Origin of the sequence: Streptomyces sp. NPDC102406 (genome assembly GCF_044765725.1) — a bacterium.
Lineage (GTDB): Bacteria > Actinomycetota > Actinomycetes > Streptomycetales > Streptomycetaceae > Streptomyces.
In genome coordinates this window covers 1566650-1623578 of record NZ_JBIWKP010000001.1, presented here as the reverse complement: position 1 = coordinate 1623578, position 56929 = coordinate 1566650, and the positions used below count along the sequence as shown (strand labels likewise).

Sequence of the window (56929 nt, the reverse complement as noted above, 5' to 3'; positions counted from 1 at the left end):
TCAGCGGTTTCATGCTGCTCGTCATCTTCGCCGCCTGGGCCCTCGTCAGCGCCGGACTCACCGACCGCTTCTCCGCCCTGAACGCCCGCCACAAGGGGTTCGCCACCTCCATGGCCTTCCTCGCCGCGGCCGTCTTCCCCTTCACGCAGTCCGAGGACCACAACGCCAACATCGGCGTCAACATCCTCATCTTCGCCACCGTCGCCCTCGGCCTGAACATCGTCGTCGGCCTCACCGGACTCCTCGACCTCGGCTACGTCGCCTTCCTCGGCGTCGGCGCCTACGCGGCCGCACTCGTCTCCGGCTCCGAGTACTCCCGCTTCTCCGGCACCCAACTCCCCTTCTGGGCAGCGGTACTCGTCGGCATGGGCGCCTCCCTCGTCTTCGGCGTCCTCATCGGCGCCCCCACCCTGCGGCTGCGCGGCGACTACCTCGCCATCGTCACCCTCGGCTTCGGGGAGATCTTCCGCATCGCCGTCAACAACCTCGACGGCTCCTCGGGCCCCGACATCACCAACGGCCCGAACGGCATCGCCAACATCCCCGACCTCGAGATCTTCGGGTTCAACTTCGGTATCCCGCACGACATCGGCAGCTTCACCCTCGGCCGTTTCGCCAACTACTTCCTGCTGATGCTCGTCTTCACGGCCATCGTCGTCCTCGTCTTCACCCGCGCCGCGGACTCCCGCATCGGCCGCTCCTGGGTCGCCATCCGGGAGGACGAGACCGCCGCCACCGCCATGGGCATCAACGGCTTCCGCGTCAAGCTCATCGCCTTCGCCCTGGGTGCCGCCCTCGCCGGCCTCGCCGGGACCGTCAGCGCCCATGTCAGCTACTCCGTCGTGCCGACGCCCTACCAGTTCGCCGGCGCCGCACCGCCCAACTCGGCGTTCCTGCTGGCGGCCGTCGTCCTCGGCGGCATGGGCACCGTGAGCGGCCCCCTCCTCGGCGCCAGCCTGCTCTATCTCATCCCCGAGAAGCTGAGCTTCCTCAAGAGCTACGAGCTCTTCGCGTTCGGCATCGCCCTCGTCCTCCTCATGCGCTTCCGCCCCGAGGGCATCATCGCCAACCGCCGACGCCAGCTCGAGTTCCACGAGACCGGCCAACTCGACATCCCCGAACAGCAGAGCCTGCCCGAAGGCACCATCGGCGCCACCAAGGCGACCAAGGCAGGGGCGTGACCACCATGACTCAGACCGTCCTCGAAGCCAGCAACGTCACCATGCGCTTCGGCGGCCTCACCGCCGTACGCTCCGTCGACCTCACCGTCGACGAAGGCGAGATCGTCGGCCTCATCGGCCCCAACGGTGCCGGGAAGACCACCTTCTTCAACTGCCTCACCGGCCTCTACATCCCCACCGAGGGCAAGGTCTCCTACAAGGGCTCCGTCCTTCCTCCCAAGCCCCACCTGGTCACCCAGGCCGGTATGGCCCGCACCTTCCAGAACATCCGGCTCTTCGCCAACATGACCGTCCTGGAGAACGTCCTCGTAGGCCGCCACACCCGCACCAAAGAAGGACTGTGGTCCGCCCTCCTGCGCGGCCCCGGCTTCAAGAAGGCCGAAGCCGCGTCCGAGGAACGCGCCATGGAACTCCTGGAGTTCATCGGCCTGGCCCACAAACGCGACCACCTCGCCCGCTCTCTCCCCTACGGTGAGCAGCGGAAACTGGAGATCGCGCGTGCCATGGCCAGCGAACCGGGCCTGCTCCTCCTCGACGAGCCCACGGCCGGCATGAACCCGCAGGAGACCCGCGCCACCGAGGAACTCGTCTTCGCGATCCGCGACAAAGGCATCGCCGTCCTCGTCATCGAGCACGACATGCGCTTCATCTTCAACCTGTGCGACCGCGTGGCCGTCCTCGTCCAGGGCGAGAAACTCGTCGAGGGCACCAGCGACGTCGTCCAGGGCGACGAACGCGTCATCGCCGCCTACCTCGGCACCCCCTTCGAAGGCGCCCCCGAGGACACCGCCCTCGAAGACGTCCAGGCGGCCGAGGCCCATGCCGCCGGAGGCGCGACAGAAGGCTCTTCGGAAGGAACCAACCAGTGACCGCCCTGCTGGAGGTCGAAGACCTCAAGGTCGCCTACGGCAAGATCGAAGCCGTCAAAGGCATCAGCTTCACCGTCGAGGAAGGCCAGGTCGTCACCCTCATCGGCACCAACGGTGCCGGTAAGACGACGACCCTGCGCACCCTCTCCGGCCTCCTCAAGCCCCTCAGCGGCAAGATCACGTTCAACGGGCACCCGCTGACCGGCCTCCCCGCCCACAAGATCGTCGCCCTGGGTCTCGCCCACTCCCCCGAGGGGCGCCGCATCTTCCCGCGCCTGTCGATCATGGAGAACCTGCAACTCGGCGCGTTCCTCCGCAAGGACCAGGCGGGGATAGAGAAGGACCTCCAGCGCGCCTACGATCTCTTCCCCATCCTCGGCGAGCGCCGGAAGCAAGCGGCCGGAACCCTCTCCGGCGGCGAACAGCAGATGCTCGCCATGGGCCGCGCCCTCATGTCCCAGCCCAAGCTGCTCATGCTGGACGAGCCCTCCATGGGCCTCTCCCCCATCATGATGCAGAAGATCATGTCGACCATCGTCGAGCTGAAGTCCCAGGGCACGACGATCCTCCTCGTCGAGCAGAACGCCCAGGCGGCCCTCTCCCTCGCCGACCGGGGCCACGTCATGGAGGTCGGCTCCATCGCCCTCTCCGGCACCGGGCAGGACCTCCTGCACGACGAATCCGTACGCAAGGCGTACCTCGGAGAGGACTGAGCCGAGCGCCGCACCCGTACGCGCATGAGGCCCGCACCCCATCGGGGCGCGGGCCTCAGCCGAAAAACGCGGACTCGGGTCGTAGGGGTCTAGCCCTTCGACGCCTTCTTCTCCGCGGCGTCCTCGATCACGGCCTCGGCGACCTGCTGCATCGAGAGCCGGCGGTCCATCGACGTCTTCTGGATCCAGCGGAACGCCGCCGGCTCGGTCAGCCCGTACTCGGTCTGCAACACCGACTTCGCGCGGTCCACCAGCTTCCGCGTCTCCAACCGCTGCGTGAGGTCCGCGACCTCCTTCTCCAGCGTCTTCAGCTCCGTGAACCGCGACACCGCCATCTCGATGGCCGGCACCACGTCACTCTTGCTGAACGGCTTCACCAGATACGCCATCGCACCCGCGTCCCGCGCCCGCTCCACCAGGTCACGCTGCGAGAACGCGGTCAGCATCAGCACCGGCGCGATCGACTCCTCCGCGATCTTCTCGGCCGCGCTGATGCCGTCCATCTTCGGCATCTTCACATCGAGGATCACCAGGTCGGGCCGGTGCTCACGAGCCAGCTCGACGGCCTGCTCACCGTCACCGGCCTCGCCCACGACGGTGTAGCCCTCTTCCTCGAGCATCTCTTTGAGGTCGAGGCGGATCAGGGCCTCGTCCTCGGCGATGACGACACGGGTCGTCAGCGGCGGGACGTGCGACTTGTCGTCGTCGGCGGCGTCTAGGGGCTGGGGCGACTCGGGGGCGGTCACGGGGGCGCTCCTTGGTTATGCAGGGCGGGGGTACTGCTCCCAAGAGCCTACCTAGCTGCGGTAAGGTGGTCGGGCAGCGGGTCAGGGGAAACCTTTGATTCGGTGGGCCCCGGTAGCCCAATTGGCAGCAGGCAATGGATTCAAAACCCATACAGTGTCGGTTCGAGTCCGACCCGGGGCACTTTTCCTTCGAATCGAAGGCTTGGAATCAGAAGCGGATGCTCACGTTCTCGTGAACATCCGCTTTTTGCTGCGTGCCGCGCCCCCCGATCTCACAGGGTGCCCAGACGTCCACCCATGGGGAGCGCAAGCGCTACGAATACCCCCGGTACTTCTTCACCGAACAAGTCGCCCTGCCGGACCTCCACGTAGGACCGACGTACTGACCCACCCGCAATATGACCCGTCACACCACTCCCGCCCGCCCCCTGGGAACCACCCCAATTCCCCGGCGGGACCTTGACCGGCCCATCCCCCTCCCCCGATGTTCGGGATCACACCCGCCCCGTCGTCCGAAGAGGTACGCATGAGCCCGATCAACCGGCGTCACTTCGTCGCCGCCGCCGCAGGGGCCGCCGCGGCGGCCGTGGCTGTGAGCCCCCGGTCCGCGTTCGCCGCAAGCTCGGGCGGGAGCACTGGCGCGGCGGACGACGGTGGCCCGGACTTCGATGACACCGCCGATTTCCGGGATGCCGACAGGGGCTTCGTCGCGGCGCTGACGCCCGGCGTCGTGAAGAACGCGGCGGGGAAGGTCGTCTGGGACAACGACGCCTATGACTTCCTGAAGGGCGAGGCACCGGCGACGGTCAGCAAGAGCCTGTGGCGGCAGTCCCGGCTGGCGAGCAAGCAGGGGCTGTACAAGGTCACCGACCGGATCTACCAGGTCCGCGGCCTCGATCTGTCGAACATGACGATCGTCGAGGGCGACACAGGGCTCATCGTCATCGACCCCCTCATATCCGCCGAGACGGCCGCCGCCGCGCTGAAGCTGTACCGGGACCACCGGGACGCCGCCGGCAAGAAGGTCGCGGCGCTGATCTACACGCACCCGCACGTGGATCACTTCGGCGGCGCGTACGGCGTACTGCCGGACGGGGCCGGTGACGTACCCGTCGTCGCGCCGGAGGGGTTCCTGGAGCACGCGGTGTCGGAGAACGTGTACGCCGGTACGGCGATGACGCGGCGCTCCGGGTACATGTACGGCGCGCATCTGCCCACGTCGGCCCGGGGGCAGGTCGGTTGTGGTCTCGGGCAGAACGTGTCGCTGGGGACGGTGGGGCTGCTCCCGCCCACCCTGAGCATCACGCGGACCGGACAGGTCGAGACGCTCGACGGGGTGCGGATCGAGTTCCAGATGACGCCGGGGACCGAGGCCCCTGCCGAGATGAACTTCGTCTTTCCCGAGCTGCGCGCGGTGTGCATGGCGGAGAACGCGACGCACACGATGCACAACATCATCACCTTGCGCGGTGCGCAGGTGCGGGACGCGCGGGAGTGGGCGCACCACCTCGGCGAGTCGATCGAGTTGTTCGCCGGGCGGGTGGATGTGGCGTTCGCGTCGCACCACTGGCCGACCTGGGGCGGGGACGAGATCACCGAGCTGCTGTCGGAGCAGCGGGACCTGTACGCGTACATGCATGATCAGACGTTGCGGATGATCAATACGGGGATGACGGGGCGCGAGATCGCCGAGGAGATCACGCTGCCGCCCGCGCTCGAAGGCTGGGCGAACCGGGGTTACTACGGCTCCCTCAGCCATAACGTGAAGGGCATCTACCAGCGGTACATGGGGTGGTTCGATGCGAATCCGGCGCATCTGTGGGAGCACACCCCGGTGAACGAGGCGAAGCGGTACGTGAAGGCGCTGGGTGGGCGCTCGGCCGCGGTGGCGAAGGCGAAGGCGTTCGCGCGGGACGGGGATCTGCGGTTCGCGGCGACGCTGCTGAACCATGTGGTCTTCGCCGAGCCCGAGTATCGAAGGGCGAAGGTCGAACTCGCCGCCGTCTACACGAAGTTGGGGTACGCCTCGGAGAACGCGGTGTGGCGGAACTTCTATCTCACCGGGGCGCTGGAGTTGACGGACGGGGTGAAGCCGGGTGATTCCACGACGGCCGGTCCGACGATGATGACGGCGCTCGGCGTGGACCAGCTCATCGATTCCGTGGCGATCCGGGTCAATGGCCCGAAGGCGTGGAACCTACGGATCCGGATGGACTGGAGTTTCCCCGCGCTGGGCGTCGTCTATCACCTGACGCTGCGAAACGGCGTGTTGACGTACCGGAGTGACACGAAGGCCGACAGCGGTGCGGGGGTCACGCTGACCATGACGAAGCCGCAGTTGCTCGCTCTCCTCGGTGGGAAGGGGCTGGGCGACATCACGGTGGAGGGCGACGCGGCGCTGTTGCAGAAGCTGTTGGCCGTGGTGGAGAAGCCCGATCCGAATTTCGCGATCGTGACGCCGTGAGGGTGCGGCGAGGGGCCGCTCCCGGTGCGGTGGGAGCGGCCCCGAGTCGGTGGACGTCGGCTCTACTCGGGTGAGTCGTCCTCACCGATGTGATGGATGCGGACGAGGTTGGTGGAGCCCGCGACGCCGGGCGGCGAACCGGCCGTGATGACGACGGTGTCGCCCTTCTCGCAACGGCCGATCTTCAGGAGTTGTTCGTCGACCTGGGCGACCATGGCGTCGGTGGAGTCGACGTGCGGGCCGAGGAAGGTCTCGACGCCCCAGGTGAGGTTGAGCTGGGCGCGGGTGGCCGCGTCCGGGGTGAAGGCCAGCAGGGGGATCGGGGAGCGGTAGCGGGAGAGGCGCTTGACCGTGTCGCCGGACTGGGTGAAGGCGACGAGGAACTTGGCGCCCAGGAAGTCGCCCATCTCGGCTGCGGCGCGGGCGACGGCGCCGCCCTGGGTGCGGGGCTTGTTGCGTTCGGTCAGCGGCGGGAGACCCTTGGCGAGGATGTCCTCCTCCGCGGCTTCGACGATGCGACCCATGGTCTTGACGGTCTCGACGGGGTATTTGCCGACGCTGGTCTCGCCCGACAGCATGACGGCGTCGGTGCCGTCGATGACGGCGTTGGCCACGTCGCTCGCCTCGGCCCTGGTCGGACGCGAGTTGTCGATCATCGAGTCGAGCATCTGGGTGGCGACGATGACCGGTTTGGCGTTGCGCTTGGCGAGTTTGATGGCGCGCTTCTGCACGATCGGGACCTGTTCGAGGGGCATCTCGACGCCGAGGTCGCCGCGGGCCACCATGATGCCGTCGAACGCGGCGACGATGTCGTCGATGTTGTCGACGGCCTGGGGCTTCTCCACCTTGGCGATGACGGGGAGGCGGCGGCCCTCCTCGGTCATGATGCGGTGGACGTCCTCGATGTCGCGTCCGCTGCGGACAAAGGAGAGCGCGATGACGTCGGCGCCGATGCGCAGGGCCCAGCGGAGGTCCGCCTCGTCCTTGTCGGAGAGCGCGGGGACGGAGACGGCGACGCCGGGCAGGTTGAGGCCCTTGTGGTCGGAGACCATGCCGCCCTCGACGACCTGGGTGCGGACGCGGGGGCCGTCGACCCCGGTGACCTGGAGGCTGACCTTGCCGTCGTCGACGAGGATGCGTTCGCCGGGGGTGACGTCCTCGGCGAGGCCGCTGTAGGTGGTGCCGCAGCACCGGCGGTCGCCTTCGACGCCCTCTTCGACGGTGATGGTGAACTCGTCGCCGCGTTCAAGTAGTACGGGACCTTCGCGGAAGCGGCCGAGGCGGATCTTCGGACCTTGAAGGTCGGCGAGGATCCCGACACTGCGACCGGTCTCGTCGGCGGCCTTTCGCACGCGCTGGTAGCGCTCCTCGTGCTCGGCGTAGGTGCCGTGGCTGAGGTTGAAGCGGGCTACGTCCATTCCGGCCTCGACGAGTGCCTTGATCTGCTCGTACGAGTCGGTGGCGGGGCCCAGGGTACAGACGATCTTTGCTCGGCGCATGGTTCGAGCCTAGGGCTTACCGGCGGGTAGAGAATTGGCTGAGGGCGACTACTCAACAACCTTTGCGTGAAGGGCTATTGACAAACATCGCCAAGTTTTGAATATGCGCGCCGCGGCGCTCTGATGAGCGTGCATATGCCCTGGGGTCGGGCGGTCAGAGGGTCGGGGGGTGAAGGGTGAAACCGGCGTTGACGGCAGCCTGGACCTGTTGGCGCTGGGGTTCGAGGTCGAGCACAGGGACCGGGTCGTCGGCGCCGTCCGCGGCACGGGCGGCGCGGAACAGGCCGCGGCTGCCCTCGTGCGACATCCAGGCGGGCGCGTCGGCGCCGGTGTCGGTGAGGTCGACGAGGGCGGCGAGGGTGGTGCCGAGGGCTTCGGCGTACTCGCGGGCGCGCTGGACGGCGTCGTGGACGGCCTGCCTGCGGGCCCGGGCGTGGACCGGTGAGGTGGGGCGCAGCGACCACCAAGGGCCGTCGACGCGGGTGAGGTCGAGGTCGGCGAGGCGCGTGGTGAGTTCGCCGAGAGCGGTGAAGTCGCTGAGTTCCGCGGTGATGTGGACGCGGCCGTGGTAGGTGCGGACGCGTTCGCCACGGCCGTGTTTGGTGAATTCGGGGGTGAGGGAGAAGGCGCCGGTCTCCAGTTTCTCGACGGCTTCGCCGTAGCCCTTGATGAGGTCGAGGACGGTGGTGTTGCGGCGGGTCAGGTCGTCGAGGGTGGTGCGGCGGTCGGTGCCGCGGGCTTGGGTGGTGATGCCGATGCGGGCGAGTTCGGGTTCGGCTTCGAGGTGTGCTTCGCCGCGGACGGCGAGGCGCGGGGCGTCGGGGGTTCCGGAGGAACGGCTGGAGTTCTGGTCGTCGTCGGGCATGGGACCCACTGTGGCACTGCCCGGGTTCGGCGGCAGGTCACCAGATCGAAACCTGGCAGGGGTGTTGCGGGCGGCGTCGGCTGGGCCAGAATCTACGCGCGTCGCCAATGTTCTCCCTCGTACGCACGTCGCGAAGGTCAGGAGCTTTCCCATGCCGTTGAACCGCAGATCCTTCCTGGGCAGGTCCGCCGCGACCGGTGCCGGTGTCGCCCTCACCGGTGCCGTGGCGGCGCCGCCCGCCGAGGCGGCGCGGGGAAACCGGCGGAAGCGGTACGCGTTCACCGTCATGGGCACGACCGATCTGCACGGTCACGTCTTCAACTGGGACTACTACAAGGACGCCGCGTACACGGACGCGGCGGGCAACGCGCAGGGTCTGTCGCGGATCTCGACGCTGGTGAAGCAGGTGCGCGAGGAGAAGGGCCGCGGGAACACGCTCCTGATCGACGCGGGTGACACGATCCAGGGCACGCCGCTGACGTACTACTTCGCGCGCGTGGAGCCGATCACCGCCAAGAACGGTCCGGTGCATCCGATGGCGCAGGCGATGAACGCGATCGGGTACGACGCGGCGGCGCTCGGCAACCACGAGTTCAACTACGGCATCGAGACGCTGCGCAAGTTCGAGTCGCAACTGAGGTTCCCGCTGCTCGGGGCGAACGCGGTGGACGCGAAGACGGAGAAGCCGGCGTTCCGGCCGTACGTCATCAAGAAGCTGCGCACCCCGCACGGCAAGGACGTGAAGGTGGCGATCCTGGGGCTGACGAACCCGGGAATCGCGATCTGGGACAAGGCGTACGTGCAGGGCAAGCTGAAGTTCCCGGGGATCGAGGAGCAGGCGGCGCTGTGGGTGCCGAAGCTGCGGTCGATGGGCGCGGACGTGGTGATCGTGTCGGCGCACACGGGCGCGTCGGGCACGTCGTCGTGGGGCGACCAGTTGCCGTACGTGGAGAACGCGGCGGCGAACGTGGCGGCGAAGGTGCCGGGGATCGACGCGATCCTGGTCGGCCACGCGCATGTGGAGATCGAGCAGCAGGTGGTGACGAACGAGAGGACCGGCAAGCCGGTCGTGCTGGCGGAGCCGCTGTGTTACGCGGAGCGCCTGGCTCTCTTCGACTTCGAGCTGGTGTGGGAGAAGGGCCGCTGGTCGGTCGAGTCGGTGCGGTCGAAGCTGCTGAACTCGGCCTCGGTGGCGGACGACCCGAAGATCACGAAGCTGCTCGCGGACGAGCACGCGCTGGTCGTGAAGTACGTGAACCAGGTGGTGGGTACGGCGAGGACGACGCTGACCACGGTGGATGCCCGCTACAAGGACGCGCCGATCATCGACCTGATCAACAAGGTGCAGGCCGATGTGGTGACGGAGGCGCTGAAGTCGACGCAGTACGCGTCGTTGCCGGTGCTGTCGCAGGCGTCGCCGTTCTCGCGGACGTCGGAGATCCCGGCGGGCGAGGTGACGATCCGCGATCTGTCGAGCCTGTACGTGTACGACAACACGCTGGTCGCGAAGTTGCTGACGGGCGCGCAGGTACGGGCGTACCTGGAGTACTCGGCGCAGTACTTCGTGCAGACGCCGGCGGGCGCCGCGGTCGACGTCGAGAAGCTGACCAACGCGGGGAACCGGCCGGACTACAACTACGACTACGTGTCGGGGCTGACGTACGACATCGACATAGCGCAGCCGGCGGGTTCGCGGATCAGGAACGTGAAGTTCGGCGGGGTGGAGCTGGACGACGCGGCTCGGTTCGTGTTCGCCGTGAACAACTACCGGGCGAACGGTGGTGGCGCCTTCCCGCACGTGGCGTCTGCGCCTGAGCTGTGGTCGGAGTCGACGGAGATCCGGACGCGGATCGCGGAGTGGGTGACGGCGAAGGGCGTCCTGGACCCGGCCGACTTCGCGTCGGTGGACTGGCGCCTCACGCGGGACGGGACGCCGGTGTTCTAACGGCTCTACCCCTGGAGCCTGATGAGGTGGCCGCGCTCTCCGTCCGGGTGTCCTGGGCGGGGGGCGCGGCTTTCGTGGGCGAGGCCGAAGGTGGTGAAGGCGGTGCGGCGGGGCTGGGGGTAGGGCTCTTTGCCGGTCAGGGTGTTGAGGATGGTGGCGCTGCGCCAGGCGGCGAGCCCGAGGTCGGGGGCGCCGACGCCATGGGTGTGGCGTTCGGCGTTCTGGACGTGGACGGCGCCTTGCACGGAGGGGTCGAGGACGAGGCGGAACTGCTCGTCGACGCGGGGGCGTCCGGCGCTGTCGCGGCGGAGGTAGGGGTCGAGTCCGGTGAGGAGTTGGTCGAGGGGTCGTTCCTTGTAGCCGGTGGCGAGGACGACGGCGTCGGTGGTGAGGCGGGAGCGGGTGCCCTGGCGGCGGTGTTCGAGGTGGAGCTCGACCTTGGTGGTGGCGACGCGGCCCGCGGTGCGGACGCTGACGCCGGGGGTGAGGGTGGCGTCGGGCCAGCCGCCGTGGAGGGTGCGCCGGTAGAGCTCCTCGTGGATGGCGGCGATGGTGTCGGCGTCGATGCCCTTGTGGAGTTGCCATTGGGCAGGGACGAGGTGGTCGCGTTCGGCCTCGGGGAGGTGGTGGAAGTAGTGGGTGTAGTCGGGCGTGAAGTGTTCGAGGCCGAGCTTGGAGTACTCCATCGGCGCGAAGGCTTCGGTGCGGGCGAGCCAGTGGATTCTTTCGCGTCCTGCGGGGCGGGCGCGGAGCAGGTCGAGGAAGATCTCGGCGCCGGACTGTCCTGAGCCGATGACGGTGATGTGTTCGGCGGTGAGCAGGCTCTCGCGGTGGGCGAGGTAGTCGGCGGAGTGCACGACGGGCACGGTGGGGGCGTCGGCGAGGGGCCTGAGGGGTTCGGGGACGTAGGGCTCGGTGCCGATGCCGAGGGTGACGTTCTTGGTGTAGGTGCGGCCGAGGGCCTCGGCTTCTCCGTCGGCGTCGAGCTGCGTGTAGTCGACTTCGAAGAGGGCGCGTTCGGCGTTCCAGCGGACGGCGTCGACCTGGTGGGAGAAGTGCAGGCCGGGCAGGTTCTCGCTGACCCAGCGGCAGTAGGCGTCGTACTCGGCGCGCTGGATGTGGAACTGCTCGGCGAAGTAGAAGGGGAAGAGGCGTTCGCGGGTCTTGAGGTAGTTGAGGAAGGTCCAGTGGCTGGTGGGGTCGGCGAGGGTCACCAGGTCGGCGAGGAACGGGACTTGGAGGGTGGCGCCGTCGATGAGGAGGCCGGGGTGCCAGTGGAAGGCGGGGCGCTGGTCGTAGAAGGCGGTGTCGAGTTCGGTGAGGGGGTGGGCGAGGGCGGCGAGGGAGAGGTTGAAGGGGCCGATGCCGATGCCGACGAGGTCGCGGGGGGCTTCGGCGGGCCGGGTGGGACGCGAGGCTGACGCAGCGGTCATCGGGGCGTGTGTCCTTCCACCAGTTTCAGGAGGGCGGCGAGGTCGCCCGGTTCGGTGTGCGGGTTGAGCAGGGTCGCTTTGAGCCAGAGGGTGCCGTCGTCGGTGCGGGCGCGGCCGAGGACGGCGCGGCCTTCGGTGAGCAGGGCGCGGCGGGTCTCGGCGATGGTGTGGTCGTCGGCGTCGCGGGGGCGGAAGAGGACGGTGGAGAGGGTCGGGGTGTCGTAGAGCTCGAGAGCGGGGTGTGCGTCGACGAGTGCGGCCAGGTGGTGGGCGAGGGCGACGACCTGGTCGGTGAGGGCGCCGAGTCCGGTGCGGCCGAGGGCTTTGAGGGTGACGGCGATCTTGAGGATGTCGGGGCGGCGGCTGGTGCGCAGGGAGCGGCCGAGGAGGTCGGGGAGGCCGGCTTCGGTGTCGTCGTCGGCGTTGAGGTAGTCGGCCTGGTGGGTCAGGGCGCGCAGGTCGGTGGGGTGGCGTACGGCGAGGAGTCCGGCGGCGACGGGCTGCCAGCCGAGTTTGTGCAGGTCGAGGGTGACGGTGTGGGCGCGGTGGAGGCCGTCGAGGCGGTGGCGGTGGCGGGCGCTGAAGAGGAGGCCCGCTCCGTAGGCGGCATCGATGTGGAGGCGCGCTCCGTGGCGCTCGCAGACGTCGGCGATCTCGGGGAGCGGGTCGATGAGGCCGGCGTCGGTGGTGCCTGCGGTGGCGGTGACGAGCTTGGTGCCGGGCAGGTCGGTGAGGGCTTCGTCGAGGGCGGCGGGGTCGAGCGTGCCGCCCGGAGCGGGAACGGCGAGGGGCTCGGGGAGGCCGAGGAGCCAGGCGGCGCGGGCGAGGCTGTGGTGGGCGTTGGTGCCGACGAGGAGGTGGAGCGGGCCGGGGTGGGCGGTCGTCTCACGGGCGAGCAGCACGGCGAGCTGGTTGGCCTCGGTCCCCCCGGTGGTGACGAGCGCGTCGCCGCTCGGTCCTGGAGCGTCACCGGGGGCCGAGGGCTCGTTCGGGGTGTGGGGGGCGCCGTAGATCTCTCGGGTGAGGGTGGCGGTGACCAGGTCTTCCAGGGCGGAGGCGGCGGGTGCCTGGTCCCAGGAGTCCATGGAGGGGTTGAGGGCGCTCGCCGCCAGGTCGGCGGCGGTGGCGACGGCGAGCGGGGGGCAGTGCAGGTGGGCGGCGCAGAGCGGGTCGGCGGGGTCGGCGGCGCCTTCGGTGAGTGCGGTGACGAGGGTGCGCAGGGCGTCCTCGGCGCCGGTCCCGTGTTCGGGCAGCAGGGTTCCCGCTCGGACGCGCAGTTGGGTGGCGACGGAGTGGGGGCCGCCTGCGGGGAGGGGGCCCGCGCGGCGGCCGGCGCCGTCGTGGAGGGCGTCGAGGACGGTGTCGAGCAGGGGCCGCAGGGCGTCGGGGCCGTGGATGCCTCCGGCGAGGGGCGGGGTGCTGCTCATGGGCGTCCTTCGGGTCCGTGACAGGTGGGCGGGCAGGGGCCACAGGGCCGTGCTCGTTCAGTCTTGGACGTTCCCGAAGGGCGTGTTCGGTGATTCGGGGGGAGGAAGACCCGAAAGGGGGATTCCTCTGCGGGGCGCGGGGGTTGGTGGTGTATAGGGCGGCCGGTGGTCTCGCGCCCCGGGGCCTGCGGGCCCCGGGGCGCGGGCCGGTCAGTCCTTGTGGGCAGCCCTGACCTGGAGGGCTCGGGCCAGGTCGTCGAGCTGGTCGATCAGTTTGCGGCGCAGGGCCGGGGTGGGGGTGCCTTCGGCGAGGCACGCGCGGCCGAGGCGGAGGGTGTCCTCGTCGACGGCGTGGGCGGGGAACGCGTGGCGTCCGGCGGCACTGGCGATGGCGGGGCCGCGGCGCTCGGCGAGGGCGGTGGCGTCGGTGAACCAGCGGGGTACGTAGTGGCGCAGCAGGTCGCTCTGTTCGGGTTGCCAGAAGCCCTGGGCGGTAGCGATGAACAGGTAGTTGGAGAGTTCTGTGCCGGGGTCGCCGGTGAACAGGGCGGTCCAGGCGGCTTCCTTGGCCTGGGGGTCGGGCAGGGCGGCTCGGCAGCGGGCGGCGCCCTCCTGTCCGGTGGCGCTGGGGTCGTGGGCGAGTTCGGCCTCGATGACGGCGTCGTCGACGGCGCCGAGGACGCTGAGGCGGCCGAGGATGCGCCAGCGCAGTTCGGGGTCGAGGTCGGGGCCGCCGGGGACGGTGTTGGAGTCGAGCCAGTCGCGGAGGGTGTCGGCGTGCTGGGCGGTGTCGATGGAGTGGCGTACGGCGGTGAGGCGCAGGCCGGGGTGGTCGCCGTCCTTGGTGCGGTGCAGGAGGTCGGTGCAGACGTCGGCGAGGACGCTGAGGGCGGCGGGCCGCTGGGCCGGGGTGCAGTAGCGGTCGGCGACCTGGGTGCGGGCGAAGGCGAGGACACCCTGGACGAGCGCGAGGTCGGTCTCCTCGGCGAGGTGGGCGCCGACGGTCTCCAGGTAGGCGGCGGGGGCGAGTTCGCCGTCGCGGACCATGTCGCGCAGGGTGTTCCACAGGACGGCGCGGGTGAGGGGGCCGGGGACGCCTGAGATGCCGCGCAGGACCGCTTCCTGGGAGGCGGGGTCGAGGCGCACCTTGGCGTAGGTGAGGTCCTGGTCGTTGGGGACGATCAGGGCGGGCCGGGGGCCGGGGAAGGTGCGGGGTCCGCCGGGGGCGGCCGGTACGTCGAGGTGGACGCGCTCGCGGAGGGTGAGGGTGCGGGCGTCGCCGGGGCCGTGGTCGTGGAGGCCGACGGCGATGCGGTGGGGGCGGCTGCCGGTGCGGTCGACGGCGAGGGTCCAGCTCGTGCCGTCGGCGGCCTCGGTGACGTGGGCGGTGAGGGTGTCGACCCCGGTGGTGCGCAGCCAGGCGTCGGCCCAGGCGTGGACGTCGCGGTCGGTGCCGGAGGCCGCCGAGGCCATGGAGTCGAGGAAGTCGGCGAGGGTGGCGTTGGCGAACTTGTGCCGGGCGAAGTGCGTGTTGATACCGGCGAGGAAGTCCTCCTCGCCGAGCCAGGTGACGAGCTGGCGCAGGGCGCCGGCGCCCTTGGCATAGGAGATCCCGTCGAAGTTGAGGAGGGCGGAGGCGGTGTCCTCGACGGCTTCGGGGGCGACGGGGTGGGTGGAGGGCCGCTGGTCGGCGTCGTAGCCCCAGGCCTTGCGGTCGACGCCGAACTCGACCCAGGTGTCGGTGAACCGGGTCGCTTCGGTGAGGGTCTGGTAGCCCATGTACTCGGCGAACGACTCGTTGAGCCAGATGTCGTCCCACCAGCGGAGGGTGACGAGGTCGCCGAACCACATGTGGGCCATCTCGTGGGCGATGACCATGGCGCGGGTCTGGCGCTCGGTGTCGGTGACGGCGGAGCGGTGGACGAACTCTTCCCGGAGGGTGACGAGTCCGGGGTTCTCCATGGCGCCGGCGTTGAATTCGGGGACGAACGCCTGGTCGTAGGAGTCGAACGGGTAGGGCTCGGTGAACTTCTCGTGGTACCGGTCGAAGCACGCGCGCGTGATGTCGAGGATCTCGTCGGCGTCGGCGTCGAGATGGGGGGCGAGGGAGCGGCGGCAGTGCAGGGCGAAGGGCAGCCCGCGGTGCTCGGTGCGTACGGAGTGCCAGGGTCCGGCGGCGACGGCGACGAGGTAGGTGGAGAGCAGCGGGGTGGTGGCGGCCCGCCACTTTCCGTCGCCCAGGTGCTCGGTGACGCTGTTGGCGAGGACGGTCCAGCCTTCGGGCGCGGTGACGGTGAGGTCGAAGCGGGCCTTCAGGTCGGGCTGGTCGAAGGCGGCGAAGACGCGCTGGACGTCGTCCATGAACATCTGCGTGTACACGTACGCTTCGCCGTCGCTGGGGTCGGTGAAGCGGTGCATGCCCTCGCCGGTGTGCGAGTAGCGCATGACAGCGTCGACACGCAGCTCGTGGGGGCCCTCGGTGAGGACGGTGAGCGGCAGCCGGTTGTCGTCGAGGGCGGTCTCCGCGAGGTCGACGGGGTGGCCGTCGAGGGTGACGGAGCGCAGCTCGGCGGGCTTGAGTTCGACGAAGGTGGAGCCTGCGGTACGCGCGGTGAACCGGATCTCGGTGCGGGAGTCGAAGGTCTCGCCGCCGCGGGTGAGATCGAGGTCGACGGTGTACCGCTGGACGTCGATGAGCCGGGCTCGGGTCTGCGCTTCGTCGCGCGTCAGTACGGGCATGGGGTCATGGTGCCGTACGCCTCCGACATCGGGCGGCTCAGGTCAGCGCTTGCTGTCCTCGGCGATCTGCTCGTGGTGGCGGATGACCTCGCTGATGATGAAGTTGAGGAACTTCTCGGCGAAGGCCGGGTCCAGCTTGGCGTTCTCGGCGAGCTGGCGCAGGCGCTCGATCTGGCGGCCCTCGCGCGCGGGGTCGGCCGGGGGCAGCGCGTGCTCGGCCTTGAGGTGTCCTACTTGCTGGGTGCACTTGAAGCGCTCGGCGAGCATGTGGACGACGGCGGCGTCGATGTTGTCGATGCTGTCGCGGAGTCGGGCGAGTTCGGCGCGGACTGCCGGGTCGACCGACGGCTGGGGTGCGGACGTGCTGGAGGTCATGACAGGTCAGCCTACGTGGAGCATGGGCGGGTCGTCGGGGTCGGGGATGCGGTCGGACCAGCCGCCGGGTACGGCGCGGCCTTGTTGCTCGCGGAAGCGGACGGGTGCGGTGCCGACGCGGCGGGTGAACAGGCGGGAGAAGTAGGCGGGGTCGTCGTAGCCGACGCGGCGGGCGACCGCGGCGACGGGCAGTTCGGTGGCGGCGAGGAGTTCCTTGGCGCGGCCGAGGCGGATGCCGAGGAGGTAGTCCTTGGGGCTGCATCCGGCGCCCCTGCGGACGGCGGTGCGCAGTTCGGCGGGGGTCATGCCGTGGCGGGCGGCGTGCTGGGCGACGGAGAGGGGCTGAAAGGCGTCGCGGGCGAGTGCCTGGAGGACGGGGTCGCCGTCGGGGGCCATGTCGGCGCGGGCGCGGCGCAGGGCGACGAGGAGTTCGTGGACGGCGGCGCCGGTCTCGACCTCCAGGAGGGGGTTGCCGCGACGGGCGGCGCGGGCGATGCGGCCGACGGCGGCGCGGGCCGGGGCGGCGTCGGAGAGGGGGACGAGGGGGCGGTCGGGTTCGATGTAGCCGAGTTCGGTGTAGGTGGCGGTGGCGGGTCCTGTGAAGTCGACGAAGCACTCGTCCCAGCCGGTGTGGGGGTCGGCCCCGTAGTGGTGGGGGCGGCCGGGGGTGAGCCAGATGAGGGCGGGGGCGGTGACGCGGGTGCGGTGTCCTTCGGGGTCCCGGAGCCAGCCGCCGCCCGCGGTGACGACGACGGCGACGTGGTGGTCGAGGGTGCGGGGTCCGACGGCGGGCAGCAGCCCGTGCTGGAGTCCCACGCCGAGGCAGACGAGGCCGAGGCGGTGGTGGACGGGGCTGGGGGTGAAGTACCGCATCCAGGTGTGGTATGTGGACATGTGTCCCCTCCTGTGCTGGTTCGTTCGGGCCTTCCCGTTCCCGGGGCGGCCCGACGCGAGCCGTCCAACAAGAGCCGATCTTTGTCCATGGACCCTGCCGTCCGCCAGAGGTGACAGTGGCGGCCGGTAGGTGAGGCGCCTATCGGGCACGGAGGAGCACGTGATGGCCGAGTTCAGGGTGGGCGAGGACGATTTCGAGGTGGACGGCCGGCCGGTGCGGCTGCTGTCGGGCGCCTTGCACTACTTCCGGGTGCACGAGGAGCTGTGGGGGCACCGGCTGCGGATGCTGAGGGCGATGGGCCTCAACTGTGTGGAGACGTACGTCCCGTGGAATCTGCACGAGCCACGCCCCGGCGAGGTGCGGGACGTGGCGGCGGTGGGCCGGTTCCTGGACGCGGCGCGGGAGGCGGGCCTGTGGGTGATCGTCCGGCCGGGGCCCTACATGTGCGCGGAGTGGGAGAACGGGGGGCTGCCGCACTGGGTGACGGGCCCTTCGGGGGCGCGGATCCGGACGCGGGACCCGGAGTTCCTGGCGTGCGTGGAGCGCTGGTTCCGGGTGCTGATGCCGCAGATCGTGGAGCGGCAGCTCGACCGGGGCGGCCCGGTGATCATGGTGCAGGTGGAGAACGAGTACGGCAGTTACGGCTCGGACGCCCGTTACCTGCGCGCTCTCGTCGACCTTCTGCTCGAACTCGGTGTGACAGTGCCGCTGTTCACGTCGGACGGGCCCGAGGACCACATGCTGACCGGCGGCTCGGTGCCGGGCATCCTCGCCACGGTGAATTTCGGCTCCCACGCGCGCGAGGGGTTCGCGACGCTGCGCGGGCACCGCCCGAAGGGGCCGCTGATGTGCATGGAGTTCTGGTGCGGCTGGTTCGACCACTGGGGGGCCGAGCATGTCGAACGGGACGCGCGGGACGCGGCGCGGGCGTTGCGGGAGATCCTGGAGTGCGGGGCCTCGGTCAATCTGTACATGGCGCACGGCGGGACGAGTTTCGGGGGCTGGTCGGGGGCGAACAGGGGCGGCGAGTCGCACGACGGGCCGCTGGAGCCGGACGTCACGTCGTACGACTACGGAGCGCCGGTCGACGAGTTCGGCCGCCCCACCGAGAAGTTCTGGCTGTTCCGGGAGGTCCTGAGCCACTACGCGAGCGAGCCGCTGCCCGAGGTGCCCGGGCCGCCGCCGGTGCTGGCGGGCCCGGTGACGGCCGAGCTGACCGCCTTCACGCCGCTGGAAGGGGTCCTCGACGCGCTGGGCGGCCCCGAGTCGGAGCATGCGGTGCCGCCCTCGTTCGAGGAGCTGGACGTGGACCGTGGCCTGGTGCGGTACGCGGTGACCGTGCCGGGGCCGCGCCGGCCGTACCCGCTGCGGGCGAACGGCCTGCGGGACATCGCCGTCGTGTACGTCGACGGGGAGCGGGCCGGGGTCCTGACGGAGAAGGAGCCGGTGCTGGCCCGGCCCGTGGCGGGGCACGCGCGCGTGGAGCTGTGGGTGGAGTCGCTGGGCCGGGTCAACTACGGGCCGCGCACGGGCGAGCCGAAGGGCATCACGGGCGGGCTGCTGCACGAGCGGCAGTATCTCCACGGGGTGCGGGCGCGGGGGTTGCGCCTCGACCGGTTCGTGCCCGAGCGGGTCGCCGCACTGGCGGGCGGGGCGCCGGGCGGCGGGGACCGCGGTCTCTACCAGGGCTCGTTCGAGGTGACCGGGGCCGGGGACGCGGCGCTCGAACTGCCGGGCTGGGTGCGGGGGTTCGTGTGGGTGAACGGGTTCTGCCTGGGCCGGTACTGGGCTGCCGGGCCGCAGCGATCGCTGTACGTGCCGGGGCCCGTGCTGCGGGAGGGGGACAACGAGGTGTGGGTCCTGGAGTGGGAACGGGCCGGTGAGCTGGGCGTGCGGTTGCGCTGACGCACCCTCTTCGGCAGCGGGCCGGGGCGTGTACGGGACGGCGGTGCGTCGTGGCTGGTCGCGCGGTCCCCGCGCCCCTGGAGATGCGTACGGGGCGCGCATCTCCAGGGGCGACGGGCGCCGCCCTCACGTCACGTCCGCCTCACCGACCTCGAACGCGTCGAGGACGAACTCCGCCGTCCCGTGGTCGCCGACCTTCCGCAGGCCCACCCACGCCTCCCCCTCCGCCGGGGCGGTGAACGTGTACTCCAGCGTGGTGGGGGCCACGGACACGGGCAGCTCCTGGCGGCTCAGCTCCCGCGGCGCGGGGCTGTCGACCCCGGTGACCCACGCGTACTGGCCCGCCAGCTCGCACGCGTAGCGCAGGCGGACGCGGTACCGCCTGCCGGGCAGGAAGCGGACGGTGTGCGGGACGGTGCGGTGGACGAGACCGGTGTTCTCGCCGCGGGACTTGAGGGACTGCGTGCCGTCGAGGACGTCGTCGATCGCCTTGCCGTTCCAGCCGCGCTGCGTGTAGGGCGCGTGGCGCTGGGCGATGTGGGTGCGCGGGTCGGTGGCGCCGCCCGCGTCGCCCTTCACGAAGGGGCCCCAGCCCTGCGGCACGTGCTCGAAGTCCTCCCGAACCAGGATGCCTTGGGGCAGTGCGGGCCTGGTGGCCCGGACGACGCGTACGTTGTCGAAGCGGACGCGGGCCGCTCCCGCGGCGGCGCGCAGGGTGAGGGTGACCCGGCCGCCGCCTTCGGGGACGGTGAAGTACGTGAACATCCGCTGGAAGCGGGTGCCGTGCTTGCGGTCGGCGGCCACGTGATTGGTCGCGGTCGAGGTGTCCGTCCAGTTGCCGGCGGTGACGCCGTCGGCGGTGCGTACGTCGAGGGACGCCCTGCGGCGCTCCCCCGCCGTGGCACCGACCTCGACCTGGACGGACGCGGCGTAGTCACCGGGGGCGAGCCGGGTCAGGCGCTGGGTGACGGCGGCGGCGGCGCCGGGGGCGATGACGAGTTCGTGGTCGCCGAGGTCGCTGCGCTCGACGGACGCGGGCCCGAGGACCTGCCACGCCTTCAGGGAGCCGGAGTGGAAGCCGGGGTCGCGCAGCGGGGTGCCCTGACCCCAGGCGGGGTCGCGGTCCAGGTCGGCGCGGTGGCGGTAAAGGACGTACGGCTGGTCGGCGTCGGCGGTGAGCGTGACCTTGCCCGCGGTGACGGGGAGGTGGGCGACGAAGACGCGGCCCTGGTCGGTGAGGCGGTACAGGGCGACGCGGGAAAGCCCCGCCCACGCGCGTGGGAGCCGCCAAGTGGTGACGCCGCCCTGGGGGTTGTAGTGGTACAGCTTCGCCGGGTCCGTGGCCTTGCGGGGCTCCCATGGCAGGAGGTAGGTGCCGGCGTCGTAGACGAGACGGCCGTCGGTGGTGATGCGGCGGCTGCCGGTGGCGTCGCTGACGGAGGTCGGCGCGTCACCGAAGAAGGTGATCTCGTGCTCCTCCCACCGCTTGATCGGCTGCGCCTGGAGGTACTTGGCGGGCAGTGAGTGGGTCCAGATGAGGCGGTAGAAGGAGGTCCAGTCGGTCTTGCCGGTCCAGCCCTCGTAGTTGCCCATGCGGGCGACGCCGAGGAGGGTGGGCCACTTGTCGGCGAAGACGTCTTTCTGGTGGTGGCGGACGAAGCGGATGAGGCGGGAGTTGATGCCGCGCGAGGTGTCGGGGCCGTAGTCGGTCTCGGTGGCCCAGTGCGACCACAGGGCGGAGCGTTCGAAGCCGTGGCCCCATTCGGTGGTGACGTTCCAGCCCTGTTCGCGCAGGGCGCGCTGGAGGCGGTCGGAGGTCCAGCCCGACTCGCGGAACACGTCGATGTAGAGGGTGTTCAGGGCGGGGTCGGTGTCGCGACGCAGGTCGGCGAAGCGCCGGACGATGTCGCCGGAGACGAGGTCGCGGCGCTGGTCGATGCGGTAGCTCTGGTCGAGCCAGTCCCACTGTTCGTTCGTCTTGTCGACAAGGGTCTCGGAGAAGGCATGGGCGACGGGGTAGGACTCGGTGGCGTTGACGTGTACGCCGAAGTCGCTGTTCCACGTGGCGCCCTCGCGGACCAGGGTGTTGAGGTCGTCGAGGCCGCCCGCGCGCGTGTTGTAGTTCCCGGCGTAGTCGGGGTGCGCGGAGTCGTGCCCCTCGGACTGGTAGCCCTTGAGGAGGGTGTACTGGCGCAGTCCGTCGGTGGCGAGGTGGATGCGCTTGACCTCGTCGAGGGTGGCCAGGAACGGGTTGGTGGCCTGCGAGGCGAAGTTGAACGGGATGTGCGGGACGACCCGCAGATGCTGCTCGTCGGCGCCGCGCGGGGTGACGGCGATGGACCGGAAGGCGATCGCGGCGTCCTGCCAGTCGACGACCCCGTCACCGTTGCGGTCCCCGGTGATGATCACGGTGGCGTACGGGAGCGGTTCGGTGGCGTCGACGGGGGCGGTGGCCGCGCGGTACGTCCACTGGCCGGGGCTGAGACGGGCCTCGGTGCGGCCGTCTGCGGTGCGGACGGTCTCGCGCCACAGCCGGCCGTTCTCCCAGGTGGTGCCGGTGGCGGGCTTGTCGTAGACGGTGTTGGTCTCGATGGCGCCGCCGAGCGTGTCGTGGGCGACGACGGCATAGGCGCAGCCGGTCGGTGGTTCGGCGGGGCTGTCGGCCTTCGGGGTGACGAGGGTGTCGCCGCTGGTGGCCTTGTCGAGCTGCACCTTCGCGGCGAGGAGGGTGGCGCCGGGCTGGTCGCTGCGCACGGACAGCAGGGCGAGCCCGGGGATCTGGAGGGTACCGACGCGCAGGGCGGCCGTGTCGCGGATACGGGTGACGCGCCAGTCGACGCGGTGGCCCTCGACGGTGACGGTCACGTCGATGGTCGTGGCGCCGGGGAGGGCGAGCCGGTAGTCGGCGCGGTCGGCGGCGAACGTGGCGGTGACCTTCGGGGTGTGCGCGACGCCGTCGACGAGGACGGTCGTGACGGGCTCCGGCCGGCCGTGCAGGACGGCGCCGGTGGCGCGGTCGGTGTAGGAGACGACGGCGGGGAAGGCGGTGGCGACCCGGACGTCGAGCTCCGGGGAGCGGAGCACGGCGGTGTCCGCGGGGGTGGAACCGTCGGCGGTGGCGGTGCCGGTGACGCCGAGGGCCAGGCCCGCGCCCGCGGCGGCGCCGACGGCGACGACGGCCCTGCGGCTGGGCCCCGCCGCTCCTCCGGGGCCTGTGGACGACGTCGGCTGGCGCTTCGGCTGGCCTGTGAGGGGCACGGGGGACTCCTTCGCACGGCGGTTCGGGATGCCGATCACGATGGGCCGCGGGGGCCGGGGGCGCCCATGGACAAAGGAGGAGGAGGTGTTGGACTAACGGTCGCGCGGGGGCAGGCGGGGCGGTCGGCCTTACGCTTGAGGCGCCGGGTCCGGGGGCGGGCCCCGGGGACGACGGCCCGGCGGCCCAGGGGGTGCGCGCGTGGTGAACGGCGGTCCTGTGGTGCACGGCTACCCGCATCTGGAGACCGTGCGGGCGGCGATCACCGCGTTGTACAAGCGCCTCTCCTACGACACGGTGCACACCTTCGCCACGAGTGTCGCCCCGGCGGACGTGGCCTTCGGCGACCGGGACGACGTGCACCTGGGGGCGCAGCGGGTGGCGCGCGAGCTGGTGCGGCACTACCACCTGCCGGACGCGCGCATGATCATCGGGTTCCGGGAGATGGAGCACGCGGCGAGCGTGGAACTGGCCGCGGGCCCCGAGTACTTCATCGAGCTGAACGACCGGTTCCGTACGCACCGCAGGGACATCGGGGCGGCCCTCGCGCACGAGATCATGCATGTGTATCTGCACCGGCTCGACCTGGCGTTCCCGGGGACGCGGGACAACGAGATCCTCACCGACACCGCGGCCACGTATCTGGGCGCGGGCTGGCTGCTGCTCGACGCGTACCGGGAGGACGCGGCGTCGTCGCAGAAGCTCGGTTATCTGACGCCGGAGGAGTTCGGGTACGTCCTGGCGAAGCGGTCGCTGGCGTTCGGGGAGGCGCCGGAGACGTGGTTCACCAGCGCGCAGGCATACACGGCGTACACGCAGGGGCTGGCGCAGGCGCGGCGCGACGAGCAGCAGCCGCCGCTCACCGCGGCGGGCTGGGCGGGCCGTCGTCGGTACGCGAAGGACCGCCGCTCCGCGCAGGACCACGGCGCGCGGGGCAGCGCGCCGATGGGCCCGTACTCGTTCTCGGCGGACGGCCCGCAGGGCCGGTCGGGGCTGCGGGTGGCGTTTCCCTGCCCGACGTGCCACCAGCGGATCCGGGTGCCGGTCCGCGGCCGGGTGCGGGCGCGCTGCGGGTTGTGCCGCACGGTCCTGGAGTGCGACACATAGGGGCCGCTTTCGCAGACAGGCACACAGGCACACAGACAGGCAGACAGGCAGACAGGCAGACGGGTAGACGGCAGACGGGTAGACGGCAGACGGCAGACGGCAGACGGCAGGCTTTCAGGACGCCCCGTAGACCGCCCCGGGCGCCGCGGTCCGCCCCAGCAGCTCCCGTACGGCGCCGCCCGCGCCCGCCGGGGTCCACCGTTCGGCCTTGTCGGCGGTGGGGCCGGGGCGCCAGCCCTCCATCACCGTGACGCGCCCGCCCTCCACCTCGAAGACGCACCCGGTCACTCCGTCGCTGGGCGCCCCGGAGCCGAGCCACACCACGAGCGGCGACACGTTCTCCGGTGCCATCGCATCGAACGTGCCGCCCTCGGGGGCCGTCATCGTGTCGGCGAACGCGGCCTCGGTCATCCGGGTCCGCGCGGCCGGTGCGATCGCGTTGACCTGCACGCCGTACCGGCCGAGCTCCGCCGCGGCCACGAGCGTCAGGCCGAGGATCCCGGCTTTCGCCGCGCTGTAGTTGCCCTGCCCCACCGATCCCAGCAGGCCCGCTCCTGAGGAGGTGTTGACGATCCGGGCCGCCACCGTACGGCCCGCCTTCGCCTCGGCCCGCCAGTACGCCGCCGCGTGCTTGAGCGGCAGGAAGTGCCCTTTGAGGTGCACCCGCACGACGGCGTCCCAGTCGTCCTCGCCCAGGTTGACCAGCATCCGGTCCCGCAGGAACCCGGCGTTGTTCACCAGGGTGTCGAGCCGCCCGAACGTGTCGACGGCCGTGGCGACGAGCGACGCCGCGCCTTGCGAGGTGGCGATGTCGCCCGTGTGGGCCGTCGCCGAACCGCCCGACTCCCGTATGGCGCGCACGACGTGGGCGGCGGGGCTGTCCGGCGCGGGTGTCCCGTCGAGGCCCACGCCGAGATCGTTCACGACGACCTTCGCGCCTTCGGCCGCGTACGCGAGCGCGTGCGCGCGTCCCAGTCCGCGCCCGGCCCCGGTGACGGCCACCACCCGCCCCGCGCACAGGCCGCCGCCCGCCGTGCCCGACTCCGTCGTCCGCGTCATGTCAGCTCTCCTTGCCGGCTGTCGCCGCGTCCAGGTACGCGGGGCGTTCGCCGCCGCCGTGCACGAGCAGGCTCGCCCCGGTGACGTACGAGGCCGCGTCCGACGCGAGGAACACCGCGGCGGCGCCGATCTCGTGGGGCTCGGCGAGCCGGCCGAGCGGCACCGTCGCGCCGACCGCGGCGACGCCCTCCTCGTCCCCGTAGTGCAGGGCCGAGAGCTCCGTGCGGACCATGCCGAGCACCAGGGTGTTGACGCGGATCTCCGGCGCCCATTCCACGGCCATGGAACGGGCCAGGTTCTCCAGGCCCGCCTTGGCCGCCCCGTACGCCGCCGAGCCGGGCGAGGGGCGCGAGCCGCTGACGCTGCCGATCATGACGATCGATCCGTGCGCCGCCGCCAGTCGTTCGCGTGCGGCGAGCGAGGCGGTCAGGGGCGCGGTCAGGTTCAGCTCGATCACGCGCGCGTGCCGCTCCGCGTCCGTGCCGCCGAGCAGCCGGTACGGGGTGCCGCCCGCGTTGTTCACGAGGACGTCCGCCCGGTCGAGCCCCGCGAAGAAGTCCCGTACGGCTGACGCGTCCCGCAGGTCAACGGACTTGAACTCACATCCTGGCAGCGGGACTTCGGGGGCTCTGCGGGCGCATACGATCACGCGCGCACCGGCCCGCGCGAACGCGCCCGCGATCCCCGCGCCCACTCCCCTGGTGCCGCCCGTGACGACGGCGACCCGCCCGCCCAGCTCGGCCCCGCGACCCATCCGCCCTCCCCGGCCCGTCCCGTCGGCAGACATGCACCAAACAAACGTTAGGTAAAACGGTAGCCGACAGCCGGAGCCCGCGCCACCGCCGAGACCGGGCGCGCCCGCTTGCCCTCGTGTGCACTCGAAGACCTACGGTCCCGGGCATGACCAGCGCTATGGAACAGCACAGGATCGGCAGCGGGTTCGGACCCCACAGCACGGCGGCCGAGGTCGTGGCGGGCGTCGACCTCACCGGGCGGACGGCCCTCGTCACCGGCGGCTACTCGGGCCTGGGTCTGGAGACGACACGGGCGCTCGCCGCGGCGGGGGCGCGTGTGATCGTGCCCGCGCGCCGCCCCGAGCAGGCGCGCGCGGCTCTCGCCGGGATCACCGGCACGGAGGTGGACCCGCTCGACCTGGCGGACCTGGAGAGCGTGCGCGCCTTCGCCGACCGCTTTCTCGGCTCGGGCCGCGCCCTGGACCTGGTCGTCGCCAACGCGGGGGTGATGGCGGCCCCGGAGACCCGCGTCGGGCCCGGCTGGGAGTACCAGTTCGCCACGAACCACCTCGGGCACTTCGCCCTGGTGAACCGCTTGCGCCCGGCGCTCTCCGGGCGCGGGGCCCGCGTCGTCGTCCTGTCGTCCGCCGGGCACTTCCTGACCGGCGTCCGCTGGGACGACATCGACTTCCGCACCGGGTACGACCGTTGGCTCGCCTACGGTCAGGCCAAGACGGCGAACGCCCTGTTCGCGCTGCACCTGGACCGGCTCGGCGCGGCGAGCGGTCTGCACGCGTACGCCGTGCACCCCGGGTCGATCCTGACGCCGTTGCAGCGGCACATCCCGCGCGAGGAGTGGGCGCAGCGGGGCTGGGTCACGGAGACGGGCGCGCCCCGGGCCGGTTTCAAGACACCGGAGCAGGGCGCGGCGACCACCGTCTGGGCGGCCACGGCACCGTCGCTCGACGCGTACGGCGGCGCCTATTGCCAGGACTGCGATCTGGCGGAGTCGGTGCCGGACGACGCCGAGGACATGCTCGTCGGCGGGGTCAAGGCATGGGCCAGGGACCCGGAGGCGGCGGCCCGGCTGTGGGCCCTGTCCGCGGAGCTGACCGGGGTGGACGCCTTCGCCTGACCGGGGAGACAGTGCGGGGCGGGCAGTCGCGAGGGCTCCTCAGCGACGTGTCCCGCCCCGGCCCGGCTGTCTCAGGCGGCGGCCCTGCGCGGGCCGCGCGGGCCCTGGCCACGGCGGTTGCCGCCGTTCGCGGCGGGGTTCGCCGCACCGGAGCCGGAGCCGGAGCGGCGCCGGCCGCCGGACGCGCCCTGTCCGGAACGCTGGCCGCCCGGCACGGAGCGCTGTCCGCCCTGTGCGGAGCGCTGCCCCTCGCCGCTCGCGGCGCGGCCGGAGCCGCTGCCGCCGTTGCCGGAACCACTGCCGCGGGAGCGGCGCGGGCGGCGGGACTTGGCGGCGGCCGACGGCGCGGTCGGCTCGGGGACGGCGACGGTCACGGCCACTCCGGAGGGCTCGCGCGCCCCGGTGATCGTCACCAGCTCCTCGTCGGTGGAGCGGACCTGGGTCGTGCGGGGCTGCACCTTGGCGTCCCGCATCAGCCGCTGCACGTCGCGCTTCTGCTCGGGGAGCACGAGGGTGACGACGCTGCCGGACTCACCGGCGCGGGCGGTACGGCCGCCGCGGTGCAGGTAGTCCTTGTGCTCGGTGGGCGGGTCGACGTTGACGACGAGGTCGAGGTCGTCGACGTGGATGCCGCGCGCGGCGACGTTCGTGGCGACCAGCGCGGTGACCCGGCCGTCCTTGAACTGTTCCAGGGTGCGGTTGCGCTGCGGCTGGCTGCGCCCGCCGTGCAGGGGCGCGGCGAGCACCCCGCTGGCGAGGAGGCGCTTGGCGAGCCGGTCGGCGGAGCGCTTGGTGTCGACGAAGAGGATGACGCGGCCTTCACGGGCGGCGATGCGCGCGGTGACGGCCTTCTTGTCGGTCTCGTCGAGGACGTGCAGGACGTGGTGCTCCATCGTCGTGACAGCGCCCGCGGAGGGGTCGACGGAGTGCACGACGGGGTCGGTGAGGAACTGCCGGACGAGCCGGTCCACGTTCCGGTCGAGCGTCGCCGAGAAGAGCATGGTCTGACCGCCGGGCGCGACCTGCTTGAGCAGCGCGGTGACCTGCGGCATGAAGCCCATGTCGGCCATCTGGTCGGCCTCGTCGAGGACGGTGATCCGGACCTGGTCGAGGACGCAGTCGCCGCGCTCGATGAGGTCCTTCAGCCGCCCGGGGGTGGCGACGACGACCTCGGCGCCGCGGCGCAACTGGCCGGCCTGGCGGGAGATCGACATGCCGCCGACGACGGTGGTCATCCGCAGGTGGAGGGAGGTCGCGTACGGGGTGAGGGCGTCGGTGACCTGCTGGGCCAGTTCGCGCGTGGGGACGAGCACGAGGGCCAGCGGGGTGCGCGGCTCGGCCTTGGCACCGGCGGTGCGGGCGAGCAGCGGCAGGCCGAAGGCGAGCGTCTTGCCCGAGCCGGTGCGGCCTCGGCCGAGCAGGTCGCGTCCGGCGAGGGAGTTGGGCAGCGTCGCGGCCTGGATCGGGAAGGGCTCGGTGACGCCCTGCGCACCCAGTGTCTTCAACAGGGCGGCGGGCATGTCGAGTGCGGCGAAGGTGTCGACCGGGGGCAGCGCGGGAGTGGTGTTCTCCGGCATGGTGAACTCGCGGGGCGGCGCGGGCTGTTGCCTGCGCTGCTGCTCGGGGGCGCGCCTTTTTCCGGCTGCTGCGGGACGGGGACTGCGACGGCTGGACGGGCGGGCTGAGCTGGCCATGCGGCATGCCTTCCGGGGACTCCGGGGGGTGGGGACAGCATGAGCCGGGGCCCGCACCGTGTAGGTGCGGGCCCCGGCCCGGTGATGCTGGATCAGGCGGGGAGGATGTTCTCCGCCTGGGGGCCCTTCTGGCCCTGGGTGACGTCGAAGGTCACCTTCTGGCCTTCCTGGAGCTCGCGGAAGCCCGAGGTGGCGATGTTCGAGTAGTGGGCGAAGACATCAGCGCCGCCGCCGTCCTGCTCGATAAAGCCGAAGCCCTTTTCCGAGTTGAACCACTTCACGGTACCGGTGGCCATGTAATTCTCCTTGAAACAGGTAGCAGCCCCCCATTCCGAGAACGCCCCGGCAAAACAATAATGCGCCTGAGGAAGTTTCCGTCAGGCGCACATAAAGTCTATGGGTACCAAAACTGCAACACGCTGATCTTAGCACGCTTTTTCAGCGCGCCGCGAGTCCGTCCAGGACCATGGTCAGGTACTGGCGTGCGATCTCCTCCGGACGGTGCTGTCCGCCCGGTCGATACCAGGACGCGGCCACCCAAACCGTATCGCGTACGAAGCGGTAGGCGAGGCGCAGATCGAGGTCCGCGCGGAAGACCTGGTCCGCGACGCCGCGCTCCAGGGTGGTGAGCCATGTCTCCTCGAACCGGCGCTGGGACTCGGCGAGGAAGCCGAACCGCTCCTGCGCGACGAGCTGCCTGGCCTCCTTCTGGTAGATCGCGACGGCGGCGCGGTGCCGGTCGATCTCGCGGAAGGACTCGGTGACGAGGGCCTCCAGGGTCTGCCGGGGGCCGAGGCGGGCGTCGAGCACGGTGTCGTAGCCCGCCCACAGCTCGTCGAGGAAGGTGCGCAGGATCTCCTCCAGCATCGATTCCTTGGAGTCGAAGTGGTAGTAGAGGCTGCCGGCGAGCAGGCCCGCCTCGTCGGCGATCTTGCGGACGGTGGTGGCGTTGTAACCCTGAGCGGCGAAGACCTCGGCGGCGGTCGCCAGGATCTCGCGGCGCCGCTCGGGCGAGGCGCCCGCCCTGACCGTCTTGGCCGCCTTGGCCGCGTGGGGCTTCTTCGTCGTGGACACGACCCCATTGTGGTCCGGATCAGATCCCGCTGACGACGGCGACGGCCCCCGCCGCCGCCAACTCCCCCGCGCCTTCGACGAGTACGGCGTCGTGGCGGCCGAGCGCCCGCCCCGCCACGCGCGCGCCCTCCTCGGTGAGGGCGACGACCAGCGAGGTGCCCGCCGCGAGGATGAGCCGTCCGTGGACGACGGCGACGGACGGGGGTACGGGGAGGGCGGAGCGGCGCCACATGACGTTGAGGTTGACGACAGGACCGCCGAGCAGCCGACAGTCGGTGGGTACGTCTCCGGGGAAGTCCCTCGGCCTGTACGGGGTGTCGACCAGGGTGGGGACGGCGCCGACGGTCAGCTCCATCCCGTCGCCCTCGACCATGGTGAGGGTCCGGTCGACGCCGGGGAACGCGGAGAACGGCCCGTCCGCGGCCACCTCGGCGAGGCTGACCCGCCACCGGAAACCGGCCGGGTCCGCGCCGTGGGGCGCGGCGGCGATCTCGCGGGTGACACCGCCGCCGTTCTTCCAGGCGACGGCGGGGCGGTCGCGGGCGGGCAGCGGGCGCAGCACGGGATCGATCATGAACGCCGAGGGTACGCCGGGCGGTCGGCGGCAGCGCTGTGGATCTTGGAAGGGGTGTCCCGCATACGCTGTCCGCATGAAACGCGCCGGGTGCCTGGTCCTCTCGTTCGCCGCCGTGGCCTGCGCCGTCACGGCGGGGGTCTTCTCCCTGTCCCCCGGCGGCGGCGACAGGAGCGACGACGCGCCCGCCCGCGCCGGGTCGTCGGCGACCGCGGTGCCGCCCGGCCTCACCGCCCCCGGCAAGAAGGACCTCGCGCAGCAGCTCGTCGCCAGCGCCGAGAACTCGACGCTGGACTGGCGTGGCCAGTACGGCTACGTGGAGGACATCGGCGACGGGCAGGGCTACACGGCGGGCATCATCGGCTTCTGCACCGGCACCCACGATCTGCTCACCCTGGTCGAGCGCTACACCGCGGACCACCCGGACAACGGCCTGGCCCGCTATCTGCCCGCTCTGCGCGCGGTCGACGGCACGGACTCGCACGAAGGGCTCGACCCGGGGTTGCCGGCCGCGTGGCGCGCGGAGGCGAAGGTGGCGGCGTTCCGCGAGGCGCAGGACGAGGAACGCGACCGCGTGTACTTCGACCCGGCGGTCCGCCTCGCGCGCCGCGACGGCCTGGGCACGCTCGGCCAGTTCATCTACTACGACGCGATGGTCATGCACGGTCCCGGCAACGGCCCCAGCAGCTTCCACGGCCTGCGCGCACGCGCCATGAAGGAGGCCGACACCCCGGCCGAGGGCGGCGCGGAGGAGGCGTACCTCGACATCTTCCTGGACGTCCGCCGCACGCTGATGACGTCGCAGAAGGCCCACCGGGACACCTCCCGCATCGACACGGCCCAGCGCCGCTTCCTCCATGACGGGAACCTGTCGCTGAGGACGCCGCTGACGTGGAAGGTGTACGGGGAGACGTACCGGGTGCCGTGACGGTCCCGGACGCACCGCGACGCCCACCCGGTCGTCCGGTCGGGGACAGTGGGGCAGGCGTCGCGCTCAGTTCCGTACGCCGTTGTACGGGACGTTCAGGGGCGGATCGTCACACCGTGAGGGCGCGGTCCGTCGGGCGGATCGGCGCCGGGAGCTCGGAGGCGCCGGTCAGGAAGCGGTCCACGCCGCGGGCGGCCGAGCGGCCCTCGGCGATGGCCCAGACGATGAGCGACTGGCCGCGGCCCGCGTCACCGGCGACGAAGACGCCGGGGACGTTGGTCTGGAAGTCGGCGTCGCGCTCGATGTTGCCGCGGGCGTCGAGGTCCAGGCCGAACTGGGAGACGAGGCCGTTCTCCTGGTCGGTGCCGGTGAAGCCCATGGCCAGGGTGACGAGCTGCGCGGGGATCTTGCGCTCGGTGCCGGGCTTCGGGGTGAGCTTGCCGTCGATGAACTCGACCTCGGTGAGGTGCAGCGCCTGGACGTTGCCCTCCTCGTCGCCCTCGAAGTGGGTCGTGGAGACGGAGTAGACCCGCTCGCCGCCCTCCTCGTGCGCCGAGGTGACCTTGTAGAGCATCGGGAAGGTCGGCCACGGCTGGCCGACCGGGTCCCGGTCGTCGTTGGGCCGCGGCATGATCTCGAGCTGCGTCACGGACGCGGCGCCCTGGCGGTGGGCGGTGCCCACGCAGTCGGCGCCGGTGTCGCCGCCGCCGATGACGACGACGTGCTTGCCCTCGGCGGTGATGGGGGGCTGCACGAAGTCGCCCTCCTGCACCTTGTTGGAGAGCGGCAGGTACTCCATCGCGAAGTGGACGCCGTTCAGCTCGCGGCCCGGGACCGGCAGGTCGCGGGAGACCGTGGCACCGGCGGCGATGACGACGGCGTCGTAGCGCTTGCGGAGCTTGGCGGCGTCGATGTCGCGGCCGATCTCCACACCGGTACGGAACTTGGTGCCCTCCGCGCGCATCTGCTCGATGCGGCGGTTGATGTGCCGCTTCTCCATCTTGAACTCGGGGATGCCGTAGCGGAGCAGGCCGCCGATGCGGTCGGCGCGCTCGTAGACGGCGACCGTGTGCCCGGCCCGCGTGAGCTGCTGGGCGGCGGCGAGACCGGCCGGTCCCGAACCGATGACGGCGACGGTCTTGCCCGACAGGCGCTCGGGGATCTGCGGGGCGACATCGCCGCGGTCCCACGCCTGGTCGATGATCGAGACCTCGACGTTCTTGATGGTGACCGGCGGCTGGTTGATGCCGAGGACACACGCCGACTCGCACGGAGCCGGGCACAGCCGGCCGGTGAACTCCGGGAAGTTGTTCGTCGCGTGCAGGCGCTCCTGCGCGGCCGACCAGTCCTCGCGGTACGCGTAGTCGTTCCACTCGGGGATCAGGTTCCCCAGCGGACAGCCGTTGTGGCAGAACGGGATGCCGCAGTCCATGCAGCGCGACGCCTGCTTGCTGATGATCGGCAGCAGGGAGCCGGGAACGTAGACCTCGTTCCAGTCCTTGACGCGCTCGCCGACAGGACGGGTCTTGGCGACCTCGCGCCCGTGGTTGAGAAAGCCCTTGGGATCAGCCATTGGTCGCCGCCTCCATCATCTTCTCGGTGATCTCGGTCTCGGTGAGACCGGCTCGCTCGGCGGCGTCCTTGGCGGCGAGCACTGCCTTGTACGTGCTGGGGATGATCTTGCTGAAGCGCTCCACGGACACGGTCCACTCGGCGAGCAGCTTCTCGGCGACCGTCGAACCGGTCTCCTCGGCGTGGCGGCGCACCACGTCGTGCAGCCACTGCTTGTCGGTGTCGTCCAGGGGTTCGACGGCGCCCTGGCTGGTGACGTTGACGTTGTCGGGGTCGAGGTCGATGACGTACGCGACACCGCCCGACATGCCCGCCGCGAAGTTGCGGCCCGTCTCGCCGAGCACGACCGCGTGGCCGCCGGTCATGTACTCGCAGCCGTGGTCGCCCACGCCCTCGGAGACGACCGTGGCACCGGAGTTGCGGACGCAGAACCGCTCGCCGGTGCGACCGCGCAGGAACAGCTCGCCGCCGGTCGCGCCGTACGCGATCGTGTTGCCGGCGATCGTCGAGTACTCGGCGAGGTGGTCGGCGCCGCGGTCCGGGCGGACGATGATCCGGCCGCCGGACAGGCCCTTGCCGACGTAGTCGTTGGCGTCGCCCTCCAGGCGCAGGGTGACACCGCGCGGCACGAAGGCGCCGAACGACTGGCCCGCGGAGCCGGTGAAGGTGATGTCGATGGTGTCGTCGGGCAGTCCCGCCCCGCCGAACTTCTTCGTCACCTCGTGGCCGAGCATGGTGCCGACCGTGCGGTTGATGTTGCGGATGGCGACCTGGGCGCGGACCGGCCGGGCGTCCGCCTGGTCGTCGGCGTCGAGGGCGTCGGCGGCGAGCTTGATCAGCTCGTTGTCGAGCGCCTTCTCCAGGCCGTGGTCCTGGGTCATGATCTGGTGGCGCACGGCGCCGTCGGGCAGTTCCGGGACGTAGAACAGGGGCTCCAGGTCGAGGCCCTGCGCCTTCCAGTGCGTCACGGCCCGCTCGGTGTCGAGGAGTTCGGCGTGGCCGACGGCCTCCTCGATGGAGCGGAAGCCCAGCTCGGCGAGGAGTTCGCGGACTTCCTGAGCGATGAACTCGAAGAAGTTGACGATGTACTCGGCCTTGCCGGAGAACCGCTCGCGCAGCGTCGGGTTCTGCGTGGCGATACCGACCGGGCAGGTGTCCAGGTGGCAGACGCGCATCATGACGCAGCCGGAGACGACGAGCGGCGCGGTCGCGAAACCGAACTCCTCGGCGCCGAGCAGCGCGGCGATGAGCACGTCGCGGCCGGTCTTGAGCTGGCCGTCGGTCTGCACGACGATGCGGTCGCGCAGGCCGTTGAGCAGCAGCGTCTGCTGGGTCTCGGCGAGGCCGAGCTCCCAGGGGCCGCCCGCGTGCTTGAGCGAGGTCAGCGGCGAGGCACCGGTGCCGCCGTCGTGGCCGGAGATGAGGACGACGTCCGCGTGGGCCTTGGAGACACCGGCCGCGACCGTGCCGACGCCGACCTCGGAGACCAGCTTCACGTGGATGCGGGCCTGCGGGTTGGCGTTCTTGAGGTCGTGGATCAGTTGAGCCAGGTCCTCGATGGAGTAGATGTCGTGGTGCGGCGGCGGTGAGATCAGACCGACGCCGGGGGTGCTGTGCCGGGTCTTGGCGACCCAGGGGTACACCTTGTGGCCGGGGAGCTGGCCGCCCTCGCCGGGCTTGGCGCCCTGCGCCATCTTGATCTGGATGTCGTCGGCGTTGACCAGGTACTCGGAGGTCACACCGAAGCGGCCGGAGGCGACCTGCTTGATCGACGAGCGGCGCGCCGGGTCGTAGAGACGGTCCGCGTCCTCGCCGCCCTCACCGGTGTTGGACTTGCCGCCGAGCTGGTTCATGGCGATGGCGAGGGTCTCGTGGGCCTCGCGCGAGATGGAGCCGTAGGACATGGCGCCGGTCGAGAACCGCTTGACGATCTCGGAGACCGGCTCGACCTCGTCGATGGAGATGGGCTCGCGGCCCTCGGACTTGAAGCCGAACAGGCCGCGCAGCGTCATCAGACGCTCCGACTGCTCGTTCACCCGGTCCGTGTACTTCTTGAAGATGTCGTAGCGGCGCGAGCGCGTCGCGTGCTGGAGGCGGAAGACCGTCTCCGGGTCGAACAGGTGCGGCTCGCCCTCGCGGCGCCACTGGTACTCGCCGCCGATGTCGAGGGCGCGGTGCGCGGGCGCGATGCCGCTCGCCGGGTACGCCTTCGCGTGGCGGGCGGCGACCTCCTCGGCGATGACGTTCAGGTCCGCGCCACCGATCTTGGTGGCGGTGCCGTTGAAGTACTTCTCGACGAAGGCCTCGTCGAGGCCGACGGCCTCGAAGACCTGGGCGCCTCGGTAGGAGGCGACGGTCGAGATGCCCATCTTGGACATGACCTTCAGGACGCCCTTGCCGAGCGCGTAGATGAGGTTGCGGATGGCCTGCTCGGCCCCGCCGTCCTCGTCGCCCGTCAGGAAGGTGCCGGCGCGGACCAGGTCCTCGACCGACTCCATCGCCAGGTACGGGTTGACGGCCGCGGCGCCGAAGCCGATGAGCAGCGCGACGTGGTGGACCTCGCGGACGTCACCGGCCTCGACGAGCAGACCCACCTGGGTGCGCTGCTTCGTACGGATGAGGTGGTGGTGGACGGCCGAGGTGAGCAGCAGCGAGGGGATCGGCGCGTGCTCGGCGTCCGAGTGGCGGTCGGAGAGCACGATCAGGCGAGCGCCGGCCTCGATGGCGGCGTCGGCCTCGGCGCAGATCTCGTCGATGCGGGCGGCGAGGGCGTCGCCGCCGCCGGAGACCCGGTAGAGGCCGGAGAGGGTCGCGGCCTTCATGCCGGGCATGTCGCCGTCGGCGTTGATGTGGATGAGCTTGGCCAGCTCGTCGTTGTCGATCACCGGGAAGGGCAGGGTGACCGAGCGGCAGGAGGCGGCCGTGGGCTCCAGGAGGTTGCCCGCGGGACCCAGCGAGGAGCGCAGCGAGGTGACGAGCTCCTCGCGGATCGCGTCCAGCGGCGGGTTGGTGACCTGCGCGAAGAGCTGGGTGAAGTAGTCGAAGAGCAGGCGCGGGCGGGCCGAGAGCGCGGCGATGGGGGTGTCCGTGCCCATCGAGCCGATCGGCTCGGCGGCGCTCTTGGCCATCGGCGCGATGAGGATGCGCAGCTCTTCCTCGGTGTAGCCGAAGGTCTGCTGGCGGCGCGTGACGGAGGCGTGCGTGTGCACGATGTGCTCGCGCTCGGGCAGGTCGGAGAGCTCGATCTCACCGGCTTCGAGCCAGTCCGCGTACGGGTGCTCGGCGGCGAGTCCGGCCTTGATCTCGTCGTCCTCGATGATGCGGTGCTCGGCGGTGTCGACGAGGAACATGCGGCCGGGCTGGAGGCGGCCCTTGCGGACGACCTTCGCCGGGTCGATGTCGAGGACGCCGACCTCGGAGCCGAGGACGACGAGGCCCTCGTCGGTGACCCAGTAGCGGCCCGGACGCAGGCCGTTGCGGTCGAGAACGGCGCCGACCTGGGTGCCGTCGGTGAAGGTGACGCAGGCCGGGCCGTCCCAGGGCTCCATCAGCGTGGAGTGGTACTGGTAGAAGGCGCGCCGGTCCGGGTCCATGGAGGCGTGGTTCTCCCATGCCTCCGGAATCATCATCAGGATGCTGTGCGGAAGCGAACGCCCGCCGAGGTGCAGGAGCTCAAGGACCTCGTCGAACGACGCGGAGTCCGAGGCGTCCGGCGTACAGACCGGGTAGATCTTCTCCAGCTTCTCGACACCGTCCGGCGTGGAGCCGAACAGCTCGGAGGCGAGCTGGGACTCGCGGGCGCGCATCCAGTTGCGGTTGCCCTTGACGGTGTTGATCTCGCCGTTGTGCGCGACGAAGCGGTAGGGGTGCGCGAGCGGCCACGACGGGAAGGTGTTCGTGGAGAAGCGCGAGTGGACGAGCGCGATGGCCGAGGCGAAGCGGCGGTCGGACAGGTCCGGGAAGAAGGGTTCGAGCTGGCCGGTGGTCAGCATGCCCTTGTAGACGATGGTGCGGGCGGAGAGCGACGGGAAGTACACGTCGGCCTCGCGCTCGGCGCGCTTGCGCAGCAGGAAGGCCTTGCGGTCGAGCGCGATGTCCTTGTTGACGCCGTCCGCGACGAAGAGCTGCCGGAACTCGGGCATCGTCGCGCGGGCGGTGGCGCCGAGCATCTGCGGGGCGACCGGGACCTCGCGCCAGCCGAGGACGGTCAGGCCCTCTTCGGCGGCGATCGTCTCGACCTGCGCGATGTACTCCTGCGTGCCCTGGCGGGGCAGGAAGGCGATACCGACGGCGTACGAACCTGCGGCGGGAAGGTCGAAGTCGACCGTCTCGCGCAGGAAGGCGTCCGGAACCTGGGACAGGATGCCCGCGCCGTCGCCCGAGTCGGGCTCGGAGCCGGTGGCACCGCGGTGCTCCAGGTTGCGCAGAACCGTGAGCCCCTGCTCGACCAGCGTGTGGCTCGCCTCGCCGGTGAGGGTGGCCACGAAGCCGACGCCGCAGGCGTCGTGCTCGTTGCGCGGGTCGTACAGGCCCTGGGCGGCAGGGCGAGCATCCATGTGCGACCGGTTCATGAGGTTCCAGCCGTTGTCGGAATGCTGGGACGGCTGGCGCGGCGTACGCATCGGCTCTCCCGTCGTCGTCGTGGCATTTGGCGTGCCGAGGGACGACGTTGGCCCTCTGCGAAGTTCATGCTGCTGCAAAATTTCGTGCAGGTTACATGATGGAACGAATCTCGGGAACCGGATACTTCGTTCCAACATGCGGACACCGCGGTGGCGGCGGGAGAGGAGCCCGGCGGGCAGATCGGTGCCCCGGGGGCCGGTACGCCGTGCGCTCGCGGGCCTCATTGCCCACAGCGCTTACGGCTCATGCCCCGTGGTCTCGCAATCGAAACCGTCCAGTAACGACTACTTATGCAAGGCCCTGTATAGCCATCTTCCGGCCGTGACCGGCGAACCGTCAACCTATTGCCGTACCGAAAAGGCTGCCCAGGAGATACGTCACACCGGCCGCGGCACCGCCCAGGGCCAACTGTCGCAGTCCGCTGAACCACCAGGACCGCGCCGTCACCTTCGCCACGACGGCGCCGCACGCGAACAGGCCGATGAGCGCCAACACCACGGCCGGCCACAGCGCGCTCGCCCCCAGCAGGTAGGGCAGGACCGGAAGGAGCGCGCCCAGCGCGAAGGAGCCGAACGAGGAGACCGCGGCCACCATCGGCGAGGGCAGATCGCCGGGATCGATGCCCAGCTCCTCGCGGGCGTGGATCTCCAGGGCCTGCTCGGGGTCCTTCGAGAGCTGCCGCGCGACCTCGGCCGCGAGGCGCGGCTCGACGCCACGGGACTCGTACAGCTCGGCGAGCTCCCGCTCCTCGTCGGCCGGGTGCTTGCGCAGCTCACGGCGCTCGACGTCCAGCTCGGCCTCGACCAGCTCGCGCTGGGAGGCGACGGAGGTGTACTCGCCGGCCGCCATGGAGAAGGCGCCCGCGGCGAGCCCGGAGAGACCGGTGATGATCACCGTGTGCTGCGAGACGGCGCCGCCCGCGACACCGGCCATCAGCGCGAAGTTGGAGACGAGGCCGTCCATCGCGCCGAACACGGCCGGACGCAGCCAGCCGCCGTTGACGTCGCGGTGCGTGTGGTTGTCCCGGTGCGCGTCGTGCAGCGCCGCCTCGGTCTCGATGATGGCCATGCTCGTGAACCCACTCCCCTAGTGCTTGCCTCTCCTCGAAAGTACGCGCGAGAAAAGACCTCCGCCAGCAAGGAAGGCCGTACTTACCTGCGCTTTTGCGCCCTGCGCAACGTCCCCGGCAGGCTCTGACCTCGGCCTTCCCGGCGCCGCCCGTGAGATGGATCACCTGATCGCTGACGGTGGCCACCTGGCCGTACCCGTCACCGGTACCCGGGATGCGCGGTTACGCCGGGCGGAAGGACCACTCCGGCCTACCAGAAGTCCTACGACGGCGCGTTCGACATCGACGAACTGCGCAAGCGCCGGGCGGGCGACGGCATCCTCGACCGCTACCAGCGCTGCACCCCGGCACGGCCCCAGGAAAGAGCACGAACACACCATGAGCGTCAGCGTCGACCCGGCCCCTCCCGCGGACGGCAACGCGATCTCCTCGCGGGACCGGGCGCGCGGCGCGCTCCTCGGGCTCGCCGTCGGCGACGCGCTCGGCGCGCCCGCCGAGAACATGAAGCCGTCCCAGATCCGCGAGCGCTGGGGCCGCATCGAGGGCTTCGTCGCCGCCACCCCGGCCGGCACGGACGACACCGAGTACGCGATCTTCTCCGGCCTGCTCCTCGCCGAGCACGGCGCCGACCTCACGATCGCCGATGTAGAGGCGGCCTGGCACACCTGGATCGCGGACCAGGACGAGGGCCCGTTCAAGGGCGCGGGCTTCAGCGAACGCGGCACCCTGGAGAACCTGCGCAGGGGCCTCGCGGCCCCCATCTCGGCGCAGCACCGGCACGCCTGGAGCGACGGTCTCGCGATGCGGGCCGCGCCCTTCGGCGTCTACGCGGCGGGCCGCCCCGCCGAGGCGGCGCGGCTGGTCGCGATCGACGGCACGGTGTCGCACGACGGCGAGGGCATCCACGGCGGCCGGGCGGTGGCGGCCGGGGTGGCCGCGGCGATGGTCAGCCACAACCCGGACGCGGTCGTGCAGGCGGCCCTCTCCGTGGTCCCGGACGACTCCTGGACGGCCCGCTCCCTGCACCGCGCGGTCCAGGCGGCGCGCCGGGCCCGCCGCGACCCGGACGGTACGCAACTGTCCAGGGAACGGGCGGTGCGCAAGGCCGTCGTCATCGGCGGCTACCCCTGGACGGACCTGGCGCCCGAGGCGGTGGGTCTGGCGTTCGGGGCGTTCGCGGTGTCCCGCGGCGACTTCCGCGAATCCGTCCTCACGGCGGTGAACATGGGCCGCGACGCGGACACCACGGCGGCGGTGGCGGGCGCGCTCGCCGGGGCCCTGCGCGGCGAGTCCTCGATCCCGGCGCCCTGGTCCGCGGCGATCGGCCCGGTCCGGGGAAGCTGTTTGCCCTCCATGGCGGGCCGCCACGTGCTGGACGTGGCGACACGGCTGTCCCCGCCCCCACCGGGCGAGGGGGCGGTGGCGTGACCCATATGGCGCCCCGCGCTGGGGGCGACGGCGACGGAAGGAACCACCGGGGTGCACCCGCACGACGACGCGAGGGGACGTGCCGGGGTGCCCCCGCAGGACACCGCAGGAACCGAGCGCCGGATGACCCGCCTATGGCGTCCAGAGGGCCAGGCACCCGATCCGGCCGAGGAGGTACCCCGGCACGGCCCCGCCCCACGAAGGGACGGTCGGCGCAAGGCACGGGACTCCCCACCGGCCCGGCACCCGCACGACGACGCGAGGGGACGTGCCGGGGTGCCCCCGCAGGACACCGCAGGAACCGAGCGCCGGATGACCCGCCTACGGCGTTCAGAGAGCCAGGCACCCGATCCGGCCGAGGAGGTACCCCGGCACGGCCCCGCCCATGACACAAGAGAAGGCGCACAACCCGCACCACGGAGAGGCCACCCCATGACGCCCACCCCCGCGGACACACCGTCCCGGATCGAGGGCCTACTGCTGGGCATCGCCGCGGGAGACGCGGCCGGCTGGCCCTCGGGACGACACCGCGCGGCCCGCCTCCCCGACTGGACCCGCCGCCTCACCCGCGAGCTCGACACGTTCGCGGAGCAGAACGCCACGACGACGCTCCCCGTCCCGATCGCCCTGAACCAGCCCCCCGAACCACTCCGCCTCGGCCCCTCCGACGACGCCGAGTGGGCCGCGTTCACCGCCACGGCGGTCCTCGACGCGTACGCGGACGGCCTGGGCGACCTGCCCCCCGACCACCGCGTCCGCTCGGCGCTCTCCCTGGCCTGGAACACCCTGGCCGACGAGATCGCCGCGGCAGCGGCCCGCGCCGACGAGATCGAGTCGGCGAAGATCCCGCTCCGCGCCCGTATCTCGGTGCGCGCGGGCCTCGGCAACCTCGCCGCGGGGCTCCGCCCGCCCGCGACGGGCCACGACAACCCGCACTACTTCGACGACGCGGCGTGCGTACGCGCCGCGGTCCTGGCCACCGTCCACCCCGGGCACCCCGAACGCGCCGCGGATCTCGCCGAGTTCGACGCCCGCTACACCCAGGACGGCGACGGCGTGCACGGCGCCCGGGCGATGGCGGCGGCCGTGGCGGCGGCCCTGGGCGGCGGGGCGGTCGACGCCTGCGTGGACGCGGCGCTGGCCCAGCTCCCCGAGGGCACGGAGATCCACCGCAACGCGCACCGCGCGGTGGAACTGGGCCGGACCACGGTGGCGGCTCGACCGGGCCTGCCCGGCAACGCGTTCGCCCTCGTCCCGGTCCTGGAGCACGAGATCGTGGACCACGTCTACAGCTACGGGATCGCGGCGGCGGAGACGGTCCCCGTCGCGCTGGCCGTGGCGACGGCGGCGGCGGGCGCGGTCTCCGAGGCGGTGCCGTCGGCCGCCTGCCTGTCGCGGGTGGCGGACTCGGCGCCCGCCCTGGCCGGCGCGCTGACGGGCGCGCTCGGCGGCGCGGAGGCGCTGCCGACGACGTGGCGCGACGCCTGCCGGACGCTGGCGGGCTGCGCGCTGCCCCATCTGGCGGGCACGGACCTCACCGAGCTGGCGGCCCGCCTGGCGGCCACACACACCCGACTCACCCCCGCACCCGGCCCCGACTCCCCCACCGCGGAAGGAACTCCGGTATGAGCACCGCACCCGCACCCACCCCCGTATCCCTGGAGGACCGCACCACCGGCGCCCTGGTCGGCGCCGCCGTGGGCGACGCGCTCGGCGGCCCGGTCGAGGGCTGGACCCCGGAGGCGATCGCGGAGCGGCACGGCGGCCGGGTCCGCGGCATCGTGGAGCCGTTCCACAAGGACGACTGGCGGACGGCCCGCCCGATCGCCCCGTACCACAAGGGCGACGGCCACGTCACGGACGACACCTTGATGACGCACGCGCTGGTGCGCGTCTACGAGAAGGTCCGCGACCACCTCGACGCGTACGCCGTGGCCGACCACCTGGTCCCTGACCTGATCACCACGCCCCGCTGGATCCCGGAGCTGGAGGCGGAGGCGCTGCCCCTCCAGCGCATCTTCCTCGCCGAGAAGTGGATCGTGGCCCGTATCCACTACGGCCACGTGGACCCGCGCGAGGCGGGCGTCGGCAACATCGTCAACTGCGGCGCGGCGATGTACATGGCGCCGGTCGGCGTGGTGAACGCGGGCAACCCACTCGGGGCGTACCAGGAGGCGCTGGACGTGGCGGGGGCGCACCAGAGTTCGTACGGGCGGGAGGCGGCGGGGGTGTTCGCGGCGGCGGTGGCGGCGGCGTACAAGCCGGACGCGACGCCGCACGCCGTGGTCGAGGACGCGTTGGCACCGGCCAAGGACGGTACGCGGGCGGCGATCGAGGCGGTCTGCGAAGTGGCGTCCCGCTACGACGACTTCGAGGAGGCGCTGGCCCCCCTGCGCGCGGCGGTCGCCCCCTTCGACACGGTCGGCCCCGACTACCGCAAGCCCTCGCTCGGCGCGCGCCGCCCGTCCCGGCTGCACGCGATCGAGGAGTTGCCGGTGGCGCTCGGCATGCTGCTGGTCGGGGGCGGCGACTTCCGGCAGACCGTGCTCGGCTCGGTCAACTACGGCCGGGACTGCGATTCGATCGCCACGATGAGCGGCGCGATCGTCGGCGCGCTGTACGGGGAGGGTGCGGTGCCCGGGGAATGGAGTGCCGAGATCGCGCGGGCCAGCAGACTGGATCTGCACGCCCCGGCCGCCGCGCTGGCCCGCGTCACCCGTGAGGTGCACGCGCGGGACGTGCAGCGGCGCCGGGCCCACGAGGCGGCGTTCGCGGCGATCGCGGGACGGTGAGGGCCGCGATGCTCCGTCTGACCTGGGTCCAGCCCGAGGACCTGATCGGCCATGAGCTGCGGCAGGCGGCGCAGGACGGCCGCGACGCGGTGGCGATCGAGCGGCGCTGGGTGGCGGCGGGCGGCCACCCGGCACCGGAGCGGGCGGGCGCGTCGCCCGGCCCGGCCGACCCGGGCTTGCGTCGGCTCGCGACGCTGCTCCTCGACGACCTGGCGTCCTTGCCGTCGCCGCTGGCGGAGGACGAACCGACCGATCTGGTGGCGATCAGGGCGGCCTGCCCCCACGCCGCCGCTCCCAGCTCCCCCTCTCCCCCACCCCCCTCTCCCCCACCCCCTTCTCCCACGCCCTCGGCCCTCTACGACGCGCTCCACGCCTCCTGGCTCGGCCGGGCCGCCGGGTGCCTGCTCGGCAAACCGGTCGAGAAGCTGCCGCTCGCCGGTATCAGGGCCATCGCCCGGTCGACCGGCAACTGGCCGCTGCACACCTGGTTCACGGCGATCGGCCTGGACCCGGAGATCGCCGCCGCCCACCCCTGGAACCGGCGCAGCGCGCCGACCTCGCTCGCCGAGAACATCGACGGCATGCCCGAGGACGACGACCTCGACCACCCGCTCCTCGGCCTGCTGCTGCTCCAGCGCCACGGCCACGGCTTCACCACCGGGGACGTGGCGAGGCTCTGGCTCGACGAACTGCCGGCGGGCCGCACGTTCACGGCCGAGCGCGTCGCGTACCGCAATCTCCTCGACGGCGTCGAGCCGCCCGCCACCGCCGCCCACCACAACCCGTTCCGCGAGTGGATCGGCGCGCAGATCCGCGCCGACGTCTTCGGCTGGACCCGTCCGGGGGACCCGGTGCGCGCCGCCGAGGAGGCGCACCGGGACGCCGTGCTCACACATACCGCCAACGGCGTGTACGGGGAGATGTTCACGGCCGCCGTCATCGCGTCCGCCGCCTCGGGCACGGCGGACGTGCACGAGGCCCTGGGGGCCGGTCTCACCGTCGTGCCGCCCCGGTCGCGGTACGCGAAAGCGGTCCGTCTCGGCATCGAACTGGCCGGCACCCACCGGGACTTCGACACGGTGGTGGACGAGCTGCACCGTGTCTACGCCGACCACCACTGGGTGCACGTCCTGCCCAACGCGGCTCTGGTCGCCGCCGCCCTCACCCATGCCGACGGCGACTTCTCCGGCGCCGTCTGCCGTGCGGTGTCCGGCGGGTGGGACACGGACTCCAACGGGGCGACGGCGGGTTCGATCGCGGGCCTGCTCGCGAGGGAACCCGCGGCGCTCGGCGAGAGATGGACGGCGCCGCTGGGCAACCGGCTCGCCACCACGATCGCCGGTTTCGACGGCATCGGCTTCGACACACTGGCCAGGATCACGACGGAGGTCCGCGCATGACCCACCCCCATCCCGCCCAGGGCCCCCTGACCGGGCTCCGCGTACTCGACCTGGCCACCCTCTTCGCGGGGCCGCTCTGCGCCACGATGCTCGGCGACTTCGGCGCCGAGGTCATCAAGGTCGAGCATCCCCGCAGGCCGGACCCGTCCCGTGGGCACGGCCCGGCGAAGGACGGTATCGGCCTGTGGTGGAAGCACCTGGGCCGCAACAAGAAGAACCTCACCCTCGACCTCTCCTCGCCCGGCGGCCGGGACGTCCTCCTCAGGCTGGCCGCCGAGTCCGACGTCGTCATCGAGAACTTCCGCCCCGGCACCCTGGAGAAGTGGCGCCTCGGCTGGGACGAGCTGATCGCCGCCAACCCGCGCCTGGTCCTGGCCCGCGTCACCGGTTTCGGCCAGTTCGGCCCGTACGCGCGCCGTCCCGGCTTCGGCACCCTGGCGGAGGCGATGAGCGGCTTCGCCGCGATCACCGGTGAGCCGGACGGCCCGCCGACGCTCCCCCCGTTCGGTCTCGCCGACTCCGTCGCCGCGCTCGCCACCTCGTACGCGGTGATGGCGGCGCTGCGCGGGCGGGACGCGACGGGCCGCGGACAGGTCGTCGACATGGCGATCATCGAGCCGATGCTGGCGGTCCTCGGCCCGCAGGCCACCTGGTACGACCAGCTCGGCTACGTCCAGCCGCGCACCGGCAACCGCTCCACGAACAACGCGCCGCGCAACACGTACCGCACGAGCGACGGCACGTGGGTCGCGGTGTCGACGTCCGCGCAGTCGATCGCGGAGCGGGTGATGCGGCTGGTGGGCAGGCCCGAGTTCATCGACGAGGAGTGGTTCGCGTCGGGGGTGGGCAGGGCCGGGCACGCGGACGAACTCGACGCGGCGGTCGGCGAGTGGATCGCGGACCGCACCCGCGACGAGGTGGTGGCGGCGTTCGAGAGGGCCGAGGCGGCCATCGCCCCGGTCCACGACATCCGCGACGTGCTCCGGGACCCGCAGTACCGGGCCCTCGGCTCGATCACCGAACTCCCCGACCCGGAGCTCGGCACGGTCGCGATGCAGAACGTCCTCTTCCGCCTCTCCGAGACCCCGGGCGCCGTCCGGTGGGCGGGCCGCCCGCACGGCGCGGACACCGACGAACTCCTCGGCGCCCTCGGCCTGTCGCGGGCGGACATCGCGGCGCTGCGGGAGGCTGGTGCGGTATGAGCGCCTGCGACCGTACGTATCTGACCTGGCTGTACGTTCCCGGGGACCGGCCCGGCGTCGTGGCGAAGGCCCTCGCCTCCGGCGCCGACGTGGTCCTGGTCGACCTGGAGGACGCGGTCGCTCCCGACCGCAAGGCCTACGCCCTCGACGCGACGGCCGAGCTGCTGGCCGACCGGCACGAGGTGCCGGTGCACGTCCGCGTCAACGCGCTGGACGGGCCCCTCGTCGGCCGGGAGGTCCGCCGCCTCGCCCCGCTGCCCGGCCTCGGCGCGCTGCGGCTGCCGAAGGTGCACGCCACCGCCGACCTGGACCGCGCCCTGGACCGGGCGGCGAAGGTGCCGCCGCTGTATGCCCTCCTGGAGTCGGCGCTCGGCATCGAGCACGCCTACGAGATCGCGTCCCACCCCGCGGTGCACGGCATCGCGCTCGGGGAGGCGGATCTCCGCGCCGACCTCGGTGTCACGGACGGGCGGGGTCTCGCCTGGGTGCGGGGCCGCGCCGTGGTGGCGGCCCGCGCGGCACGGTTGCCGCCGCCCCCGCAGTCGGTCTTCCCCGACGTCCGGGACGCGGAGGGGCTCGCCCGGTCCTGCGCCGAGGGGCGCGCGCTCGGTTTCTTCGGCCGGACGGCGATCCATCCGCGCCAGCTCCCGGTGATCGAGGAGGCGTTCCGGCCGACGGAGGCGGAGGTGGCGAGGGCCCATGACATCGTCAGGGCGGCGGCCACGGATGCGGGTGCGCTGGCGCTGCCGGACGGGCGTTTCGTGGACGCGGCGGTGGTGGCGGGGGCGCGGCGGGTGCTGGCCCTCGCGGACCGCCCGGCCCGGGCCTCCGCCTGAGCACGAGGGCGCCGAACCTCGCGGTTCGGCGCCCTCGTCGACGTACGGTCCTCGGCTCTCAGCTCTTCTTGGCCCCGGCTTCGTCCTTGGCGGTGTCCTCGGCGGTGTCGTCGGCGGTGTCGTCGGCGGTGTTCTTCGCCGTGTCCTTCGCCTCGGTGGGCTCCTCGGGCTCGTCCGGGGTCGCGGGGTCGCCGGGGGTGTGCGCGGCGGGCTCGACGATCTCCTCGCGTCCCGGCCGCTTCTTCGCCGACAGGACCAGGTAGATCACGGCGAGCACGAAGACGACCAGCGCCGTCCAGTTGTTCAGGCGCAGGCCGAGGATGTGGTGCGCGTCGTCCACGCGCATGTACTCGATCCAGAACCGGCCCACGCAGTACGACGCGACGTACAGCGCGAACGCCCGCCCGTGACCCAGCCTGAACTTCCGGTCGGCCCAGATGACGAGCAGGGCGACGCCGACGCACCACAGCGACTCGTACAGGAACGTCGGGTGGTAGGTGCCGGGGACTCGCCCGTCGGTGTCCGACGTGATCTTCAGGGCCCACGGCAGGTCGGTCGCCCGGCCGTACAGCTCCTGGTTGAACCAGTTGCCCCAGCGGCCGACGGCCTGTGCGAGGGCGATCCCGGGGGCGAGGGCGTCGGCCCAAGCGGGCAGCGGGATGCCCCGGCGGCGGCAGCCGATCCAGGCGCCGACCGCGCCGAGCGCGATGGCGCCCCAGATGCCGAGGCCGCCCTCCCAGATCTTGAAGGCGTCCACCCAGTCGCGGCCCTCGCTGAAGTACAGCTCGTAGTCCGTGATCACGTGGTAGAGACGCCCGCCGACCAGGCCGAACGGCACCGCCCAGACCGCGATGTCGGCGACCGTGCCGGCCTGTCCGCCGCGGGCGATCCAGCGCCTGTTGCCGAGCCAGACGGCCACGAAGACACCGATGATGATGCAGAACGCGTAGCCGCGCAGCGGGATGGGCCCGAGGTGGACCACGCCCTGCGACGGACTGGGGATGTAGGCAAGTTCCATGGCAGGGTCGACGCTACCGTGCCGGGCCGCGGACTCGTCCGGCAGCCCGGCTACGGCTGGATAACAAGGCTTACTCGGCGGCGTCCCGCACCGTCTGCTTCAGCTTGGCCGGGGTCATCGTCGGGTCGTTGATGATGTTCTTCCCGTCCAGCAGCACCGTCGGGGTGCCCTTGTGGCCCGCGTCCTGGAACGCCTTGTACGACTTGGCGATCCAGCCGTTGTGCGTGCCGTCGTTCACACAGCTCTTGAAGGAGTCCGTGACCAGGCCGTCGACCTTCCCCGCCAGGTCGATCAGCTTGCCGTTGTCCGCGAAGGCGTCGTCGGTCTCCTTCGGCTGGTTCTCGTAGAGCACGTCGTGGTACTCGGGGAACTTGCCCGCGTCCTGCGCGCACGCCGCCGCGTTCCCCGCGCGGAGGGAGCCGCTGCCGCCCATGTTCGAGTCGATGAGCGTGACCGTGTGGTACTCGACCTTCAACTGGCCCGCGTCGGTCAGCTCATGGATCGTCGAGCGGTAGCCGTCCTCGAAGGACTTGCAGGCGGGGCAGCGGAAGTCCTCCCACACCGTGAGCGTCGACCCGGCGCTGTCCTTGCCGACCGGGACCGCCAGACCGTCCTTGCCCGCGGCGCCCTTCGGCGCGGCCGTGGAGCCGGACGTGTCCCCGGAGCTGTCGTCGCCGGAATTGGCGGCGACCACCCCGATCACGGCGGCCAGGCCGAGCACGCAGACGACGGCCGCGGCCACGATCAACGTCCGGCGCCGCTTCTCGGCGGCTCTCTGCTTCTCGCGCTCCTCGGCCAGCCGGTCCCGGGCCGCGCGCTTTCCCTCTCGGTTCTTCTCGCTCACATCTGCGCCAACGAACCGGGGAGGCACGAGCGTGCCTCCCCGACCCACTTCCACCCGTACGGGTGACTTGGCTATGCGTTGCCCCGTACGCCCGCCGCGAGTTCACCGGCGAGCGCCCGGACGGCGGCGAGGCCCGCGGCCTCGTCGTCGGCGTCCAGCATCCGCTTGACGAAGGCGGAGCCGACGATGACGCCGTCGGCGAAGGTGGCGACCTCCTTGGCCTGCTTGGCGTCGGAGACGCCGAGGCCGACGCAGACCGGCAGCTCCGTGGTGGCCTTGGTGCGGCGCACCAGGTCCTGGGCCTGGTTGCCGACGGACTCGCGGGTGCCGGTGACGCCCATCAGCGAAGCGGCGTAGACGAAGCCGGAACCGGCCGCCGTGATGGTGGCCAGGCGCTCGTCCTTGCTGCTGGGCGCGACGACGAAGACGGTGGCCAGGCCGTGCTTCTCGGCGTGCTCCCGCCAGGTCGCCGACTCCTGCACGGGCAGGTCGGGCAGGATGCAGCCGGCGCCGCCCGCCTCGGCGAGTTCGGTGGTGAACCTCTCGATGCCGTAGCGGTCGATGGGGTTCCAGTACGTCATGACGAGGACCGGCTTGCCGGTGGCCTCGTGGGCCTCGCGGACCGTGCGCATGACGTCCTTGATCTTCACGCCGCCGCGCAGTGCGATGTCGTCGGCGGTCTGGATGACCGGTCCGTCGAGCACCGGGTCGGAGTGGGGCAGGCCCACCTCGACCACGTCGGCGCCGCCGTCGAAGGCGGCCTTGACGGCCTCGATGCCGCCGTCGACCGTCGGGAACCCGGCGGGCAGGTAGGCGATGAGGGCGGCGCGGCCCTCGTCCTTCGCCGCCGCCAGGGTGTCGGACAGCAGTTGGATGTTCCCGCTCACTTGGCGTCCCCCTCGATCTCGGCGGTGGCGGCGGCGTCGGCCGCGACCTCGGCGTCGGCGCCCTCGTCGTACAGCCCGAAGTAGCGGGCGGCGGTGTCCATGTCCTTGTCGCCGCGTCCGGACAGGTTGACGACGATCAGGCCGTCCGGGCCCAGCTCCTTGCCGACCTCCAGCGCCCCGGCGAGGGCGTGCGCGGACTCGATGGCCGGGATGATGCCCTCGGTGCGCGACAGCAGGCGCAGCGCCTGCATCGCCGCGTCGTCGGTGACGGCGCGGTACTCGCCCCGGCCACTGTCCTTGAGATAGGCGTGCTCGGGGCCGATGCCCGGGTAGTCCAGGCCGGCCGAGATCGAGTACGGCTCGGTGATCTGGCCCTCCTCGTCCTGGAGGACGTAGGAGCGGGAGCCGTGCAGGATGCCGGGCTCGCCCGCGCTGAGGGTCGCCGCGTGCTCGCCGGTCTCGATGCCGTGGCCCGCGGGCTCGCAGCCGACGAGGCGGACGTCGGCGTCCGGGATGAAGGCGTGGAAGAGGCCGATGGCGTTGGAGCCGCCGCCCACGCAGGCGATCGCGGCGTCGGGCAGACGGCCGGCGCGCTCCAGGATCTGGCGGCGTGCCTCGACACCGATGACGCGGTGGAAGTCGCGGACCATGGCCGGGAAGGGGTGCGGGCCCGCGACGGTGCCGAAGAGGTAGTGCGTGCGGTCGACGTTGGCGACCCAGTCGCGGAACGCCTCGTTGATGGCGTCCTTGAGCGTGCGGCTGCCGGACTTCACGGCGATGACCTCGGCGCCCAGCATCCGCATGCGGGCCACGTTCAGGGCCTGGCGCTGGGTGTCGATCTCGCCCATGTAGATGGTGCAGTCGAGGCCGAACAGCGCGCAGGCCGTGGCCGTGGCGACGCCGTGCTGGCCCGCGCCCGTCTCCGCGATGACGCGGGTCTTGCCCATGCGCTTGGTGAGCAGGGCCTGGCCGAGCACGTTGTTGATCTTGTGGGAGCCGGTGTGGTTCAGGTCCTCGCGCTTGAGGAAGATCCTGGCGCCACCCGCGTGCTCGGCGAACCGGGGCACCTCGGTGAGGCTGCTCGGGCGGCCGGTGTAGTGCACGAGGAGGTCGTCGAGTTCGCGGGCGAACTCGGGGTCGCTCTTGGCCTTGTCGTACTCGACGGCGACCTCATCGACGGCGGCGACGAGCGCCTCCGGGATGAACTTGCCGCCGAAGGCGCCGAAGTAGCCCTCGGCGCTGGGAAGGTGACCCTCGGGGTCGGGGATGAAGAACTCGCTGGGCATGCCGGATTCCTCGCTGGGGCATGCGGCCCCTGGTCTCGGTGTGATGGCTGGTCGCGGTATGCCGAGCACCGTAGAGGGCGCGACTGTCGTGCGGCTGACTCGTCCAGACGGTCGGCCGTGTCGGCGCTCCTCGTGCGGGTGGTGCTCAGCTCACCGGCGCCATCGCATTCCGTTCACCTGACCGGGTTCGTCGCCGATGACGTAACGCACGCGGCGACCGTGCACGCGGCGCGCGGGCGCCCGGCAGCCGCGCGGGCGGCAACCGGGGGCGAGACGCGCGGCGATCGGCATGGCTCGGGTCAGCCCCGTCCGTGCCGCAGGGCCGGATGGGCACCGGCGGCGACCAGGTCGGAGACGGCGGAGCGCGGGTCGCGGCCGGTCACCAGGGACTCGCCCACGAGCACGGCGTCCGCGCCCGCGTTGGCGTACGCGATCAGGTCGTGCGGGCCGCGCACGCCGGACTCGGCGACCTTGACGATGTGGTCCGGGATGTCCGGGGCGACGCGCTCGAAGGTGCCCCGGTCGACCGAGAGGTCCTTGAGGTTGCGGGTGTTGATGCCGATGATCTTCGCCCCGGCGTCGACGGCCCGCTCCACCTCGTCCTCGTCGTGCGCCTCGACGAGCGGGGTGAGCCCGATGGACTCGGCGCGCTCGATGAGGGACTCAAGGGCGGGCTGGTCGAGCGCGGCCACGATCAGCAGGGCGAGGTCGGCGCCGTACGCGCGGGCCTCCCACAACTGGTAGGAGGTGACGATGAAGTCCTTGCGCAGGACCGGGATGTCGACCTTGGCGCGGACCGCTTCGAGGTCGGCGAGGGAGCCGCCGAAGCGGCGCTGTTCGGTCAGGACGGAGATGACGGCCGCGCCGCCCGCCTCGTAGTCGGCGGCGAGGGCGGCCGGGTCGGCGATCGCGGCGAGGGCGCCCTTGGAGGGGCTGGACCGCTTGACCTCGCAGATGACCTTGACGCCGTCGCCGCGCAGGGCGGCGACCCCGTCCTTGGCGGCGGGAGCCTTCGCCGCGCGCTCCTTGAGCTCGTCGAGGCTGACGCGCGCCTGCCGTTCCGCGAGGTCGGCACGGACACCGTCGATGATCTCGTCGAGCACACTCACGCGAGCGGACTTCCTTTCGTGCGTTTCGGTCCTCTGGGCAACCGAGTCGTCACTCTGATGGTATCCGCAAGGCGCCGAAGCCCCCGCATCCGGTTGACCAAGGGTCCACTACCTGGACAGATGTTGTTGATCAAGGGTGCAGGAAGCCACCCAGGGGCAGGTTCCGGACAACGGTGAACGCCAGCACGAGCCCGCCGAGCGTCCACAGGTGTACGCGCCCGAGACCGAGGCCGAAGGGCCGTCCGCGGGCCGTTCGCATCGCCCACCCGGCCCAGACCACCGCGAACGCGGCGTAACCGGCGACGGCCAGCGCGTTGGCGCCGAGCGCTCCGCCGAGGTCGCCGTGGACGAGCGCGTGGGCGCTGCGCAGGCCGCCGCAGCCGGGGCAGTAGACGCCGGTGGCGCGCAGGAGCGGGCAGGCGGGGTAGTGGCCCGCCTCGTTCGGGTCGACCGCGCCGACGTAGGCGAAGGCGGCGGCGACGGCGACGAGGAGGCCGAGCGGGACGGCGATCCGGCGCCACGGGCCGGTGCGGGCGGTGGGGGTCGTCTCGACGGTCACCCGTGGATTGTCCCGCGGTACCCCGCGCTCCGCTCCCCGGGCGCGCGAAAGGGGCGGTGCGCCGCACCGCCCCTGTTCCCGTACCGGGGGGATGTCAGGCCTTCGAGCCCGCAGCGGCCGAGGTCTTGCCGGGCAGCACCAGCTCGGCGCGCTTGGGCTTGCCGAGGCCCGCCGCGCTCATCACGCCACCGACGATCGGGGCGATGACCAGCAGTGCCATGCCGACCCAGAACCCGATCGGCTGCACCATCACCATGCTGACACCCGCGACGATGAACCCGATGAAGGCGATGATGACACCGGTCCAGGCGGCCGGGGTGTGTCCGTGGCTGCTGTCCGCCATGGCTTGCTCCTCGTTGCTTTTGGCCTATGCGGCCGCGTCCTGTCCTCGTCCGGGGCGAGGGGGCGTGCCGCGATCAAGTCGTGCGTCTTCATTGTCCCGTACCGGCGTGTACGGGAGGAACCCGGGGTCGGGCGGGGCTCAGACGGTGCCGGTCGGGTCCTCGCCGCGGTCGAGGGCCTTCCACAGTTCCTCGGGGCGCTCGGGGTCGACGGCCTTCTGCCTGCGGGGACGCGGGGCGCCGTCGCGCTCGTAGCGGCCGCCCATCGAGGGCCATGCCGCGCCGTAGACGACGGCGAGGATCCCGGCGATCAGCAGGAGGGCGCCGCCGGCGGCCGCGACGTAGGGCCAGGCGGTGTGGCTGAGGGCGTCGATGGTGGAGGCCGTGCCGCCGGATGCCTCGGCGGCCTTCTCGTCGAGCGCGGAGCTGTCGTCGGCGCCGAGCACGGCGGCGGCGACGGCGCCCGCGCCGCTCAGCGCGAGCAGCGCGGCGACGAGGACACGGCCCGCCCGGCGCACCGCGAACACGGCGACGAGGGCGGCGAGCCCGACGACGGCGAGGGCCGCGGGGACGCCCGTCACGTCGCTGCCCCTCGCGGCCAGCGGCAGTTTGCCGCCCGCGACGGCGGCGACGCCCGAACACCACTCCTGCCGGGAGGCGAGCAGGGCGACCGCGGCGCCCGCGGCACCGAAGAGCAGGGCGACGCCGAGACTGCGCCGGCCGTTGCTCGGCCCGGCGGTCTCGGAGGCTTCGGTTCGGGGGTGCGGTACGGCAGTCACGTACTCCACTATCGCCTGTCCGCACAGGTGCGTGTGACCCAGGGGCGCGAGGCGTGGGTCACTTCACACCGGCGTCCCGGGCGCCGAGCCGGTTCGCCGTGTGGACGGCGCGCAGCACGGCGGCGGCCTTGTTGCGGCACTCGGTGTCCTCGGCGACCGGGTCCGAGTCGGCGACGACGCCCGCGCCGGCCTGGACGTACGCGGTGCCGTCGCGGAGCAGCGCGGTGCGGATGGCGATGGCCGTGTCGGAGTCGCCCGCGAAGTCGAGGTAGCCGACGCAGCCGCCGTACAGGCCGCGCCGGGACGGCTCCAGTTCGTCGATGATCTGCATGGCGCGGGGCTTGGGGGCGCCGGAGAGGGTGCCCGCCGGGAAGCAGGCGGTGAGGACGTCGAAGGCGGTGCGGTCGCCGGTGACCCGGCCGGTCACGGTGGAGACGATGTGCATGACGTGCGAGTACCGCTCGACGGACATGAAGTCGACGACCTCGACGGAGCCCGGCTCGCAGACCCGCCCGAGATCGTTGCGGCCGAGGTCGACGAGCATGAGGTGCTCGGCGCGCTCCTTGGGGTCGGCGAGCAGTTCGTCGGCGAGGGCCTGGTCGGCCTGCGGGGTGGCGCCGCGCGGCCGGGTCCCGGCGATGGGGTGGACCATGGCGCGGCCGTCCTCGACCTTGACGAGCGCTTCCGGGGAGGAGCCGACGACGTCGAACCCGTCGAAGCGGAAGAGGTACATGTACGGGGACGGGTTGGTGGCGCGCAGGACGCGGTAGACGTCCAACGCGCTTGCCGTGCACGGGGTTTCGAACCGCTGGGAGGGCACGACCTGGAAGGCCTCGCCCGCCCTGATCCGCTCCTTGATGTCCTCGACGGCCTCCTGGTACTGCTCGCCGCCCCACAGCGCGCTGAATTCGGGGAGTTCGGAGGGCGGGAGCGCGGCCGGGGCGGTGTGCACCGGCTTGCCGAGGTCGGCCTCCATGGCGTCGAGGCGGGCCACGGCGTCCGCGTAGGCCTCGTCGACGCCGGTGTCGAGGTCGTTGTGGTTGATGGCGTTGGCGATCAGCAGGACCGAGCCGTCCCAGTGGTCGAGGACGGCGAGGTCGCTGGTGAGCAGCATCGTCAGCTCGGGCAGGTTCAGGTCGTCGCGCTCGCCGGGGCCGATCTTCTCCAGGCGGCGCACGATGTCGTAGCCGAGGTAGCCGACCATGCCGCCGGTGAACGGCGGGAGCCCCTCGTAGCGCGGCGTGTGCAGGGCCTCGACGGTGGCGCGCAGGGCGGCGAGCGGGTCGCCGTCCACGGGGACGCCGACGGGCGGGGTGCCGAGCCAGTGGGCCTGGCCGTCGCGGGCGGTGAGGGTGCCGGTGGAGTGGACGCCGACGAAGGAGTAACGGGACCAGGAGCGCCCGTTCTCCGCGGACTCCAGGAGGAACGTGCCGGGCCGCTCGGCGGCGAGCTTGCGGTAGAGACCGACGGGCGTGTCGCCGTCCGCGAGGAGCTTGCGGCTGACGGGGATCACTCGGCGGTCGGTCGCGAGCTTGCGGAAGGTCTCGAGATCCATGGGACGAGCTTAGGTGTTACGCGACGGGCGTCGTGACCGGCAACCGGTCGGCGTCGAAGCAGGTCCGGGCGCCGGTGTGGCAGGCGGCTCCCACCTGGTCGACCTTGACGAGGACCGTGTCGGCGTCGCAGTCGAGGGCGACGGACTTCACGTGCTGGAAGTGGCCCGAGGTGTCGCCCTTGACCCAGTACTCGCGGCGGCTGCGCGACCAGTACGTGCAGCGGCCGGTGGTCAGGGTGCGGTGCAGCGCCTCGTCGTCCATCCAGCCGAGCATCAGCACCTCGCCGGTGTCGTACTGCTGGGCGATGGCGGGGACCAGTCCGTCGGCGCTGCGCTTGAGGCGGGCGGCGATGGCCGGATCGAGGGCGCTGGGTGTGGCCGGAGGGCGGGGCGTGCTGCTCATACGTGCCATTGTGCCGCGCCCGTCTCCCGTCCCCACGGGGCGTCCACTGTCCGGACGGTGCGGGCGGTCGTAGGCTGGCGGGCATGTCGACCCATGCCAAGCGTGAACGACTCCTTCTCGCCGATCTGTTGGAGGCGGTGGGCCCCGAGGCCCCCACTCTGTGCGACGGCTGGACCACCCGCGACCTCGCGGCGCACGTCGTGGTGCGCGAGCGGCGCCCCGACGCCGCCGGCGGCACCCTCGTCAAGCAGCTCGCCGCCCGGCTCGAACGGGTGCAGGGCGAGTTCGCTGAGAAGCCGTACGAGGAATTGATCCAGCTCATCCGGACGGGCCCGCCGCGTTTCTCGCCGTTCTCCCTCAAGCAGCTCGACGAGGCGGCGAACGTGGTGGAGTTCTACGTCCACGCCGAGGACGTGCGCCGCGCCCAGCCCGACTGGTCGCCGCGCGAGCTGGACCCGGTCTTCTCCGAGGCGCTCTGGTCGCGCCTGGAGCGGATGGCCCGGGTGATGGGCCGCAAGGCGCCCGTCGGCCTGGTGCTGCGCCGCCCGGACGGCCAGACGGCGGTCGCGCACCGCGGCGCCCCGGTGGTGACGGTCACCGGCGAGCCGTCGGAGCTGCTGATGTACGCCTTCGGCCGCCAGGACGCGGCCGACGTGGAATTGGACGGCGACAAGGCGGCGATCACCCGGCTGAGCGAGACGAAGGCGCTGGGGTTGTAGGGGCGGCCCCGTGCCCTCCCAGCCGGTGCGCGTGGAGGGCCAGGGCGAGTTCTACCTGGTCGGTGGGGCGGGTGAGGCTGCGGCCGGTGAGTTGTTCGCAGCGGCGCAGCCGGTTCAGGACCGTGTTGCGGTGGCAGTAGAGGCGGGCTGCGGCGCGCTGGGCCGAGCCGTCGCAGTCCAGCCAGGCGGTCAGGGTGTCGAGCAGGAGCGCTCCGTCGGCGGGCGGCAGCGCGCGCAGGGGGCCGAGGACGCGGTCGGCGAGGAGCGTGCCGAGCGCGGGGGCGCCGGCCACCAGGGCGGCGGGGAGTTCGTCGTCGAGGAGGACGGTGCCGCCGTCCGCGGGGCAGATCCGCAGGGCGGTCTCGGCGAGGCGCCGGGCGCCGCCGACGGCGGCCAGGCCCTCGACGGCGGGGCTGACGCCGACGCGTACGCCGCTGCCGTGGCCGGCGGAGACGAGCCAGTGCTCGGCGAGGCGGCGTACGTCGTGGTCGGCGAGGGCGACGATGCCGCGCTCGGCGTCGGGGCCCGGGTGCCAGACGGTCGGCGCTCCGTCGGGTGCGGGCACGCCGCCCCGGCCACCGGCGACGAGCACCACCGCGTACCGGCCGCGTTCGGGCAGGCCGAGGGCGGCTGCGGCCTCGGGCAGGTCGGCGATGCGGATGGCGCCGTCGAGGAGGGCGGCGGCCATGAGGCGGCGCCGGTTCTCGCGGCGCCAGGTCAGTTCGTGTTCCGCCGTGCGGTACGCGTCGGCGGCGCGGGCGCAGTGTTCGTCGATGTGGGCGCGGACGTCGGCGGCGAGGTGGACGAGCAGATGCGCGTCGCGCGGATGGTGCCGGGTCACCTCGTCGACGAGCGCCTGCCAGATGAGGGCGCCGCCGAGCCGGAAGGCGTGCAGCAGGGCGTCGAGCGGGAGGCCGCGGGCCGCGCGTTCGGTGCCGATCCGGGTGGTGCAGGCGAAGGCGGCCTCGCGCGAGCGTGCGGGGTCGAGCAGGGAGGCGACGCTGTGCCGCAGCGAGCGCTGGATCTCGCGGCGCACGTCGCCGGGGTCGGTGTCGATCGCGGCGCGGTAGGCCGGTTCCCTCGCGTGCAGTTCGGTCATCAACCGGTCGGTGAGCAAGGTCAGTTGACCCATGAGCGGCAGTGCGGTGCGGCGCAGCACGGCGACCGCGTCGATTCCGGCGGGGGCGGCGCCGGACCGCGGGCGGGGGCGGGGACGTACGAGGTGCGCGGGCATCACGGTCCTCCTCGGGTCGGCTCGTGCCGGGGCGCGCCGCAGCCGCCCGGAGCCCGAAGAATGGCATACCGTCTGGTCGGTCTCCAGCCCTTGGGGGATAACGACACCGTGACGCGCACGAACCGTGATGCGGTCGTGAACCGAGCGTGCCCGGTCGAGGGGGGCAGGAGGGGGTCAGGAGGGGGTCGCGGACCGTTCCGCGCGGTCGACGAGGCGGGCCAGTTCGACGCGGGAGCGGACGCCGAGGCGCGCGAAGACGTTGCGCAGGTGGTGGTCGACGGTGCGCGGGCTCACCGACAGGCGCGAGGCGACCTCGCGGTTGGTGGCGCCCTCCGCGACGCAGTGGGCGATGCGCCACTGCTGAGGTGTCAACTCCGCCAGCGCGTCGAGGAGTTCGCGTTGCCCGGCGGTCTCCTTGGTGGCGTCTCCCGTGGCGCGGAGTTCGGCGGCCGTCCGGGCGGCCCAGACCGTGGCGCCGCACCGCTCGAAGGCGACCAGGGCGTCGCGCAGCAGCACCCGGGCGCGGGCGGGCCGACGGGCGCGGCGCAGCCACTGTCCGTGCAGATCGGCGGTGCGGGCGCGCTCGAAGTCGCTGCCCGCGTGGTCGTGCCGGGCCAGGGCCTCGGCGAAGCGGGCATCGGCGCGAGCGGGGTCAC

At 72.0% G+C, this 56929-nt stretch carries 46 protein-coding genes, 1 tRNA gene and 1 pseudogene (2 of these 48 cut by a window edge); 17 read left to right on the top strand and 31 right to left on the bottom strand.

Annotated elements, in window-relative coordinates:
- The 3 genes in view from ACIRF8_RS07425 to ACIRF8_RS07415 are tightly spaced (at most 5 nt apart) and all read left to right on the top strand, a layout consistent with a single transcriptional unit that may run on beyond the window.
- Window positions 1-1181: the 3' portion of a branched-chain amino acid ABC transporter permease gene (locus ACIRF8_RS07425; protein ID WP_404211772.1), read on the top strand. Its footprint begins 607 nt before the window's first position; the window shows 1181 of its 1788 coding nt (coding positions 608-1788); its start codon lies off the left edge, out of view; its stop codon occupies window positions 1179-1181.
- A 5-nt stretch (window positions 1182-1186) separates the two neighbouring features.
- Window positions 1187-2050 carry an ABC transporter ATP-binding protein gene (locus ACIRF8_RS07420; protein WP_404212335.1) on the top strand — a complete coding sequence of 288 codons (864 nt, stop codon included), beginning with the start codon at window positions 1187-1189 and terminating at the stop codon, window positions 2048-2050.
- Entirely contained in the window at window positions 2047-2763 is a 717-nt protein-coding gene (locus ACIRF8_RS07415) for an ABC transporter ATP-binding protein (protein WP_404211770.1), read from the top strand. The genes ACIRF8_RS07420 and ACIRF8_RS07415 overlap by 4 nt, the downstream gene beginning before the upstream one ends.
- Before the next feature lie 89 nt (window positions 2764-2852).
- Here ACIRF8_RS07415 and ACIRF8_RS07410 read toward each other — a convergent pair whose 3' ends face one another.
- Window positions 2853-3509, bottom strand: coding sequence for an ANTAR domain-containing response regulator (locus ACIRF8_RS07410; RefSeq protein WP_404211768.1), 657 nt, complete (start codon window positions 3507-3509; stop codon window positions 2853-2855).
- A 106-nt stretch (window positions 3510-3615) separates the two neighbouring features.
- On the opposite strand from ACIRF8_RS07410, the gene ACIRF8_RS07405 reads away from it, so the two are divergent.
- Window positions 3616-3690: transfer RNA gene (locus tag ACIRF8_RS07405), tRNA-Leu, on the top strand.
- Window positions 3691-4035: 345 nt separating this feature from the next.
- On the top strand, window positions 4036-5973 hold the full coding sequence (locus ACIRF8_RS07400) for an alkyl/aryl-sulfatase (protein WP_404211766.1): 1938 nt from the start codon (window positions 4036-4038) through the stop codon (window positions 5971-5973).
- 62 nt (window positions 5974-6035) lie between these two features.
- Here ACIRF8_RS07400 and pyk read toward each other — a convergent pair whose 3' ends face one another.
- Window positions 6036-7472: a pyruvate kinase gene (gene pyk, locus ACIRF8_RS07395; RefSeq protein ID WP_404211764.1), complete on the bottom strand. Its 1437-nt coding sequence runs from the start codon at window positions 7470-7472 to the stop codon at window positions 6036-6038.
- Between the two features lie 154 nt (window positions 7473-7626).
- The gene (locus ACIRF8_RS07390; protein ID WP_404211762.1) at window positions 7627-8337 is read right to left on the bottom strand and encodes an SIMPL domain-containing protein; all 711 of its coding nucleotides are present in this window, start codon (window positions 8335-8337) and stop codon (window positions 7627-7629) included.
- 151 nt (window positions 8338-8488) lie between these two features.
- Here ACIRF8_RS07390 and ACIRF8_RS07385 point away from each other — a divergent pair, with 151 nt between their 5' ends.
- Window positions 8489-10282: a bifunctional metallophosphatase/5'-nucleotidase gene (locus tag ACIRF8_RS07385; protein WP_404211760.1), complete on the top strand. Its 1794-nt coding sequence runs from the start codon at window positions 8489-8491 to the stop codon at window positions 10280-10282.
- 5 nt (window positions 10283-10287) lie between these two features.
- On the opposite strand, the gene ACIRF8_RS07380 is transcribed toward ACIRF8_RS07385, so the two are convergent.
- The 5 genes from ACIRF8_RS07380 to ACIRF8_RS07360 all read right to left on the bottom strand — a co-directional run bounded on the left by ACIRF8_RS07380 (window position 10288) and on the right by ACIRF8_RS07360 (window position 17150).
- Window positions 10288-11715 carry a lysine N(6)-hydroxylase/L-ornithine N(5)-oxygenase family protein gene (locus ACIRF8_RS07380; RefSeq protein WP_404211758.1) on the bottom strand — a complete coding sequence of 476 codons (1428 nt, stop codon included), beginning with the start codon at window positions 11713-11715 and terminating at the stop codon, window positions 10288-10290.
- On the bottom strand, window positions 11712-13142 hold the full coding sequence (locus ACIRF8_RS07375) for a pyridoxal phosphate-dependent decarboxylase family protein (protein WP_404211757.1): 1431 nt from the start codon (window positions 13140-13142) through the stop codon (window positions 11712-11714). Before ACIRF8_RS07375 ends, ACIRF8_RS07380 begins: the two co-directional genes overlap by 4 nt.
- Before the next feature lie 210 nt (window positions 13143-13352).
- Entirely contained in the window at window positions 13353-15881 is a 2529-nt protein-coding gene (gene pepN / locus ACIRF8_RS07370) for an aminopeptidase N (protein ID WP_404211755.1), read from the bottom strand.
- 42 nt (window positions 15882-15923) lie between these two features.
- Window positions 15924-16256 carry a chorismate mutase gene (locus ACIRF8_RS07365; RefSeq protein ID WP_404211753.1) on the bottom strand — a complete coding sequence of 111 codons (333 nt, stop codon included), beginning with the start codon at window positions 16254-16256 and terminating at the stop codon, window positions 15924-15926.
- 6 nt (window positions 16257-16262) lie between these two features.
- Entirely contained in the window at window positions 16263-17150 is an 888-nt protein-coding gene (locus tag ACIRF8_RS07360; protein WP_404211751.1) for a helix-turn-helix domain-containing protein, read from the bottom strand.
- A gap of 163 nt (window positions 17151-17313) precedes the next feature.
- Here ACIRF8_RS07360 and ACIRF8_RS07355 point away from each other — a divergent pair, with 163 nt between their 5' ends.
- Window positions 17314-19056, top strand: a complete 1743-nt coding sequence (locus ACIRF8_RS07355; protein ID WP_404211749.1) for a beta-galactosidase family protein — start codon at window positions 17314-17316, stop codon at window positions 19054-19056.
- Between the two features lie 126 nt (window positions 19057-19182).
- On the opposite strand, the gene ACIRF8_RS07350 is transcribed toward ACIRF8_RS07355, so the two are convergent.
- Complete coding sequence (locus tag ACIRF8_RS07350) at window positions 19183-22314, bottom strand: endo-alpha-N-acetylgalactosaminidase family protein (protein WP_404211748.1); 3132 nt, start codon at window positions 22312-22314, stop codon at window positions 19183-19185.
- Window positions 22315-22513: 199 nt separating this feature from the next.
- Here ACIRF8_RS07350 and ACIRF8_RS07345 point away from each other — a divergent pair, with 199 nt between their 5' ends.
- Window positions 22514-23419: a hypothetical protein gene (locus ACIRF8_RS07345; protein ID WP_404211746.1), complete on the top strand. Its 906-nt coding sequence runs from the start codon at window positions 22514-22516 to the stop codon at window positions 23417-23419.
- Between the two features lie 114 nt (window positions 23420-23533).
- On the opposite strand, the gene ACIRF8_RS07340 is transcribed toward ACIRF8_RS07345, so the two are convergent.
- Together ACIRF8_RS07340 and ACIRF8_RS07335 are read right to left on the bottom strand one after the other, a co-directional pair.
- On the bottom strand, window positions 23534-24478 hold the full coding sequence (locus tag ACIRF8_RS07340; RefSeq protein ID WP_404211744.1) for an SDR family oxidoreductase: 945 nt from the start codon (window positions 24476-24478) through the stop codon (window positions 23534-23536).
- A gap of 1 nt (window position 24479) precedes the next feature.
- Window positions 24480-25232 (bottom strand): SDR family oxidoreductase, encoded by a 753-nt coding sequence (locus tag ACIRF8_RS07335; protein ID WP_404211742.1) that lies wholly within the window; start codon window positions 25230-25232, stop codon window positions 24480-24482.
- A 146-nt stretch (window positions 25233-25378) separates the two neighbouring features.
- Here ACIRF8_RS07335 and ACIRF8_RS07330 point away from each other — a divergent pair, with 146 nt between their 5' ends.
- Window positions 25379-26347, top strand: a complete 969-nt coding sequence (locus tag ACIRF8_RS07330; protein ID WP_404211740.1) for an SDR family NAD(P)-dependent oxidoreductase — start codon at window positions 25379-25381, stop codon at window positions 26345-26347.
- Window positions 26348-26418: 71 nt separating this feature from the next.
- Here ACIRF8_RS07330 and ACIRF8_RS07325 read toward each other — a convergent pair whose 3' ends face one another.
- From ACIRF8_RS07325 to ACIRF8_RS07310, 4 genes are all read right to left on the bottom strand, one after another.
- The gene (locus tag ACIRF8_RS07325) at window positions 26419-28041 is read right to left on the bottom strand and encodes a DEAD/DEAH box helicase (protein ID WP_404211738.1); all 1623 of its coding nucleotides are present in this window, start codon (window positions 28039-28041) and stop codon (window positions 26419-26421) included.
- A gap of 92 nt (window positions 28042-28133) precedes the next feature.
- On the bottom strand, window positions 28134-28337 hold the full coding sequence (locus ACIRF8_RS07320; RefSeq protein WP_005318814.1) for a cold-shock protein: 204 nt from the start codon (window positions 28335-28337) through the stop codon (window positions 28134-28136).
- Window positions 28338-28479: 142 nt separating this feature from the next.
- Window positions 28480-29115, bottom strand: a complete 636-nt coding sequence (locus ACIRF8_RS07315; protein WP_404211736.1) for a TetR/AcrR family transcriptional regulator — start codon at window positions 29113-29115, stop codon at window positions 28480-28482.
- A gap of 19 nt (window positions 29116-29134) precedes the next feature.
- Window positions 29135-29689 carry a HutD family protein gene (locus ACIRF8_RS07310; RefSeq protein WP_404211734.1) on the bottom strand — a complete coding sequence of 185 codons (555 nt, stop codon included), beginning with the start codon at window positions 29687-29689 and terminating at the stop codon, window positions 29135-29137.
- 76 nt (window positions 29690-29765) lie between these two features.
- Here ACIRF8_RS07310 and ACIRF8_RS07305 point away from each other — a divergent pair, with 76 nt between their 5' ends.
- Complete coding sequence (locus tag ACIRF8_RS07305; RefSeq protein ID WP_404211732.1) at window positions 29766-30617, top strand: chitosanase; 852 nt, start codon at window positions 29766-29768, stop codon at window positions 30615-30617.
- A 109-nt stretch (window positions 30618-30726) separates the two neighbouring features.
- On the opposite strand, the gene ACIRF8_RS07300 is transcribed toward ACIRF8_RS07305, so the two are convergent.
- The 3 genes from ACIRF8_RS07300 to ACIRF8_RS07290 form a co-directional block, all read right to left on the bottom strand.
- Window positions 30727-32190, bottom strand: a complete 1464-nt coding sequence (locus ACIRF8_RS07300; RefSeq protein ID WP_404211730.1) for a glutamate synthase subunit beta — start codon at window positions 32188-32190, stop codon at window positions 30727-30729.
- Window positions 32183-36811 carry a glutamate synthase large subunit gene (gene gltB, locus ACIRF8_RS07295; RefSeq protein WP_404211728.1) on the bottom strand — a complete coding sequence of 1543 codons (4629 nt, stop codon included), beginning with the start codon at window positions 36809-36811 and terminating at the stop codon, window positions 32183-32185. Before gltB ends, ACIRF8_RS07300 begins: the two co-directional genes overlap by 8 nt.
- A gap of 337 nt (window positions 36812-37148) precedes the next feature.
- Entirely contained in the window at window positions 37149-37880 is a 732-nt protein-coding gene (locus ACIRF8_RS07290) for a VIT1/CCC1 transporter family protein (protein WP_404211726.1), read from the bottom strand.
- Between the two features lie 379 nt (window positions 37881-38259).
- Here ACIRF8_RS07290 and ACIRF8_RS07285 point away from each other — a divergent pair, with 379 nt between their 5' ends.
- The 6 genes from ACIRF8_RS07285 to ACIRF8_RS07260 all read left to right on the top strand — a co-directional run bounded on the left by ACIRF8_RS07285 (window position 38260) and on the right by ACIRF8_RS07260 (window position 45539).
- Window positions 38260-39309: an ADP-ribosylglycohydrolase family protein gene (locus ACIRF8_RS07285; protein WP_404211724.1), complete on the top strand. Its 1050-nt coding sequence runs from the start codon at window positions 38260-38262 to the stop codon at window positions 39307-39309.
- 432 nt (window positions 39310-39741) lie between these two features.
- Window positions 39742-40938: an ADP-ribosylglycohydrolase family protein gene (locus ACIRF8_RS07280; protein ID WP_404211722.1), complete on the top strand. Its 1197-nt coding sequence runs from the start codon at window positions 39742-39744 to the stop codon at window positions 40936-40938.
- Entirely contained in the window at window positions 40935-42101 is a 1167-nt protein-coding gene (locus tag ACIRF8_RS07275; protein WP_404211720.1) for an ADP-ribosylglycohydrolase family protein, read from the top strand. The genes ACIRF8_RS07280 and ACIRF8_RS07275 overlap by 4 nt, the downstream gene beginning before the upstream one ends.
- Window positions 42102-42109: 8 nt before the next feature.
- A complete protein-coding gene (locus tag ACIRF8_RS07270; RefSeq protein ID WP_404211718.1) occupies window positions 42110-43501 on the top strand; it encodes an ADP-ribosylglycohydrolase family protein in 1392 nt (463 codons plus the stop codon).
- Window positions 43498-44703, top strand: a complete 1206-nt coding sequence (locus ACIRF8_RS07265; protein ID WP_404211716.1) for a CaiB/BaiF CoA transferase family protein — start codon at window positions 43498-43500, stop codon at window positions 44701-44703. Before ACIRF8_RS07270 ends, ACIRF8_RS07265 begins: the two co-directional genes overlap by 4 nt.
- Window positions 44700-45539 (top strand): HpcH/HpaI aldolase/citrate lyase family protein, encoded by an 840-nt coding sequence (locus ACIRF8_RS07260; protein WP_404211714.1) that lies wholly within the window; start codon window positions 44700-44702, stop codon window positions 45537-45539. The genes ACIRF8_RS07265 and ACIRF8_RS07260 overlap by 4 nt, the downstream gene beginning before the upstream one ends.
- 58 nt (window positions 45540-45597) lie before the next feature.
- On the opposite strand, the gene lgt is transcribed toward ACIRF8_RS07260, so the two are convergent.
- The 11 genes and pseudogenes from lgt to hisI all read right to left on the bottom strand — a co-directional run bounded on the left by lgt (window position 45598) and on the right by hisI (window position 54320).
- Entirely contained in the window at window positions 45598-46557 is a 960-nt protein-coding gene (lgt, locus tag ACIRF8_RS07255; protein ID WP_404211712.1) for a prolipoprotein diacylglyceryl transferase, read from the bottom strand.
- Window positions 46558-46627: 70 nt separating this feature from the next.
- Entirely contained in the window at window positions 46628-47401 is a 774-nt protein-coding gene (locus ACIRF8_RS07250; RefSeq protein ID WP_404211710.1) for a thioredoxin domain-containing protein, read from the bottom strand.
- Window positions 47402-47472: 71 nt separating this feature from the next.
- Window positions 47473-48288: a tryptophan synthase subunit alpha gene (gene trpA, locus ACIRF8_RS07245; RefSeq protein WP_404211708.1), complete on the bottom strand. Its 816-nt coding sequence runs from the start codon at window positions 48286-48288 to the stop codon at window positions 47473-47475.
- Entirely contained in the window at window positions 48285-49574 is a 1290-nt protein-coding gene (trpB, locus tag ACIRF8_RS07240) for a tryptophan synthase subunit beta (protein WP_404211706.1), read from the bottom strand. The genes trpA and trpB overlap by 4 nt, the downstream gene beginning before the upstream one ends.
- 150 nt (window positions 49575-49724) lie before the next feature.
- A pseudogene (gene trpM, locus ACIRF8_RS07235) lies at window positions 49725-49946 on the bottom strand (tryptophan biosynthesis modulator TrpM); the annotation flags it as partial.
- Window positions 49874-50683, bottom strand: a complete 810-nt coding sequence (gene trpC, locus ACIRF8_RS07230; protein ID WP_404211704.1) for an indole-3-glycerol phosphate synthase TrpC — start codon at window positions 50681-50683, stop codon at window positions 49874-49876. The pseudogene trpM and the gene trpC, both read right to left, overlap by 73 nt.
- A gap of 130 nt (window positions 50684-50813) precedes the next feature.
- Window positions 50814-51242, bottom strand: coding sequence for a DUF2752 domain-containing protein (locus tag ACIRF8_RS07225; protein ID WP_404211702.1), 429 nt, complete (start codon window positions 51240-51242; stop codon window positions 50814-50816).
- A 94-nt stretch (window positions 51243-51336) separates the two neighbouring features.
- Window positions 51337-51585, bottom strand: coding sequence for an HGxxPAAW family protein (locus tag ACIRF8_RS07220; protein ID WP_404211700.1), 249 nt, complete (start codon window positions 51583-51585; stop codon window positions 51337-51339).
- Between the two features lie 138 nt (window positions 51586-51723).
- Window positions 51724-52371: a TIGR02234 family membrane protein gene (locus tag ACIRF8_RS07215; protein WP_404211698.1), complete on the bottom strand. Its 648-nt coding sequence runs from the start codon at window positions 52369-52371 to the stop codon at window positions 51724-51726.
- A gap of 49 nt (window positions 52372-52420) precedes the next feature.
- A complete protein-coding gene (locus tag ACIRF8_RS07210; RefSeq protein WP_404211696.1) occupies window positions 52421-53917 on the bottom strand; it encodes an anthranilate synthase component I in 1497 nt (498 codons plus the stop codon).
- A gap of 16 nt (window positions 53918-53933) precedes the next feature.
- Complete coding sequence (gene hisI, locus ACIRF8_RS07205; protein WP_404211694.1) at window positions 53934-54320, bottom strand: phosphoribosyl-AMP cyclohydrolase; 387 nt, start codon at window positions 54318-54320, stop codon at window positions 53934-53936.
- 83 nt (window positions 54321-54403) lie between these two features.
- Here hisI and ACIRF8_RS07200 point away from each other — a divergent pair, with 83 nt between their 5' ends.
- Window positions 54404-55039: a TIGR03085 family metal-binding protein gene (locus tag ACIRF8_RS07200; RefSeq protein ID WP_404211692.1), complete on the top strand. Its 636-nt coding sequence runs from the start codon at window positions 54404-54406 to the stop codon at window positions 55037-55039.
- Here ACIRF8_RS07200 and ACIRF8_RS07195 read toward each other — a convergent pair.
- Window positions 55002-56273, bottom strand: a complete 1272-nt coding sequence (locus ACIRF8_RS07195; RefSeq protein ID WP_404211690.1) for a PucR family transcriptional regulator — start codon at window positions 56271-56273, stop codon at window positions 55002-55004. The two genes, ACIRF8_RS07200 and ACIRF8_RS07195, sit on opposite strands and share 38 nt — an antisense overlap.
- A 174-nt stretch (window positions 56274-56447) precedes the next feature.
- A protein-coding gene (locus ACIRF8_RS07190; protein ID WP_404211688.1) for a LuxR C-terminal-related transcriptional regulator crosses the window boundary here: on the bottom strand, window positions 56448-56929 show its 3' end. The gene runs 1495 nt beyond the window's last position; 482 of the gene's 1977 nt are visible here — the last part of the coding sequence; its start codon lies beyond the right edge, outside the window — the gene reads right to left on this strand; its stop codon occupies window positions 56448-56450.

Excerpts from the sequence above, each read along its gene's own strand:
- ACIRF8_RS07420 (WP_404212335.1), top strand. The coding sequence starts at position 1,187 with ATGACTCAGACCGTCCTCGAAGCCAGCAACGTCACCATGCGCTTCGGC.
- ACIRF8_RS07400 (WP_404211766.1), top strand. The coding sequence starts at position 4,036 with ATGAGCCCGATCAACCGGCGTCACTTCGTCGCCGCCGCCGCAGGGGCC.
- pyk (WP_404211764.1), bottom strand. The coding sequence starts at position 7,472 with ATGCGCCGAGCAAAGATCGTCTGTACCCTGGGCCCCGCCACCGACTCG.
- ACIRF8_RS07390 (WP_404211762.1), bottom strand. The coding sequence starts at position 8,337 with ATGCCCGACGACGACCAGAACTCCAGCCGTTCCTCCGGAACCCCCGAC.
- ACIRF8_RS07385 (WP_404211760.1), top strand. The coding sequence starts at position 8,489 with ATGCCGTTGAACCGCAGATCCTTCCTGGGCAGGTCCGCCGCGACCGGT.
- ACIRF8_RS07380 (WP_404211758.1), bottom strand. The coding sequence starts at position 11,715 with ATGACCGCTGCGTCAGCCTCGCGTCCCACCCGGCCCGCCGAAGCCCCC.
- ACIRF8_RS07375 (WP_404211757.1), bottom strand. The coding sequence starts at position 13,142 with ATGAGCAGCACCCCGCCCCTCGCCGGAGGCATCCACGGCCCCGACGCC.
- pepN (WP_404211755.1), bottom strand. The coding sequence starts at position 15,881 with ATGCCCGTACTGACGCGCGACGAAGCGCAGACCCGAGCCCGGCTCATC.
- ACIRF8_RS07365 (WP_404211753.1), bottom strand. The coding sequence starts at position 16,256 with ATGACCTCCAGCACGTCCGCACCCCAGCCGTCGGTCGACCCGGCAGTC.
- ACIRF8_RS07360 (WP_404211751.1), bottom strand. The coding sequence starts at position 17,150 with ATGTCCACATACCACACCTGGATGCGGTACTTCACCCCCAGCCCCGTC.
- ACIRF8_RS07355 (WP_404211749.1), top strand. The coding sequence starts at position 17,314 with ATGGCCGAGTTCAGGGTGGGCGAGGACGATTTCGAGGTGGACGGCCGG.
- ACIRF8_RS07340 (WP_404211744.1), bottom strand. The coding sequence starts at position 24,478 with ATGACGCGGACGACGGAGTCGGGCACGGCGGGCGGCGGCCTGTGCGCG.
- ACIRF8_RS07335 (WP_404211742.1), bottom strand. The coding sequence starts at position 25,232 with ATGGGTCGCGGGGCCGAGCTGGGCGGGCGGGTCGCCGTCGTCACGGGC.
- ACIRF8_RS07330 (WP_404211740.1), top strand. The coding sequence starts at position 25,379 with ATGACCAGCGCTATGGAACAGCACAGGATCGGCAGCGGGTTCGGACCC.
- ACIRF8_RS07325 (WP_404211738.1), bottom strand. The coding sequence starts at position 28,041 with ATGGCCAGCTCAGCCCGCCCGTCCAGCCGTCGCAGTCCCCGTCCCGCA.
- ACIRF8_RS07320 (WP_005318814.1), bottom strand. The coding sequence starts at position 28,337 with ATGGCCACCGGTACCGTGAAGTGGTTCAACTCGGAAAAGGGCTTCGGC.
- ACIRF8_RS07310 (WP_404211734.1), bottom strand. The coding sequence starts at position 29,689 with ATGATCGATCCCGTGCTGCGCCCGCTGCCCGCCCGCGACCGCCCCGCC.
- ACIRF8_RS07305 (WP_404211732.1), top strand. The coding sequence starts at position 29,766 with ATGAAACGCGCCGGGTGCCTGGTCCTCTCGTTCGCCGCCGTGGCCTGC.
- ACIRF8_RS07300 (WP_404211730.1), bottom strand. The coding sequence starts at position 32,190 with ATGGCTGATCCCAAGGGCTTTCTCAACCACGGGCGCGAGGTCGCCAAG.
- gltB (WP_404211728.1), bottom strand. The coding sequence starts at position 36,811 with ATGCGTACGCCGCGCCAGCCGTCCCAGCATTCCGACAACGGCTGGAAC.
- ACIRF8_RS07290 (WP_404211726.1), bottom strand. The coding sequence starts at position 37,880 with ATGGCCATCATCGAGACCGAGGCGGCGCTGCACGACGCGCACCGGGAC.
- ACIRF8_RS07285 (WP_404211724.1), top strand. The coding sequence starts at position 38,260 with ATGAGCGTCAGCGTCGACCCGGCCCCTCCCGCGGACGGCAACGCGATC.
- ACIRF8_RS07280 (WP_404211722.1), top strand. The coding sequence starts at position 39,742 with ATGACGCCCACCCCCGCGGACACACCGTCCCGGATCGAGGGCCTACTG.
- ACIRF8_RS07275 (WP_404211720.1), top strand. The coding sequence starts at position 40,935 with ATGAGCACCGCACCCGCACCCACCCCCGTATCCCTGGAGGACCGCACC.
- ACIRF8_RS07270 (WP_404211718.1), top strand. The coding sequence starts at position 42,110 with ATGCTCCGTCTGACCTGGGTCCAGCCCGAGGACCTGATCGGCCATGAG.
- ACIRF8_RS07265 (WP_404211716.1), top strand. The coding sequence starts at position 43,498 with ATGACCCACCCCCATCCCGCCCAGGGCCCCCTGACCGGGCTCCGCGTA.
- ACIRF8_RS07260 (WP_404211714.1), top strand. The coding sequence starts at position 44,700 with ATGAGCGCCTGCGACCGTACGTATCTGACCTGGCTGTACGTTCCCGGG.
- lgt (WP_404211712.1), bottom strand. The coding sequence starts at position 46,557 with ATGGAACTTGCCTACATCCCCAGTCCGTCGCAGGGCGTGGTCCACCTC.
- trpB (WP_404211706.1), bottom strand. The coding sequence starts at position 49,574 with ATGCCCAGCGAGTTCTTCATCCCCGACCCCGAGGGTCACCTTCCCAGC.
- ACIRF8_RS07220 (WP_404211700.1), bottom strand. The coding sequence starts at position 51,585 with ATGGCGGACAGCAGCCACGGACACACCCCGGCCGCCTGGACCGGTGTC.
- ACIRF8_RS07210 (WP_404211696.1), bottom strand. The coding sequence starts at position 53,917 with ATGGATCTCGAGACCTTCCGCAAGCTCGCGACCGACCGCCGAGTGATC.
- hisI (WP_404211694.1), bottom strand. The coding sequence starts at position 54,320 with ATGAGCAGCACGCCCCGCCCTCCGGCCACACCCAGCGCCCTCGATCCG.
- ACIRF8_RS07200 (WP_404211692.1), top strand. The coding sequence starts at position 54,404 with ATGTCGACCCATGCCAAGCGTGAACGACTCCTTCTCGCCGATCTGTTG.
- ACIRF8_RS07195 (WP_404211690.1), bottom strand. The coding sequence starts at position 56,273 with ATGCCCGCGCACCTCGTACGTCCCCGCCCCCGCCCGCGGTCCGGCGCC.